A 56,007-nucleotide genomic window follows, 5' to 3' on the forward strand; every position below is an offset into this window, starting at 1 on the left:
GGATCGTCACGCTCATGTTCATTGGAATTGCCGGACCAATCGTGGTTTTGGCCATAGTCCTGCAACTCGGGCTTGGGATGTCCCCTGACCGTGCTGGCCTTACTCTCGCTGCGCACCCCCTCAGCATCATGGCTGCATCTATCCTGTCGAGTCGCTTGGGCAATCGGTTCCTTGAGCGCCGTGTCACACTCGGCCTTGTCTCATTGCTTGGCGGTATGATTGGGCTGCATCTGGCCGTTATCCCCGGTGTGCCCCTCCTCATGATCTGGCCGCCCTTGGTCCTGGTTGGTGCCGGGGTCGGTACAGCCACCGTGGCTCTCTACCAACTGGTCCTCAAGGAAGTGCCACAAACCGAGGCCGGGGCAGGTTCCGGTGCGCTACAGGCTTTCCAGCAGATCGGAATAGCCTTGGGCATTGCGCTTGTTGGGCAAGTATTTGTCGTTGCGTTGGGCAAAGCCCCAGACGCCTTATCTTACATCGAAGCCTTGAAAGTCGCGCTCTGGGTTCCGTTTGCACTTTTCGCGGGGCTGAGTCTCGTCTCATTGAAACTGTCATCGAAGGAAATCGGACATGCAGCAGCCTGATCTCGGATCGAAAACGCTTGTAGAATTTTGGGAGGAAATCTATGGCAAGACGTCACCTGAATCATCCGGTGTTCCTTCAAAGATTCTCGAACAATTCACCGAAGGACTCGCACCGGGCCAGGCGCTTGATCTGGGCTGCGCCAAAGGAGACGACGTTGTTTGGCTAGCGAAGCAAGGTTGGCATGTTTTGGGCGTCGACATCTCCAAAGCAGCCTTGGACATTGCATCAGAAAACGCTGCCCGGAACGGAATGACAGATCGTGTCACGTTCGAACAGCACGATTTGTCCAGAAGCTTCCCGATGGGTTCCTTCGACCTTGTTTCAGCCCTTTTTCTGCAAACCCCGTTCGATTTTCCGCGCGCGGAAGTCTTGCAGGCCGCCGCATCGTTGGTGCGGCCATCCGGGCTTTTTCTAATCGCTACGCACCAAACCTATGCGCCGTGGTCATGGAGCGATCCAAGCGAACCAGAGATCACGGCCGAAAATCGACTTGCGGAAATAGGCCTTGATCCAGCCGAGTGGCGTCAGGTTTTTGTCGGACCCTTTCACCGAGAAGCTACAGGACCTGATGGTCAAAGAGCAAATGTCACAGACGCAGTACTTGCTCTGGAGAGGAATAGGTCAGCGTGACGGAGAGGTGAGTGGTCGTCGACGTCAAGTATAGTTCCAAACGTAGAGGGTCGCGCCTGCATCCCTTTCGGGCCATCAGGAATTATGTAACAGACAATAATTGCTATACTGAAAATGGCAAGCTTAGCCCGCATCTTGGGAACTACAGTGCCTAACTAGGAAGGTCCGCTTTGGGCGCTTGGTCGCGTTTCTCGGGATTTGCCATGTCTAGTTTCGAATGTTCGGCTTGGGCTGACTGCGGTCATTTGGAGTAAAAATGCGGATGGCAGCAATGTCCCGCGAAGCCAAATTTGAAGCGCCTTTAGCTGGGGAACATGCGCGGCCGAAAACGTCGGATGGCCGCTAGGAGCCCATAGCTCCCGATGCTGCGAACCGAACGAAGCCAGCATTCACTTTGGTCAATTCACGAAAGACGGGCCCACACTTATGTGAGTCCAAACTGTTTCAGAGCCCGCTGAGCGACAGCTTTGCCATGCTCTTGCACAAAGTGATGCGCGTCCGGAACCTCCATTGGCTCAGGGCAATCTTTGATCACGGTGCGAAGAAAATTCATCACCGGTGGACCGAGCATTGCGTCCTTCATGCCAATCGCCATGAAGCTCTCACCAGTCCACTCAGTGGACCAGAAGCCTGCCGCTTGGCGCGAGACGTCTACTCCTTCCGCATCAGTGGTCATTGCAACCATCTTGGGGAAACGCCGAACCCCTGCTTTGAAACGCTGGTCCGGGAACGGCGCGGCGTAGGCGGCGGCCTCAGCATCTGAAATCACCGGCTCGTACTTCTGCATGATATGGGCAAGCGGTACATCGGGATTCGTGGTAATATCCGCCTTCCATTGGTCAAAGGCAGGACTGTTGGCCGGACCCGCCATCAGGGCGGTGTTCATGACCAACAGTCGCTTGAACCGTTCGGGCATTTCCATCGGCAGCGTCAGGCCAAGGATGCCGCCCCAATCCTGGCAAACGAGCGTAACGTTTTGCAGATCGAGGTGCTGGATGAGCGCGAGCATGTAGTTCCGGTGGAAGTGAAAGTTGTACGTGTCGTCATCGACCGGCTTGTCAGAGCGACCAAAGCCCAGCCAATCAGGTGCGATCACCCTGATACCGGCAGCCGTAAAGACCGGGATCATCTTGCGATAGAGATAGCTCCATGTGGGCTCGCCGTGCAGGCATAAGAAGATCTCACTTGCGTCACGAGGTCCTTCGTCGAGATAGTGACCGCGTAGGCCTGCATAGCCCGGCAAGTCGGTCACATAGTTCGGGCCAAATTCGAAATCCGGCAGGTTTTCGAAACGGTCATCGGGTGTGCGCAAAGCTTCCATTTTCGTCCCTTCCCGGCGTCAGGCCGTGACCTTCATAAACTGTGATATGGTGGAGAAGTCGGCTGCCAGCTTGTCCGCGGCCTTGGCTTTGCCAAACAGTGCGAGGTAGCCATCCACTACGGATCGGTCCAGGCCGTGGGCGTCCATGACACTAACCAGGTGATGCAACGCGAGATAATGCGTGGCGACGGTCGCCAGGGTTTCTTCGTCTTGGTCGAAACGCTCTTCTGCGTTGCGGCTCAGGAAATCGCCGACAAGGTGATTAATGACGGGGCGCATAGATCCCTGCAACTCGATGATCGTGGATAGATCGACATTCTCTGAGCGGCACACGGCAACCGAATGGACCGCTCCGAAGAGTGCGCCCCACATCATGCTAAGGCCGGCAATGTCCAATGCGTTTGCCTGTCCAGCATCGGGCCCAACGAGAAAGCTTGGTGCGATGGCATTCATCAGGTCGGATGAGGCTTCAAAAACAGTATCATCGCCCGCGACGGCAATGGCGGCCTCCTCGGTTCCGATCACGTCTGGCGTGGCCAGAAGGGCACCGTCGAGATAGTTGAAACCTTTGGCATCAGCCCACCGCGCCGCGTCTCGTGCATCGCTGGGCGTTCCGGACGTCAACTCGATCACGGTCTTTCCGTTCAGACGCTGTGCCATGTCTGCGGTGCGCAGCAAGTCCTTGCTGGCATCGTAATTGGTGACATTGACAAGGACGACTTCAGCGCCGTCAACCGCTTCGATTGCGCCGTCCACGACCCGCGCACCGTCATTTGCGAGAGGCTCAGCTTTGGTCCGCGTGCGGTTCCAGGCCAACACTTGGAAGTCTTGTTTGAGCAGGGCGCGTACCAATGCAGTTCCCATCAGCCCCGTCCCGAGGACAGCTATGGTCGGTTTCACTTGTTTTCTCCAAAATGGATTGGTTTGCATTCCCGAAGGAACACGAGTAGGTCATCAGACCTAGAGGATATCTAACCTCGTGAGTTTTTTAGGTCAAGTGACCAACCGCAGAAAGATAGACCGTTTGAACAAAAAAACGCGAAGGCCAAAAGAGAGAACCATTCTTGACGCCGCTCTGGTGCTCTTGCGCGAAGAGGGCGACAAATCACTTACGATGCGCGCGATTTCGAGCAGAACGGGTATGTCGCTGAGCAACGTTCAATATTATTTTAAGGACAAGGATGTTCTGATTGCGGCGCTGGTGGAAGACTACTTTGAAACATGTGAGATCCAGATCACGCAGATGGCGCAATCCGGCGATTGTACCATCTCAGAAGACCGCATCAGAGACTTTTTGAAGCACGTATTCTCCGAAGGGCAGGACCTATCGGACATGTGCGCAGTGTTTCGGGAGCTTTGGGCGATTGCGACACGCAATGAACGAGTTGCCGAAGAGTTGCAGCGTTACTATCGGCGGCTTGCCGAAATCCTGTGCCAAGAAGTGTTTCCCTATGTGCACGATGAACAAACGCTGCAGGACATTAAGCTGCTTATTATTCCCTATGTAGAGGGATACTCAATCGCCGGGCGCTCAATTGACAGCAGTTTGGAAAATGCGGTTTCGCTTATTGGTCGCCTGGTCAATCAAATGACAGAGGCAGCGCATTAGCGATGCTCAAAACAACAAAGGGGACACTAAAAAAAGGCTATCGTTGCCCGCTTTGTCTGCATCTTGAAATTTCTCCCATTGTGAGAAGAACGGCGGAAACCAGTCAAAATGAGGCGAAAAGGATCGTTTTTTTATTTGTTGTTTTCCGACAAGCCATTGATTTCAATGGCGCTGGACTGCCGCAACAACCTCGCGCAAAAGGAATCTATGCAAGTCGGCTGCTGCACTCCAAGCACGCAGAAGCGAAATTATGTGAAACTTGCGCCTGCGGTCTTTTCAAAGACGAAGCAGTGCGTTTTAGCCGAATTCAGATATACCTGATCCGCAACCTTTGATCACGGTTACACGCAAGTTCCTCGACCACCTCGTTTGCACTCAAGTCAAACTCTCTCGCGAGATCCGTAATCTGGACCGGCTGAAAGCTATCAGCGTTCCGAACCAGTCTGCCGTATTCAAAAGCGATAAACTCATGAGACCTGCCACCCCAACGGACAATCCCACCGCATAATCGCTGACTTTCCATATTGACCAGTTCGGCCACAGGGTCGGCAAAGAAATCGCTCCACTTAAGAAATCCAGTACTGACTGCCCGCGCCACTGCCTGTTCAATCGTCCGGCTTTTGAGCTTGGTGGTGATTGAAGCAGTCAGTGCCTCCACCATTCGCGAAGAATGCCCCGTCTGCCTGGCAATGACAGACGGGATCAAACCCGACGCGAGCATCTTCAACACATCCAGCTCATCGCCGGACAGGGAATCCGAGGGAAAGTTGAATACGGTTTCAATTACATCTAGGGCGAGCAGGTGCAGAACCTGTGCTTCATGGCGTAGGGCAGGGAGCATTCTCGTGATCAATGCGTCCCACTCGGGGCGAGGCGTATTGGACGTGACGGTAAATACACCCCGCTCCCCGAAGGGGTTGATAACCGGAATGGAAAGACCGTTGCGTCCAACGCCAAATTTTCGGGCTGCCTCAAAAAGCGCTGCGTAGTCAGCCTGGTTGTCGAATACTGACCAGTCGATCGGTGCGATCATAGTGGCGCTAAACCGAATGAGGGGATCGACTAAAACTAGGTCGTTATCGACGTAGTGCCGGACCCATTCGGCTGAAAACGTGGTGCAGCCGTGGACAACGTTGTGATGTTTGTCGATATGGGCATAGGACGCATTCTCCAACCCGAACCTAGAACATATCTCATGAAGGCGCGCCTCTCCGGTTTGCCGGAAATCCAGTTCAGAATTGCCAATATCTGCAATTTTCATAGGTCGTCTTTCTGTTCCGCGTCGCCCTCGCGACCCAGTAGCAACCTAAAGCTGAACAAACCACTCGGGAATTCCCGTAGCCAATCATGGATTTGTATACAGTTCTGTTCTGGAGGCGGAAACAGAGCAAAATCTTGCCGGTGAGGCGCATGAATTTGCAAAGCTGGCAACATACCAACGAGCAGTGTTGGAGCAACGATCTCGTATCCTAGCGAAGTCCATCCTCATCCTCCCGCGCCCTTCGGGCCAACAAACCCATGAAACTGGAAATCAGGTTCAGTTCACCTCGTTCATCGGCCTTAACCATGCCCCGCAGATATCCGCCCGGATTAACCACTGGCGGCAACCGTGGATCGCTCAGCCTCGCGTCTGTGATCAACCCGGCCAGGATCGCTCCCAGGATGGTCAGACGATCAATAGCCGCGTGCCAAGCGGAGGCATTGGTGCCGATCTCCGACAATCGCGACCAAACGCCGGTCTCAATCGCGTAGAGCGACGGGTTGGAATTCTGATCTCCGCCACCGGCGATATCGATATGCATGCGCAGTTCGGACGATGCCAGTTCATAAAGGGTACGGTTATTCACCCGCAGTAGTTTTTGGGTCTTGCGCGGTTCAGTATCCGTTGGATGATTGCTTTCTAAGCAATGCGGAGGGCCGTTAGGCCCGGAGCCCGAACAGTTTGGTACCTCGGCTTCAGCCGAGGACATTGTCTCATCGCCATCGGCGTTACAGGACAGAATTGCTTCTTCAATTTTGTCTTGTATATGGGACCCGAAACAAGCTTCGGGTTCACCCGAAATTTCACCGGGTTTTGCAACATGCTCTTCGATCCGGCTCCAAAGGTCGTAAGCCGCCTGAACATGTGATCTGAGAGCATCCAGCGACATGTTTTTCAGCTTGTCAGCGCGCGGCCAGGACCGAAACGCGCCCATCATTTCGTCGATGCCTTCAGGAGGGCAGGGGAGTGATGCAAGCACCGCAAGACTGCACTTCACATATCGATAAAGCCGAGATCGATCCCCGCGCAGCTCGTCATGCTCTTTCTTCTCAGCCTTGCTTTGCACGTCCGCTACGAGCATCTCTGGAATGAGGTTTAGGGCTGGGGTCAGGAAGAGGCCAAGCCCTTTGCGCTTACACCGCGCGCCATTTGCGCCAATCCTGCGCTCGATCAATCCAATGGCTTCCAGTTCACGTTCGTGATTGTGGATTGTCCGATCCGTCAATCCGCGCCCGGCAATCAGTGTTTCCTGGCGCGCGTAGCAAAAGGGTTCCTGGGACGGGTCGCGAAACGCGCATGGCGAGATCATTTCGATGATGATCTCAAAGGTGCGAATACACTGGGCCGATGCGCCCCTGATCTGGGCATAGCATACACAGAGCTGCCGAAACCTGTCGCGGTTCCAGCTCTCGGGAAGGCCGTTGTGGAAGCGTATATTTTCGTGGTGACGGGCGGATGAGATGTGCCGAAAGCTCATTGTTTTGCCTTCCCTTCGCAATTGTCAATATTGGCATCGCGGCTTCGCATGGCAGAGTATTTGGATTGGTTCAGGGGTCTCATGGTCTGCTTCTCATTGGGGAAGCAAGGCGGCTCGAACCTCAGCGAAAAGACAGAGAAAAACCGTTCGCACTGATGCGTTTATCCTTGTCAGTAATTTGGGAGTTTCCTATAAATCAGGTGATCAAACGTGACTTAGGAAGATCCCCGCTGAGGCCCCGCCCTGCGGGGGTTTTTTGTTTTTGGGATTAGGGTGTTCCTCTGGCCAAGACAGCTTGGTTGCCAATGTGGCTGGCACGTTCACTGACTTCTGAAGGGCCACACATTCATCCACCGTGCAAACGACGTCAGTATCGGATGAGCTCGTAGTCACTGAACCCGAATATGTCGGTCCACTCGACACCAACGCCACGGAAATAGCTGGGAGGTTCACAGCGATTGCCCAGTGGCAGCCAAGAAGGGATTGGGGCAGGAGCGCGCTCGGACCATTGAAAGCTTACGTTGTCATCATAGCTGCCAACGACCAGATCAAGCGAACGCTCGCAGTCGCCCTCTCGCGAACGACGACGATAGCTGTAGTGGCGCACTTCCCAAACCCTGATGGACCTCACAACGTCGAAATCGGAAGAGGAAAGGTCGACGCTGATCGGGGTGGCCTGAAGCCCATCGCCGAAGTCGTCGTGATATGCTTGGATCTCTTCAATGGAGATCGCAGCATTCACCACCAAGGTCTCAGCGGTTTCGTCAGATGGAAGCTCAGGAATAAGGCTGGCACTTTTGCGCTTGATGGCTTCCAGCCTTTCCATAGGACCCAAGTCCGAGGAGCTGTGTGATGCGTTCATCGGACAGCGCCATAGTTGCAGCGGCGGTTCGACCGGATAGGGTGTGACGCGCCGAATGAACTCTGCCTTGGCAGCAACGCAATCAGGCGAATTTGGCCAACCTCCGGCGAGGCAAAGGAATATGGCACAGTCAATTGGATAGGCACTGGCCGGCGTGGCCGGCAGTGCAGCGAGTGCAACTGCAAGGGCCTTCGCGCGAGCTCGATTTCCGGATTTTGAGTGGTTCATGATGGTTTCTCCTGCTTGCGAGTCGCCTAAGCAATATCCGGCCAATATACGCCTGACAATCCAATATCGTATATTGGCTGACTTTCTTATATTGACGTAGATTGTGTTTTAGTCCACAACTTTTGGATGTAGAAGACGGCCCATAGGGGGTCGTCATGGCGGACAACAAGAGACAATACACTGTGGTAACCATCGAGATGGTCCGGGGCCTGAAAGAAGATCAGGTTCCCTTTACATGCCGCTACGAATTTATCGGACTCGCTTCCCTTGGACGACCAAAGTACCACTGCATTTACAGCTCGCCGAACTATGTCGGAGCCTTGTGCAAGTCGAAGATCTCTCGAGCGGGCGCTGAGCCCAGGGAGTTCGATCTTTGGCCGGGCCTTTTTAAGCATCACCAGGAATTTGGCGACGGGCGCATTCTCTGCGTCAAATCAGATTACACGATCGAGTCGATTACCCCAGAGGGTCTCGAAGCAGCTCGGGCTTTTGACGCGGAATCCGAAACCTGACCTCCGGTCACCTGCAAACTCCGGGCTAATCTGTATTTTTGGGACGGACGCATGAAACGGCTTTTGTTTCTCAGCACTGCACCCGTGTTGTTGTTCTTCGCCGCAGCTTGGATTGAACCCTCAAAACAAACAAAGACCCTGAGCTTATCCGAGGTGATTGCCGTAGATGGTGACACCATCGACCACGGTGATGACCGCTACCGCCTCGTTGGTTTCGACGCACCTGAGACCTTCCGCGCACAATGTGAAGCCGAGAGAGCTTTGGGTCTGAAAGCCAAAGTTCGCCTGACGGAGATCATTCAGACCAGTGGGCAGATAGAATTGGTTATCCAACCAGATTTGGACGTGCACGACCGTTTCCTCGCGGTCGGACGTTCAGGTGGTCAGGAGATAGGGAAAACTCTGATATCCGAAGGTCTCGCGCGACCCTATTCGGGCGGCAAACGCGGGTCCTGGTGCGGCTAGACGAAAGGACTGAGCGACGACTTGCAGAAAATGGAACAAAACCACCGAGCAGTGAGCGGTCCTGTCGATTGCGCCAACAATCGACAGGACAAGAAACGCCCCAAATCCATCCGGGCATTCCTCAAACATCAAGAGAGAACTGTACTATGGTAAAAACAGTAACCCTAGATGCCGATCTTAGATCGGACAGCACCGCGCCAGAGTCAATGGGTGCGACCCTGAACAAAGTGTCTGCGCTTGCGACGGCACAGCACTGACCAGCGACAGCGCCGAACAGGACATCCCCGACACTTTGGTCAGACCTTCCGGCTGATTGATCCAAGCTGAACGCTGGCTGTCTACGAAGCCCGCGAAGGGCTCAGTGCTGTGTCCGGCATCCAATTTCCTGCTGCTCAGATGATCCGAAATCGAACTCCATAATAGTAATTATGTAAAAACTTTTGACCTAATTTGGAGATCAAATTGGTGACTAACTCCATCACAAGCCTCACCAAAAACAGATGTCGGATCAACGCCGTTTGGCCGTTTTTGGCGTCCTTGACGGCGACTTTCGGAACGGATGTCCATGCCCAGGTCATCGAATACGAGCCGGATGGCAGCGTGTTTCTGAACGGTGTGCGGGCAGAAATCGTCAATGGCGTCGTTCGCCCAATCCGGATGCGTGAATACACGCTTGACGAAAAACCGGAAGCGCCGAAGGCCAAGCCACAGGAAAAGATCGAGATTGCGGGCAAGGCACCGCGGCCTCGCAGATCCTCGGGCGGCTGGTCGCAAGAGCGGATCGTCAAAGAAATCCATGCAGCGGCAAAACGGCACGACATTCCGGCCGAGTTGTTCATGGCACTGGTCTGGCAGGAAAGCCGGTATCGGGCTGATGCCTTGTCGCCCAAGGGTGCCTATGGCTTCGCACAGCTCATGCCCGGAACGGCGAAAGACCTGGGCGTGAATCCAAAGAACCCTGCAGAAAATCTCGACGGTGGTGCCCGCTATTTGGCGGCGCAGTACCGCGAGTTCGGAACCTGGAAGCTAGCGCTTGCCGCTTACAACGCCGGGCCTCACCGCGTCGTCGAATACGGCGGCGTCCCCCCCTTCACCGAAACCCGCAACTACGTGCGGATCATCCTAAGCAAAGTGAGCACTTCCTCATGAAAAGAAATCACTTCTACCAGCAGATGGCGTTTTTCGCGATCACTGCGTTCATCATCACTGCAGCGCCCGCCTCCGCTGGCTGGCTGCAAGATGCCATTGGCGATTTCATCAACGAAACGCTGGCCGACTCGAAGGTCGTTGGCGTCAGCCTTGCCGCTGTCGGCTTCATCTGGGGCTGTCTCGCCTATGTGTTCGGCTGGGGTTCGTTGAAAGGCCCTGTAATCGCTATCGTCGTCGGTGCTGTTATCGGCCTCGCTGATACATTCATCGGAGCCTGATTGATGCCGCGCCGCAATACGGTCTTTCGCGGCCTGAGCCGCCCCGCAGAATGGGGCGGCCTACCCGTGATCTATCTGCTGGTGATCCTCGGGATGACCATGCTTTCGTTCTTCATGTTCGGGATAGCACCAGCAATCATTGCGGGTTTTGTTTTCTACACCGGGCTTCGCCTCTTTTACGAATGGGAACCGGCTTTCTTCCGCGTCCTGTCCGTAACCCTTTCCAAAACTCCGCGCACCAAAAACCGCCAGCATCATGGGGGAGATTACTATAGTGCCTAAGCCTGCTGCCCAAGGTATGTGGACTCTTGCCCGCTCGTTGATCGAGCCGAGCTGGCGCAAGGATGAAATGAGCCTCTTTCAGATGTTGCCGTATGGCTATGTCGTGGACGATGAGGTTATTTCCACGCGCAACGGTGGCCTTATCTCCGCTGCAGAAATCACCGGAATTAATGCAAACACGCTGACCGAAAACGAGTTCGAGTTCCTGGCCGAACGGTTTGAGCGTGTGTTGCGCACAACACCCAATGAGGTGGCATTTTATGTTCATCGACTGACCGTCCCGGCTGAGACGGGTCATGTCATCACAGATCCAACCGGCTTTGCCGGTGCAGTGGCGCAGGCCATGCGCTCGGCGTCCGTCGATGCAGAGCTGAAAGAACGCAAGATCATCATCAGCGCCATTCTCCAAAAGCGGCAGGATGAGCGTGCAAAACAGATCTTCGGCATGTCGTCTGGAACGATAGACGAGGAACGCCGCGAAATGATGGAACAGCTCGACGGTGTTTTCACAACACTGGCGGGCACGCTGGGTGAGGCCCGTGTGCGCCGGTTGAAACTCAGCGAGGGGCGTTGGCTCGGCTATTATGGAATGCTGTTGAACGGTCGGTATCAGCCGATCATTCACACGAACATTGCAGAACCCATCGCCTTCAACATGCCGCAAGAGGATGTGCTGTTTCAGGGCAAGACCGGCAAACTGGTCACGGGCGACGATCAGGAACGCTCCATCCGTGTCTATTCCCTGAAGAATTACCCGATGGCTTCGTTCCCCGGCATTTTCGACGGGCTGGACCTGCCGGTTGATGTTGTGATTTCGCAATCCTTCCTGCCGATCAGCCGCGCCCAGGCGCAGGAAATGGAACGCCGCAAGTCGGGACAAATGCGCTCGGCAGGCGACAAAGCGAAGTCGCTTGAAGAGGATTTGTCCATTCTGGCGGACGGCATTGCCTCCGGCACCATGTCACTCGGGAAGCACCACCTGTCGATCTGCGTGTTTGGGAACGAGGAAGATCTGAAAACCGCCGAAAAACACATTATCGGTGAAATCCAGATTTCAGGCGGCACAGTGAAGCGCGAAGCGATGTCGGCCCGTGCGGTGTACTTCGCGCAGCATCCCGGCAATTTCGCGTTCCGCGCCCGTGAAGAACTGATCACGGACCAGAACTTTGCAGACATGGTTGCTTTCCACATGCGCCCTAAAGGTTTGGACGCTGGAAAACTGCCCTGGCCGGGGCCATTGGCGACTTTCCCGACGACGCACGGGGACAGCTACGATGTTTCGTTGCACCTTCCCAAGACCAGCAAAGACGCTGAAAACCTGCCCCCCGGCCATACGATCGTTCTGGGGCCGAACGGATCTGGTAAAACTGTGATCGCGATGCTGCTGGCGGCAATGGCGGTGGCACAGGGCGCGCGGATCATTGCTTTTGACAAAGACCGGGCAATGGAAGCTCCGATGCGGGCGCTCGGCGCACAGTACACCCGCGTCCGGGTAGGCGAACCCACTGGCATGAACCCGTTTCAAACGGAGACGGATGAGGCCGGTCAAAGCTGGCTGGCGAATTGGGTCATTGCCTTATTGAGCTATGACGAAAAACTGACCGCAGATCAAAAGGACGAGATAACACGCGCCTGCCAAGCCAACGCGACCCTGCCACCTGCGTTACAGAGTTTCGCTTCATTGATGGACCGGTTCAGAGCCTTTGATGATGGCAAAGACCTCTTCAAACGCGCGAGTGAATGGGCGGGCGACGGGCGGTTGTCATGGATGTTTGGCGAGGGTGGCACAGATCCTTTTGCCTCTGACGATCGGCATCTTGTGTTCGATATTTCCGAGGTTCTGGATGACGAGTTGGTCCGGTTGGCATGGATCAGCTACGTCATGCGCCAGATCGAGCGCCGTTGTGCTGCGAAAGTGCCCACTGTCTTTGTGGTTGATGAAGCCTGGGTGATCGCAGGCAACCCCTACGGCGCAGAAATTCTCAAGAACGCTTACACCACGTATCGGAAGCTGAACGTCATGATGGTGATGATGACGCAGATCCCCGATCACATCCTGTCGTCAGCGGCAAGTAAGTCGATACTGGAAAACACCAGCACACAACTCTTATTCCCCTCTCGATCCGGCAATGAAGCGGATTACCGGGCAATCGGATTGAACAACTCAGAGCTGGGCGCGCTGAGGGCGCACTTTGGCGACCGCGTAATGCTCATGAAGAAAGGTGATGAGAGTGTTTGGCTCGATGTCGATGTCGGCGCTCTCGGCCCGCTTCTCCGTGTTCTGAGCGGATCAGACGGAAATTCGTTCCCTGATCCTGATTGGCGACAAAACCCCAACTTCTGGAAGGAAATCACATGAAAACTCGCCTTGTAATCGCCCTTGTTGTTCTGGCCGCCGTCTCGGCCTGCACCAGCACCTATTCGGGCTATCGTAGCAAATGCGCCTGCGACTTTGAGCACATGACCCCCCCTGAAAACTTGGAGCTTGTCTGATGAATATTTCAAAGAAATTGCGGACAACCTTTGCCGTTTCGGTTCTGGCGGCCCTGCCCGTCATGACGTCGGCCCAAGGTGTTCCGACCATCGACGCCACAGCCATTGCACAGGACGCCGCGAATTCGGCCCGCGAAGTCGCGGAAATGGTCCGCCAATACGAACAGCTGATGCAACAATATGAGAAGCTCGAGCAGCAGCGCGCGATGTTGGAGAGCTCGTTCAAGGCCATTTCTGGTCTGACAGATTTGGACGAGTTCAACAGCCGCAGCTTTTTGAAACTAGCGACTGCTGCTGACACGCTCGGCTACGCACTGGACGCGACCGAAGATACGATCGGCGATCTTCCAGGCGTCGCCGGGCTCGCGATGGAACGCCGATCAATCAGCCTGGGGCTGAACAATGGAATCCTTAAACAATTCAGTACGTCAGACGTGCCAGCCCGGCGCATTCTCTCGGAGCGAGGTGGCGCTGGCTTGATGGCGTCCGCTCTGGGCGAACAGGGCTATGACATGGCGGGCAAACTCTCCGAAGACGCCGAAAAGCTGCGTGGTGAAATCGGTCAGCAAGAAGATCTGAAGGATGCAATCGACTATAACACGGCGGTTCTCCTGAAACTCCTGCAAGTTGAAATTGAAATCTTGCGCGCAACCTCGGCTAATGCTCTGGCCTCGGGCACGGATCTGGCTGCAAACGCTGCCGATCTTTCGACACTCAGCAACTATGTAAGAGGAACCTCACAATGAAACTCCGCTCAACTCTCATCCTGACCATTGCAGCCGCCGCCATTATGTCGGGGGTTGCATCGGCACAGGTGAAGCTGCGCCCATCACCCAAGGTCGATATGCCGTTCGGTGAATATCGTAAGTGCCTTGGGTACTCGGGCGCGCGTGAGTACGGTCGTCAATTCGTCAAAGACGATCAGGCACGCATGGCCGAAGCGGGCCAATCCGCAGACAAGCAGCCTCTTGTGACCAACTGGTCGGTGGTGATCCTGAATGAACAGGTCATCGCTGCGCACGAGGCCACCATCGAGCAATGCAATCTACGCAAATCTGGCGAGACCTTCAGCACCGAATGTCCGTTGGGCGGTTTGAGCCGTGAGGACGCCGCCCGAAAGGTCGGAGCTGACCAAGACGAGTTTTGGACCCAACCGTCCGACAATCTTGGCGCGCTGAAAAAAGAGCAACGGACCCGTCTGGAAGCTCTGCGCCCTGCAATTGAGGAGGCTTGTGGGCCGTGATCCAAGATTTCGTCAGCTCGATTGAGGCTGCGCTTAATTACTTCTCGCAGCAAGCATACAACAGCCTGGCGGCGGATCTAGCATCCGCCCTCTGGGCGATAGCCGCGCTGATCTTCGTGGCAATGCTGATCAACGGTGTGCTTCAAATCCGAGAAATCGGGTTTGGTGGCTATGTCGGCTGGATCATTCGGGCGACGATCATCATTGGTATGGCTTCTAGCTGGAGCTTCTTTCAACCGATTTATCAGGGCATTTCGAGCCTCCCAGACACGATTGCCGGAGAATTGACCGGCACAACAAATGTCTGGGAAGCACTCGATGACATTGCGCTTCAGTGTTTCTTGATGGGCCAGCAGGCTATTGAAAACGCAACCTGGGGTCTGAGCATCACCGGGGCTATTCTCTGGGTTGTTGGTGCTGTCATCGTTGCTTTTGGCACCGGTATGGCGCTGATCGCAAAAGGCGGTCTGGCGGTCCTGCTGGGTCTAGCGCCTGTTTTCATCGCAACGCTGCTCAGCTCGGCAACAGCCAATATCTTCGCAGCCTGGGCGAAAACGACTGTTGGCCTGATCATGGTCATCGTCGTTCTGACGGGCATCGTTTCTCTTATTCAGGCCCTTTTCAGCTCCGAACTGACCGCTGTTGAGGATGTGAACAATATGGAGGCCAGTGGCCGCTTTTTGGCGATCTGCATTGTGTCAATCGTGATGCTTACGCAGATCCCGTCGCTCGCTGGGGGAATGTCGGGTGCAATCGTGGCGGCGTCCTCGGGTCTTGCCGTGGCAACCGGTGCCGTCGCTGCCGCAAGAAGTGCGTTGGGCACTGCCAGCGATGGCGCAAGAGGTACAGTGGCCGGTGGAAAAACCGCAGCAGCGATGGCTTCCGCAGCACGTGATGGGACTGGCGTTCGTGACAGCGCGTCTCGCGCAATGCAAGCGCGTCGGGACATAGCACACAGAGCCCGCAATCAGGATGGGGCAGCTCGCCAGAGCTACTCCGCTGACCGTTATCGGCAGAGCATCCAACAAGCTCGTGCCAACAGATCTTCATAAACCGAGGTTTAGAGCAAATGTCACACGTGACAGATCACGAAAAAGAACTCTTTCTGGGCGCACGCCGCGATGCCTTCAAGTGGCAGGTATTCGGTATGGTCGGAATGGCAATGGGCGTGGTCTCTATGATTGGCTGGGCGCTGCTCCTTCCTTTGAAGGAAATCCGCGCGGTGCCGTTCTCCATTGATCCGGACACGAAACTGCCAGTCCTGCTGACTGAAATGGTCGAAGAACTGGAACCGTCTGAGGCAATGGCGTTCCGTGAAGTCGCAAATTACGTGCGCGACCGGGAAACCTATGATGTCCAGGACAACAACGAGCGCCTGAAATCGGTGCTGCGTCGTTCTGATGAGCTGGCCGAAACATCTTACCGCGAACTGTGGGATGGGTCGAACGACAGCCACCCGGACGAAATCTATACGCCCAAGACAAAGGTGCAGACCGAAATTCTGGGCGTCTCGCCGGTCAACGATGAGACGGTGCAGGTCGAGATCCGCAAGTCCTTGATCGTGCCGAACCAAGCAACTGCCTCAGCCCGCTACGTGGTCACAGTGACCTACGGGTTTGAGGAAAAAATCGTGACGTCGATGGATGAACTTCTCGAAAATCCATTCGGCTTCGTCGTCACCAACTACCGCGTAGACGCAATGGGAGACATCTGATGAAGCGTAGGTTCAAAACACACACCGCCATCGCCGCAGCAGTCTTGGCATTCTCTACGCCGCTGCTCGCTGAAATCACACCGACGCCAGACGGAAAGAATGCGGATCATCGCATCACGCATTTCCATTACGTCGAGAACCAAGTGTACCGCATCCCTGTAGGTGAACGCCTGATTACCTATGTTCACTTTCCGCAAGGCGAAACCGTCCGCAGCATTGGTGCGGGCGATACTGAAAGTTTTCAGATCACCCGCCTGCAGGAAGGTCGCGTTATTGCGTTCAAGCCAGAAATCCTGAACTCGGATTCAAACCTGACCGTCCTGACCAATCGCGGGACATACAACTTCTATCTGGTTCCGGCCGAGAGCGCCGCCGAACGCAAACGTGTTCCATTTCGGGTCACGTTTTATTCGAACAACAAAGGCGGAACCACGACGCGCCGTGGCACGGTGGCGCGCAGCGAGCCGAAACCGACAGGCCGGTTTGTGAACCAAAACTACTCGCGCTCGGGCAAAGCTGACTTCGCGCCCACCGCCGTGTGGGATGATGGCGTTCACACCTATATGCAGATCCCGGAGGATGCGGAGTTGCCGGGAATCTTCCGTGTCCTGCCTGACGGCCGCGAGCTGATGGTGAACACCACAGTCAAAGAGCGCGGCATTATCCAGGTGCAGGGCCTTTCAGATCTTTGGACTCTTCGCATCGAGGACACTTCGATCTGTGTTCGAAACGATGGCGACGCGTTTCAGCAGGCCAGTGTGAGCGGTCGGCCCGTCACTTCACAGACAGTTAAACCGGGGGGCAGCAAATAATGAACCGCGATCAAACAATTGCGGCACGGGCGGCGGCTGAACAGCCGTCGCAACGTGTCCGGAAGAAGTTCGACCCTAAGAAGCTGATTACCGTTGCAGTAGCAGGAGCGGTGTTCCTGGGCTTTGTGTGGTTTGTACTGGGCGACGAAAGCAAAAGCGGGAACACGGGTGTCCGCGTTGACGCTTTGCAACAAGGTGGCGGCGAGCGATACGGGCTTTTGACTGTACGAGGGCCAGAGGTCGATGAACCCGAACCCGAAGCTCTGCCAGAGACAATTGCGGTAGCAACACCGGCAGCAGTGCCACAGGTCGATTCCGAAGGGCTGAAACAAGCCTTGAAAACTATCGAGCAACAGAACGGTCGGATTTCTGAGCTGCAAGACGAGCTGACGGACGCCAAAGTTTCGCTGTCAGAAAAAGACGGTGAAATCGCAACGCTGAACCTGACAAATGAACGCCTTCAAGTCAGATATGATGAGCGAGAGAAGAAGTTCCAGACGGAACTTACCCAGGCCATCGCAGACGCGGAGGCCCGGGCACTTGCCAGTGTAAGCCACCTTCAGGCGCAAGGTCTGACCGATGACGAGCGGCGCAGACTCGAAGAACTGAAGAAGATGCGTCAGCGCCAAAATCAGTCAGACGGCATCGTGTTCGACGAAAACCCATACGGCAGAAACTGATGGAACTGACGATGAACAGAACAGCAATCACCCTCGCCCTGGTCACGTTGGCGTCAAGCGCGATGGCACAGGAAGCACCCGGTCAAAACTACGAGCCGATTAACAGCGGATCGCAGCCGGTCATTTTCCAACCCTTCCCCGCTGCGCCACAGCCGGTTCAAGTCCAGCCAGATGACACCCGCCTGCCTGAAGAACAGCGCGGCTATCAGGAAAACCCGAACACGACATGGCAAAACAACTTGGTCGAAGAATATCCGCCCATCGTGGGGGCCTCGATCATTGACGATCCGTCGCGCACCTTAACGCAAGGCACGGTTTTGTCGGCTGTGTTCGGTGGCGCGGTCAGCTCGGAACTGCCCGGTAGCGTCGTGGCGACGATCACACGTGGCGTCTACTCGATGGACGGCACTCGTTTGCTTCTGCCGCGCGGGTCGAAGCTCTATGGCGAGTATCGAGCGGATACGACATTGGCACAAACGCGCATCATGATCGTTTGGAGCCGTGTCATCACGCCTGACGGCCTGTCCGCTCAGATCGGATCGGCTGGTACGGACGGTCAGGGCCGGACAGGTGCGACCGGCAGGGTGAACACACACTTTGGGAAGCGGTTCGGAACTGCTGCGCTGTTGTCCATCATCGGCATTGCGCCTGTCGCGCTGGTGTCTGACAACGATAGCAACAACTCGGTTCGCACTGATCTGGCAACGCAGGTGGGTTCAAACCTGCAGAACGCCACGGCAGCGGCGCTTGATGAATATCTGCGCATCACTCCGACAATCTTTGTCGATCAGGGCAGTCGCATCAACGCCATCCTGCAGCGCGACGTTGTGTTCGATAGCTTCTGAGCGCGAGACATCGAAATGACCGCTTCAGCGGTCTTTCCGGCCGCTGCCAGCATGATCGAGTGCGGTAGCGGCCTTTTTTGACGCCAATAACAAGGACAAGAACATGAGCGGGCGGAACGGGAATAGCCTTCTGGAATATTATACAGGCAAGATCGAGCATCTGTTGCACGATGAAAGCCTGAGCGAAATTTCTGTGAATCCTGACGGATCGGTCTGGGTCGAAGAAATGGGCACAACGCACATGACCAGGACAGACATCACTCTAAACAGAGATGATGTAGAAAACATCGGGCGCTGCGTGGCCGGTTTCAGCGATGTGACATTCGGAGAAAAGAAGCCGATTGCGACGGCCAACGTGCCGACACAGCAGGGTAAAGCGCGGGTGCAGGTTGTGATTCCGCCAGCAACAACCGGCGTGGGGTCCGTGGCGATCCGCCTGCTCCGCGTGAAAACCGTCGATCTGGGCGCGTTCAGCTTCGCCAGCAAAGAGGCGGCGTTGGCAGAGAACAACGATCACAGCGCGCTTGAAAAGGCTCGGGCTGCTCTCGCTGCCGGAACAATGAACTTTGACGAGCTGGCCGACCTTGCGATGCTAAGCAAATGGAACGTGATCATTGCCGGTGGCACCTCGTCTGGCAAAACCACTGTTCTCAATGCAATGCTGAAGCGCGTCGATCCTGGCGAACGGATCGTGACGATTGAAGAAGTGGCCGAGCTGGACATCGAGCAACCCAATTCTGTCGATCTGCTTGCTGACCGTTCAGAAGAAGATGGCCCTCGATCACCAACAAAGCTGCTGGAATCGGCGCTGAGGTTACGGCCTGACCGCCTCGTCTGCGGTGAAATTCGGGGCGACGACGCAAATATGTTCCTGGAACTGGTGAACACCGGCCACGATGGTTCTGTCTGTACCATGCACGCCAACTCGCCCGTTGATGCCATTGGACGTATGAGCAAGATGGTGCGTCGCGGATCTCCGACCGTTCAAAAGTCAGAAGTGGTCGATGACATCCGGGCCACCATTCACATGATCGTTCACATGAAGAAAATCGGGGACGAACGGAAGGTCAACGGAGTGATCTTCCCACCCCTGATGGCCGCTGATCAACTTATCTGAAGGAGAAATAGAATGAAAAAATTTGAGTATCGTAATGTCTTGATGCGGGTAGAGGAAAATGCAGGCGAGAAGTTTGCGAAGCTCGGGCAAGACAGTTGGGAAATGGTCGGCGTCGTACCTGCCGAGTTTGGCATCGTGTGCTTCTTCAAACGCGAGCTGACCGATGGCTGAGTTTCAGGATCTACCCAAAGGCAAGAAGGTAGCGATAGCCGGTTCTATGGGCTTTATCGCTACCTCGGCTTGCGCGGTGTTGGTGGTCGGGCTGGCTCTCGAATACATCAACACCAGAGGCTTTCGCGGGCTGGACATCTGGGCGATCCCAGAGAAGTTCATGGCACAGCCTGCAGAAACGCAGCAGATAATGGGTCTGGTGGCGGTGGTCGCGGTGGGGGTTTTGACCTTTGCATTCGTGGCGGCTGCGCTGCGTGGTCCCTCAACGAAATACGGTGATGCAACCTTTGCAAAGGCCCCTCAACTCGTCCAGGAGGGCTATGCTTCGGTGCTGAAGCTCAAAGACAAACTGGATAGTGAAATCGTGTTTGCCAAATTTGGTCAGCCCAAAGACAAAAACGCGATCTACTATAAACCCGGCCCCGGTGTCCAAAAGCCACACGCGATGTTCATTGCCCCTTCTGGTTCGGGTAAAACCAGCGGCTTCGTGATCCCGAACGTCCTGCGTTTCAATGGTTCTTGCGTCGTCCTGGACATCAAGGGCGAGATTTTCCAGACCACGGGTGCACGTCGGGCAGCAATGGGCGATGAGGTTTTTGTGTTCGATCCCGAGAACCCAGACAAAAGCCACAGCTACAACCCTCTGCGCCGCGCAGCACGTGCCGACAATCTGGACCGGCGATGGGAAGAAGTGATTCAGGTTGCAACGCAGATGTTCGACACGCCCAGCTCGTCCGCCCAAGGCTTTATGGGTGGCGTTGAAGGCATGTTTTGCGCGATGGCGATGTTGGCGATCAAAAGGAAGCGGCCATACATTTCCGAAGTCCTGCGCCTGGTCAAAACAACCAAGCAAAAGGACTACGAGAAAATGGCTGAAGAAGTTGGATATGCGCGAGCTGCAGATGAGTTTCTGAATCTTGCAGCCGAAGAATCCAAAATCTTGCGGTCAACGATTTCGGTTATGAACAACTCCGGCCTGCAGCTCTGGCGCAACCCATCTGTGGCAAGAGCCACGCAGGGCAATGACATCAGCTTTGAGGATCTGCGTCGGCGCCCCACCTCGATCTACTTTTCTGTGCCAGGGAAAAAGGTCAAAGAGTTCCGGACGCTCATTCGCCTGTTCTTCCTCGATCTGGTGAACACCATCGAAACTGTTGAGCCGGGCGAAGATGAGCCGTTCAAGGTTTTGATGCTGCTCGATGAGTTCCAACGCCTCGGCCATCTTGAGCGTGTCGTTGAAGCCTATGACACCATGCGATCGTTCGGGGGCAGGCTCGTGGTGATTTCGCAAACACTGTCGCGCCTACAGGACATTTATGGGCACGAGGGTGTGCGGGCGATGCTGGCAAACGCTGGAACCCAGATGTTTGCCGCCTCAGAGGATTCCGAAGTACGCGAACATGTGTCCAGGTCCATCGGGGACAAAACGGTCATGAGCAAGTCGAAGTCTCGAGCACTCGGCAAGATGGAAATGGGCAGCATATCAGAGCGTGAAGAAGGCATTCGGCTGCTCCGGCCAGAGCACGTTGGTCGTCTGCCGGAAAACGAGGTTGTGCTGATCCGCGAAGGCAAGATGCCCGTGATTGCGAACAAGATTCGATATTTCGAAGATCCTTATTTCATGCAGTTCCTTGGTGGCGACACGCCAAAGATCAAAGGGACACACCTGGATCTTGCTGAAGAGCAGGCAGAGGACACGGCAAAGGCACTGGCTGATGCGAAACCGGCGCCTGCCCCGGTGAAAGAGGTTTCGGAAAAAGATCAGGAACTTCGGGCAGCTTTTGATGCGCAGCGCGCCGTTGCAAAACGAAAAAGCCGGTCCGCAAAAGACATGGCGATGGAGAAAATGAGAGCCAAACGGCCTGAAAGTAGCGCCTCCGCTTGACGGGGGTGCTGTATTGCAAAATCCCAGAGGTTCGAGCGCCGGAATCTCGAACAATCGAGCATACAATCTTATTGCGAATGCGCGCGCAACGCCCAAGCTGTTTGAACAAGCGGTCGTTCGTGTCGCGCGCGGCGAAGCAAACCGATGAGCCCAACTCGGACCAAGGAAGTTCTCGCTGCGCGTGCTCGCAGCACGAAAATCGCCGCGACCGCATCATTTTTCAACGCCGCTGTGCGGCGTAAAGAGTGGCCATTCATTCGGGATGCAACGAGATTGTATGCGGCAATCTAAAGGCTGCGGCCAAACCTGTCCTATCAATTCATAAACCTAATACCCGAACTAAGGCTGAGAGCCGACCTACATCGCGAGGTATTTTGATGCTCCTTATCTTACTTGAAGTTGGCGCATAAGGACCTCAAGCATCTTTTGTGCCTCAGATGCATCAAGCCGACCGTGCCGCAACAAAAACTCTGCGACATCTCTATCTGTGTACCGCCCTGTAAGTACGTCATCGCGCAAGGTTAGCTTTTGGCGCGCAAATTCGGCGGCGTTATCGTGGCAAATAATGCATTTTTCTTTGAATAGACGGCCAGATTGTTGGATGAACTCGAACTGCTGTATGAGCACATTGACTTCTTCGTCTGACAACTTGCCGTGTCCTGCCTTCAGATAGTCAATGACGGGGCGACCAGAAGCTTTTCCGACAATGCCACTTTCAGACACAATCAATTTTTCGGAGACAAAATCTCCTGCATGCGGCAGGTGACAAGACGCACAGCTTTCTTCGTAGATCAGATGTGGATTCGACTGCTGGGCAGTCGAGGAAATTGCCCAAATTCCAAGACCGATTGCTATGCCAATTTGGACAAACCGGTTCATGTTCCAAGCGTCCGAGTAGTGCGAAAGACAATCCATTGTCAGAATAGGCGAATTTGAAGTGTCGATCCTTGACAAGTGTCAACTTGTAAGCAGGCTGGCGCTTTCTCGGTAGGTTTGGGCTCGGAGCGGCCTAATGCGTCTGCGGCGTTTCTCAACGAACAGGCAATCGGGTAACGGCCATTCAAACCGACGGTAAAATTCAGGCGTCGGCGCGGTGCTGATGTCTGGGCCTGGCGGGAGGATTGGAGGGCGCACTATGCCAAGAGTCCAACTTCCCGCTGTCACCTCGAAACGAAGAACCTGGAACAAGGGCCGGATCATTGGCCAGAAACGACCGCTGTTGCCGAAACAGGTCTGGGCGATCCGAGCGCGGCTCGAATTGGCGGGCAACCTGCGCAATCTTACATTGTTCAATGTGGCGATTGATAGCAAGCTTCGTGGATGCGCTTTGGTGAAACTAGCCGTCATCGACTTGGTGAGGGATGATCGCATTCGCGAAAGGGTGTTCGTAATCCAGGGCAAAACCAAGCGGCCCGTTCAGTTTAAATTCTCTGAAAACACGCGTGATACAATTGCCGCGTGGATCAAATCGCCGGAAATGGTAGGCTGCCGTTTCATATTTCCGAGCCGGTTTCATGACCGCCCGCATATCTCGACCCGCCAGTATGGCCGACTTGTGCGGGATTGGGTGGCCGCGATTGGGCTGGAACCGTGTGGATACGGCACCCATTCGTTGCGCCGGACCAAGGCGGCAGAAATTTACCGGAAAACGGGAAATCGCAGAGCGGTTCAATTGCTGCTTGGACACACAAAGGTCGACAGCACTGTCCGATACCTCGGCGTCGAACTTAAAGACGCCCTGAGTATCGCCGAACAAATCGACATCTGAACTATGTTGGCGGGCGGCACATGCCGTTCGCCAATCCAGATCGGACCTATGGGCGCGGCGCAGCAGTGTTACGGATAGAGCCCAAACTACCCAGATATCGCACTGCGGCGAATGTCCTGTTCTCAAACCGCAGCCAGATGTGCCCCGCTTCTAGTCCGTGACAACGACCGCTATGCTGTTCGATATCGGAGGGAAGCGGTGTGACGCATCTTCAGAAACCCGTAACGGCTGATCGTTCAGTTGTAGAGCGCGCGCAAGGACGGCTGACGCGTCGCAACGAGGACAGATTTGCCGAGGCAGAGCAACAGGGTCTTTTGCTGGCCGCGAAGGTTCGAACCACAGCACTTTGTATTGTTTTGATCTGGGTTGCGATAGACACACAAAACCGCGGTACCAGCTTTCTCTACGATATTTCTCAGGTTGCAGTATTCGCGGTGCTTGGAATCTTGCAGTACTTTTCAGCCAAGCATAGCGCGAATGCCAGTGTAATGAACTATGTCTTCGTTGCCATCGACTGTGCTTTGCTGGCTTTCATCTCCAGCACTCCAAACCCTTTCGCTGAGTACGATTTACCACCCGCGATCCTGATGAATGGAAGCCAGTTCACCTATTTCTATCTCTTCCTGATGCAGGCAGCATTCAGCTTTCGTCCAAGTCTGGTTCTTTGGTGCGGCTTTTGCATCGTTACAGCGCGCACAGGAATGCTGGTTTGGTTTGTGAACCAACCTGGCGCCTATACCAACCTCGATCTTAGTGAGCGCACTGTGGAGGACTTTTTGATGGCGCGCTCTGATCCAAATTTCATCTTTCTGGGATTTTGGGCTCAAGAGATCATCGTTTGCTTACTTGTTACTGCTGGCCTTGCGGCCTTGGTGCGTCGCTCTCGTTGGCTCGTAGAAAGCCGAATTCGTACGGAACGGTCACGCTCCAACCTTGCACGCTACTTTTCACCAAACGTTGTGGACCGTCTCAGTAGTGCTGAGGACAGCTTTGGCGAGGCGCGTGAACAAAACGTCGCCGTCATGTTTGTTGACATCATCGGGTTTACCACCATGTGCGAGAACGACGCCCCTGGCGATGTCGTTGATTTCTTGCGCGGGTATCATGACAGGTTGGGCAAGGCAGTTTTCGAGAACGGAGGTACACTGGACAAATACCTTGGCGACGGGTTGATGGCGAGTTTCGGGACACCAGAACCCAGTGAGAACGACGCCAGTAACGCACTTCAATGCGCCTTTGACATGCTTGAGGCATTGAGCAACTGGAATCGTGACAGGAATGGCGAAGGGCTTCCTCCGGTACGCATTGGGATTGGCATCCACTTCGGTCCCGTTATCTCAGGTGACATCGGAAACCGACGCCGTCTTGAATACAGTGTCATCGGCGATACCGTGAACGTCGCAAGCAGGCTTGAGCAGCTGTCCCGGAAACTAAAAGCCTCTTTGGTGGTTAGCGATTTGTTGATCGAGGCAATAAATCCGACGGACAAGATCGGGCACTCTTTAATCAAAAGATTGGTTCCTGCCGGAGTGCAAGATTTGAGAGGAAGACGCGGAAAGATCGGGGTTTGGACCTACACACCGAAATAGTAAGTGTTTGCGCATGGCTTTGCCATTCCCCTGAATTCAACTTTCGCAATCCATTCAGTCGGACCCGCTCATTGAGCCTATCAGCGCCTTCCATTTCCATACGGTCATGCAGCGTGTGATGATCGTAAAATAACTCGGGTCTGGAAAGTCGACTCATCCACGACGCTTAATCGACGTGCGGCACTTACCACAAACCGACTCAGCGGATAACGTGGACAGAACAATTGGCGTGGTGAACGACCCGGTTCGCAGTTGACCCAATAAAAATGTTCTCGATTCCTGGCTTGTGTGAGGCCAGCACTATGCAATCAATGTCATTTTCATCTGCAAAATCAACGATCGCTCGACCAGCGCTCCCCGAGATAAGCCGCGGTGTCGCGCCCGGTAACTCCGCAGCATTCCTATGTAAGCCTTCCTGAAGTTCTTTTCGAGTATTTGCCAGAACTTCCTCGGGTATCTGAGATGCCACATATGCAGGGATCGGTTCCTGTACATGAAGCACTGTGAATTCCGCATCGGCATTCGCCAACAAACGAGCAGCTTCAAATGAGGCCTGTGTATCGTGATCTTTGTCCAGTGCGACTGGTACCAGAATGTTTTTATACATATTAGCTACCTTCCATTGCTCCAGCTACGATCATTCCGGCCTCCGCAGTGATACGGCACTCTAAACCGGTTCGGATTTCGAAGACTTACCCGCTTTCTTTGCTGTGCTTGCAACATCATCTATTGTCTTTTCCGCAGCTTCGGCTTCGGTTTCCGCTGCATAGGCTGCACATCGGGCAACTGTTTCGAACCATTCCTGAGCGTCAGCCACTAGGCGTTCGGCTGAATGCTTCTGCCACTCTGCTATGGTTTGCAGTGCTTTCGCCGGATCAGTCGGGTCTGCGGCAGACGCCGAACGCGCAGCTTCCAGCGCGGTTCGAACAGCCTCGTGACGCCTCTCAAACCAATGTTGAGCAAAGGCCTCTACCTCTTTAAGTGATTTTTCCTGCGTGTCCCAGAATTGCTCAAGCTGAGCGCCTAAAAACGGATTGGCCGTGGTAGTCGGCTGCATCTGCTTGAAAACATCGACAAGTGGGTTGGAGTAACTTGATTTTGGCTTCTCTTCAGGCATTGGAGATTCCTCCTCATCTTCCAAATGCTGAATGTTACCAAATCTCGCAAAAAATAACCTTAATTTAGATCAACCGGTGTCACCAAACGTAGGCAGTGGTGCTCTACAATCTAATGGCGGCATTTGTACCAACCTACTCGATTTGAATAGACTCCAAATAATAAATTACATTTGCCAACGGCACACCTGCGAACATCGGCTGGCCGTCAGGCATGGTCAGCGCAACTTTTTGATCCGAATCCAAAGCTGGTCCAAAAATGGACATTTCTCCGCCATGCGCGAGCAATGGTGCGCGACCATCAATTTGACGCGCCACCGCCTCAATCGGAAAAACGCCGTCGTTTTGGGCCGCGAGCCTCGTCAGATCAGGTGTCCTTATTGCCAGCATCTCCGCCATTGGACCATCTCCTGTGGCCTCGAAACCATGGCATTGCCAACAATAAGTTCTGTAGAGATCGTGCCCATTTTGAAGGTCTATTTCCTGCGCCAGTGCAGCACTTGCAGCAAATATTGACAAAAGAAGTGCGCGACAAACTAGCATCTGTTCCTACTCAAAAGTCAGCATTTCGAGTTGAAAATACGGATATCGAATGAACGCTACATTGATCTCGCTCATATTCAGCCTTTGAGTACCATCTGGAAAAACCATCACGAAGGGACGGTCGCTTCAGTCGGTTCCGCCTCGCTGATCGGGTCTTAGCGCCTAATGATATAGATCAATGCCAAATGAAGCATTACATGGCAAAGTATGAATGTTTCAGCAGAAGTTCGGCATGAGTGGTGACGAGCCCCTGATATATGATCGGGGCGCTTGTTTGCGGCGCAGCTTCGGTACCCAGGCAATTGTCCATCAAGGAGTGAGGTCAATGCATACAGTTGATCCACCGACACCTAGACTCCGGCGCGCGCTTACCACCCCGTTGCTTGCATTATATGGGCTTGGTGTCACCGTCGGCGCGGGAATTTACGTGCTTGTCGGCGCCACCGCCGATATCGCGGGCCCATATGCTGCGTTTTCGTTTCTTGTTGCAGCGCTCGTCGTGTCGCTGACGGCTTTGTCGTACGCCGAACTCGCGACACGCTATCCCGTAAGCGCGGGAGAGGCGGCATATGTCGAAGCGGGATTTCAAAGGGGCTGGATGGCGGTTCTAATCGGTCTTGCCGTTGCTGCGTCTGGGATAATTTCAGCTTCCGCTGTTGCGATTGGGGCGGCCTCATACCTTCACACCCTGACGGGGCTTGGCACCGCATTGCTTACGATCGGTGTTGTGTCGGTCATGGGGCTGATTGCACTCTGGGGCATTACACAATCGGTATTTGTGGCAGCCGTGATCACGATCATCGAGATTGCGGGGCTTCTTTTTGTGATTGGCTGGGGCATGTCCGTGCAGGAACCGCAAGGCCATGAAATCCGTGAGATGATTCCGGGACTCGAGCTCAGTACCTGGCGCGGTATTTTTGCAGCATCTTTGCTGGCCTTTTTTGCCTTTGTCGGGTTTGAGGACATGGCAAACGTCGCCGAAGAGGTAAAAGATCCAACCCACACAATTCCAAAGGCTATCCTTTTGACGCTCGTTCTGGCGACGGGTCTGTATCTGGCGACCTCGGTTACGGTCCTGCTTGTTGTTCCTATCGATACCTTGTCGAACTCGGCCGCCCCACTCACGCTGGTTTTCTTCGACGCACCCGAAGTAATCAAACAAGGGTTCGCCGCAGTCGCGGTTGTTGCGACAGTCAATGGCGTCCTGATCCAGATGATTATGGCGTCGCGAGTGATCTATGGTCTTGCCGACCGGGATCATCTGCCGAAAATACTGGCGACTGTCCCGCAGGTAACCCAGACACCGGTCGTCGCAACCCTGTTGGTAGTTGCGATAATCCTTCTGCTGATGCAAACTTTGCCAATCGGCATACTGGCGGAACGCACATCCCAGATCGTTTTGGGAGTGTTTGTTTTGGTCAACATCTCGCTGATATTGCTGAAGTCCCGGCCAGGGTCAACTCGGGAACATTTCCGCGTACCGCTTGTTGTACCAATCCTTGGGGTGCTGACCAGCGCCCTGCTTTTTGGTGCCGGATTTCTCTGAGAGGAAAACCGACAGCACAGGGTCACCAGAACGGGGTCCGACTGACGCATGAACACTGACCGACAAACACTTGGAAGGCGGATCTCTGACTGGTGGCACCGAACCTTTGTTGATTTGGTCGCACAATTGCAATGGTCTTACCTGCCACCATTGATGGTTTACTTTGCGGCCGGAGTTTCGGGACTAACATCTGTCGTTGGTGCGTTTTTTCTTAAGGACTATCTGAATATATCCGCCGCTTTTGTTGCGGGATTGGCATTCTGGGCCGGGTTGCCGTGGATTCTAAAAATGCCGCTGGGTCATCTGGTTGATCTGTTCTGGCGCTGGAAATCCCTGCTGATTGTCGTTGGCGCATCCCTTATCACGGCGTCATTGCTCATCATGTACAGGCTTGTGGCTGCGCCTGACCGAATGGCCGGCATTATGCCACTAGAGGATTGGTACGTCGTTGCCTTGATATTGGCTCCTTCAGGTTATGCCATTCAGGATGTCGTTGCTGACGCCATGACAGTCGAAGCGGTGCCGCAATCGGACCGAGACGGACGCGCGTTTACGCCGGAAGAAGTTCGTGCCCGGCACACCACAATGCAGACCCTCGGCAGGATTGCGATCATATCCGGGCTTGCAGGGGTCGCAGCGGTTAACATCTGGATTTTTTCGGGGGCAGAAGATCTGGAGCAAGGCGATCGTTTGGTTCTCTACGGTCAGGTCTATCTCGTCGCTCTGATTATCCCCTTGCTTTCGATCAGCGGAGTGGCTCTTCACGCTCTGATACAGCGTCGCCTCGTTCGTCGAGGACACCTTCCGCACAGACCCGATCAAACCACCGAAGTCAGGTGGCCGATACTGATGGGCGGACTTGCGTTTGTTGTTCTCAGCATAGCGTTGGGAACCGCAAATTTTGCCTTTGCGCAGGAAACCGTTTTTGTGGTGTCGCTCACGGTCATTCTCTATCTCATGTCGCGGTTGTTGAAAGAACTGAAGCCGAAACAGGCCAAAGTTCTGGCAGGGACTGCGACGATCATTTTCGTTTTCCGTGCAGTACCCCTCCCGGGACCCGGGTTGACCTGGTTCGAAATCGACGAGCTTGGGTTCGACGAACAGTTTCTGGCCATTCTTGCGCTTCTGACCTCACTGCTTGCGCTTGTTGGCCTGATCATCCTCAGGCCATTTATGGCCAGCCGTTCCATCGCGCAGGTTGTTGTGCTGCTCACGATTGCTGCCGGAATGCTGGCCCTGCCAAATCTTGCTTTGTACTACGGGGTGCATGAATGGACGTCCCTGCATACTGGCGGGGTGGTGGATGCAAGATTCATTGCCATTCTCGACACGGCCGTCGAGTCACCGCTGGGCCAGATCGCAATGGTGCCAATGCTGGCATGGATTGCACGTAATGCGCCAACTTATCTGAAGGCCACCTTTTTTGCGGTCATGGCGTCGTTCACCAACATGGCATTGTCGGCAAGCAGCCTTGGAACAAAATATCTGAACCAGCTGTTCGTCGTTACCCGCGCGGTGACCGATCCCAGGACGGGTGCTGTCACCTCCGTCGCCGACTACAGCCAGTTGGGGAGCTTGCTGATTACCGTGGGCTTGATCTCTGTCATCGTTCCACTGGCTGTGATTTTTCTTGTGCAAAACTCGCCTTATCAGACGCGCGATTGAATATGCGGATCAGTCGCTTTCATCAAGCAGTGCCTTGAGGTGCGACACTGGAACCCCAATGTTGGAGCCGCCAAATTCGGGTAAGATCGCGGCATTGATAGCAACCACCTCGCCGTTTCGGTTCAAGGCGGGCCCGCCGCTTCCACCGGTTGTGGTTTCAGCATCATAAACGACCGCACCGGGACTGGTCTGGGCGACGATCCCCCGGCTGGCCAGAGGTCTGATCTTGTTCTGCTCTGAAAGGTGTTTTGCAATCATCCAGAAATCGACGGCGCCATCGCTCTCCAGCGTTGTCAGAAAATCCGGCCCGGCCTGCACAATCAAGGCCTTTAGGCCAGTTGGAAATCCAAGCAGGAAAACTTCTTCACCTGCACGCGGCGGGTCAGGTGCCAGTGTAAGCCCAAGCCCTTGAACACGGTTCGCATCAACGGACAGAAGCGCCAGATCGGCCGTTTTGCTTGCCCTAAGCAATACCGCTTCCATTGGCTCGGATTGTTCTGGCAGATAAGCCAGCAGACTAAGTATCTCGGCTTCAAGCCCTGCTGCCTTCAGGGCCTGTGCCCGATCCCCGGTCGTCCAGGGCAAGGCGACATGACGGTTGGTCACTAACAGAGAGGTGTCCTGCAAAAGAAACCCGGTCCCGGTGAACTGAAACTCTGCCGGCGCGCCTGCTGCATCCGGTTCAATCCACGGTTTCCCGAATGGAGTTTTTAGTTTCTCCCCGTCCGGGCCAAGCACATGCCGCAGCAATTTGCCGCTTTCGGTTTGACGCAATCCGTAGGCCCCTTGGATAAAGGCAATGGATCGCGTCGAGCCCGTTATTACCCGCCTGGATGCACCAGCACGCTCTTCCAATGTCCCAAGGCGCTGTTCGGTGGAAAGCACCTGGTTGTCAAACGCGTCTCTGAGCGCGACCAGATCATCCGCCGTCAATGCATCTTCTCGCGTCTGCGCAAGCATGACAGCAACCGCCTCGATCTTGAGAGATTCCTGTTTCAGACTGTCCGCCAGCTTCTGATCGTTCTGAAAAAGCAAATAGCCAAAGACTGTAATCAGTAGAAGTAGACCGATAACGGTAACCCGGAACAAAACCGTGGTTTGTGATGTCAGCCGACGCCCGCCTTCGCGCAGCGCACTGGACATTTTGCTGGCGAAGGGTCGTCGGCTAGAGCGCGCATACACATAAGCGTCACTTATTATGTCTTCGACCGTGTGATGTGCAGGGAATGAGTAGTCACACATCCTGTAGCGCGACATGGGACCCTCTTCACCAAACTCGATCATGTCGCCATGCCTAAGAGTTACCGAAGCAGTCTTTTGACCATTGACCCAGATTTCCCGGCCGGGCAGCGCGTTTAGCGTGTAACCGCCTTGCGACCATTGAAAGGTCGCCACATCTTCGTCATGTGGGGGTACATCCTCTTTCCGCCTTATCTTCAGGATCCGGTCTTGACCTAGTGAAGCGGACAAAGCGGTGCCGACAAGCCAGGTTACGGTTCCGCGAGACGGACCGGTCAAGCTCTCCAAGAATGCACGGACATCGCTCGTTTCACCGTCCATGTCGCTTCCGTCCGGCGTCCGCATGGTTCATCTCAGTTCCTTAGCGCTTTGGGCACATTATCATGCGCAGCGGTGAAACCGCCATGGTTGGCAATAATGTGCGCATTCAGAAAAACGTTGAGCTTCCATATGCTGCCCCGATCACGATGATTGCGCGTATACCGTCGATGCGCCTATTTCGATGAGACCTTGATCTTTCGGCTGGGATCCTGGGGTTCGGTTTTTGGCATGGTGATGTGCAGGACACCTTTGTCGAACGCAGCGGAAATCTCCTCGATATCGACTGCATCCGGCAGCGTCATTGTCCGGGTGAAACTGCCATAGCTTCTCTCGCTAACGCGCAGATCGCCCGTGTCATCATGTGTGACATTCTTCTGGCCTCGCAGGGTCAATCTGCGGTCTTTGATTTCGACTTCGACGTCGTCTTCTTCGAGACCCGGCAATTCAGCCGTGAGATTTATCGCTGTATCCGTCTCGTGGATGTCAATCGCCGGCGAAATCGCACCCGTCATGTCCAACGACGGGAAGCCCGTGCGTTGCGCGGCTGTTTCCAGCGGCAGGAATGGCGCTGTGCCCCCGAAAAAGCGCGACATCATGGATTCCATTTCGCGTCGAAAATTATCAGAGAGCGGATGTGTTCCAGCAAATAGTTGTGGAGTTTTTTTGTCTTCAAGCATTTTCTGATCCTCCTCCTTTGGTGCGATTGGGGGGAGGCGGCATTATGGCAAAAAATGCATCTAATTGCCTTGATCTTGCGCAACCAAGCGTCCTCGGTATCGCGTCAAGAGACATCCCGGCCGTATCGGCATTCTGAATGAAACAAGGCGTATTACCGGTCATACGTCTAGGCCAAGGGGCAAACTGATCTGACTCTATTGCGCCAACGAGCGTCTGAAAAGCACTAGGCTTGACACCAGAAGGATTGCGCCCAGTAACGCCATCCATAGGAACTCTGGCCATACCGTTTCAATCCCAGCACCCTTGAAGATGATGGATTGACTGGCGGACATATAGTGGCGGGACGGAAGGATCGATGTTCCGAACTGAAGCCAGTCGGGCTGACCCTCGATCGGTGTCTCTCCTCCTGACAGCATCAGCATTGGAAGGACTGTCAGCATTACCAAAAGCGCGAACTGCGCCATTGAGCGCGCAATCGTTGCAAGAAATACCCCAAGTGCGGTTGCCGTGAAGAGAAACAGGGCGGTGCCAACTAAAAACAACACCTTCGACCCCGCGATGCTGATCCCCAGGAAACCTTGCATAACAAAGGTCAGCGATAAAGCGGTCGCGACAAGAACCACCACTGCGTTTGCCCAAATCTTGGCCATCGCAATGTCAAGCGGGGTAAGCGGCATCGCAAGCAGGTGTTCAATTGTGCCATGTTCACGCTCGCGGATCATTGCAGCACCGGTGAGGATCGTAGTCAGCCACATGATCTGGCCGATGAGCGCCACGATGCCGGCAAAACGAACAGTATCACGGTTGGGATTGAACGCACTGCGCATGATGATATCGACAGGCAATGTCTCTATCAGGTCCGCACCGATGGCAAAGCGACGGATCTCGGCGCTGAGGATATTGATGATATAGTTTGCACCAATCCCGGCCTGTTCCATCGCCGTCGCATCAATCAGAACCTGGATTTCAGGTGAGCTCCCGGCGCGAACATCTTTCTCGAACCCTGGTGGCACCGCGACCACAAACAGGAAATGCCCGGCATCCATCTTTTCGGCTCCGGTACCCGGTGCGATCTGGACAACGGGTTGAAACTCCGGAGGGAAGAACGCCGTAGCAAGAGACCGTGAAAGGGGCGAGCCATCCTCATCGGCAAATGCAATGGAGGCATTGTTGACCGAGTTCGAAACCCCCGTCGCCTCCATCACGGGTGCCAGCGTGAATGACCAGACCAGCAGCGCCATCATCACCCAGTCACGCCGAAGGCTCATCATTTCTTTCAGGCCAAGCCAGAAGATACAGGACAAACGTTGCATTCACTTCTCCTGCGCTCGAAGCAAAAGGGCCGCGATCAGCGTCAGCACCGGCCCGAAACAGGCCAGGGCGAGAAGATCGGGGGCAAGCGCATCCCAGCCCAGCCCTTTGGTGAAGGCACCGACATTCAGATGCAGGAAATAAGATGACGGCCAGAGCGATCCGATTGTCTGCGCACCGCCTTCAAGCGTTGAAACCGGCTGCAGTAGGCCCGAGAACTGAATGGTCGGTACGACCGAGGCGATCGCGGTGGCGAAGGTGGCAGCCACCTGACTTGAGGTCATGGTCGCAATGAGCAGCCCATAAGATGTGGTCGCCCAGACATATAGCAGCGCGCCGATTGCCAGGGGAACCGGGTTGCCTTTGAGCGGTACATCAAAAACAAAGACCGTCATTCCAGCCAAGAGCAGGAAATTGGCGAACGCGATTACGATATAAGGGATTTGTTTGCCAATCAGAAACTCAAGGCGCGTCGTTGGCGTCGCATAGAAATTGGTGATTGTTCCCAGCTCTTTCTCACGCGCGACGCTGACCGCCATCAGAACTGCCGGCAACATTATCAACAGGATTGCAGGCATGGCTGGGGCCATTGCGGCAATACTCTCGAAAATCTGGTTGTATCTGAAGCGTGGTTCGATACGGGCGATCTCGACCGGATGGACACCGTTTTGGCGTGCCATTGCTTCCAAAAAGGTATTGTGGAGCCCCGCCACATAGCCTTCCACAGTCTCGCCTTTGAACGGGATTGCGCCGTCCACAATTGCAAGCACGTCCGTCGCTTCGCCAGAGCGGATCTTGCGCCCAAAATCAGGTGGGAGTTCGACAACCAGCGAGGCATCTCCTCGGGCCAGCCGTTCATGGCCCTCATCGATACCCGTCAGTGGCTTCGTTGGGTTGAAGTAGCGTGACCCTGAAATCTCAGAAATGTAGGCGCGACTTTCGGGTCCTTGCGACAAGTCCAGTACCGCGAAATCCAGTTCTTCGATGTCCAGCGTAATCCCATAGCAAAAGACCAGCATCAGGATCACCGAGCCCAGGAACGCAAACGCCAAACGCACGCGGTCGCGCAAAATCTCGATGGTTTCACGCCTCGTATATGCCAGCGCGCGCCTGATACTCCCGCCAGCGCTGCCATCAGGGGCATGAACCGATGCCTCAGGCGCTGTCACTGGTGCCGAAGGGTCGGAGGCTCTCAGTACCGTGACAAATGCTTCTTCTAGACTGTCTGCCTGTGCCGCCGCGATCAACTCATCCGGTGTTCCCTCAGCCAGAACCCGGCCAGCATGCATGAATGACACCCGATCACAGCGCTCTGCTTCGGCCATGAAATGGGTCGAGACGAAAATCGTCACATCTTCATCTCTCGAAAGCTCAATCAGCAGCGACCAAAACGAGTCGCGCGCCTCAGGGTCCACCCCCGAGGTTGGCTCATCCAGGATCAGCACGCGAGGTCGGTGGATCACAGCGACGGCCAGGGAAAGACGTTGCTTGATGCCAAGTGGCAGCGCCGTGGCCAGCATGTCCATATGTGCAATCAGGCCAAAGCGCACTGCCAGTTCATCGATACGCCTCTCGCGGTCCGTGATTGCGAAGATGCGGGCGTGAAGCTGAAGGTTCTGTCGAACGGTCAACTCGCCATAAAGCGAGAATGCCTGACTCATATAGCCAATCTCGCGACGCATCCTCAGGTCACGCGCGTCAACCGGCCTACCGAACAACAGCGCCTCACCCTTACTTGCAGGCAAAAGGCCTGTCAGCATTTTCATGGTTGTCGACTTGCCGCAGCCGTTCGACCCGAGGAAGCCGAAGATCTCACCACGGTTGATCGAGAATTCGACGTCATTGACCGCGGTGAAATCGCCAAAGCGCCGCGTCAATCCATTCGCCGTGATCACCGGGTCTGCTTCATGGTGATGTGCGGGCGCTTTCTTTGGTACGATCAGGGGCTCCCCGTGCGCCTGCAGCCGCCGGTAGGACGTTTCAAGGTCGCTGGCTTCCCCCTTCAACTCTGCCGGAGAACCATGGAAAAGCACGCGCCCGGCATCCATCGCGACGATAAAGTCGAATTGTTCGGCTTCCTCCATATAGGCCGTCGAAACCAATATGGAGAGGTCGGGTGTAGCCTCTCGGACCGCGTCGATCAGCGCCCAGAATTGACGCCGCGACAGTGGGTCGATGCCGGTGGTCGGCTCATCCAGAACCAAAAGCTTAGGATCATGGATCAGAGCACAACACAGCCCGAGCTTCTGTTTCATGCCGCCCGAGAGTTTTCCCATCAGCCGATCAGAGAAAGGCGCAAGCCCGGTTGCCGACAGCAATGCTGCGATCCGGATGTCACGCTCCTGCTGCCCCTGTCCGAAGAGACGCGAAAAGAACTCTAGGTTCTCGCGCACCGACAATTCTGCATAGAGGTTTCGGCCCAACCCCTGCGGCATAAATGCGATCGCAGGGCAGATATGGTGACGATGGGCGCAGTCGTCGATCGAACCTCCGAGAACATTGATCGTGCCGGATTGAAGCTTCTTCGCGCCGGTGATCAAACCCAAAAGCGTTGATTTGCCAACCCCGTCAGGCCCGATCAGTCCAATAAGCTGACCAATCGGCAGATCAAGCGACAGGTTATCCAGTGCAATGCGCTGGCGATACTTATGCGTGACACCGCTGATGCAGAAACCAGATGTGCCCGCCTGGGAATTCATTCGAACAATTCGGGTGGGATCCGCCTTTCCAGATATTCCGGCCATACACCGTCAGAAGAAAGCCTGATCACAGCGACACCGCGAAGGCCGGTTTTCACATGTTCGATCCGTTCTGTGATCAGATCTTGGGGGATGCGAACCCGAACGCGAAAGACCAACTGTTCACGCTCGCTCAATGTCTCGACCTGCTTCGGAGTGAACTGGGCTTCGGGGGATACAAAAGTGACGGTTGCAGGAATGGCAAAATCCGGCAAGGCATCAAGTACGATGCGCGCCTCAGCCCCGATGGGCAGCAACCCCGCTTCGCGTGCGGGCAGGTACACGTCCATATAGACGTTCTCTAAGCTGAGAAGCGTAAGGATCGGCTCCCCCGCGCCGACAACTTCACCGGGCTCAGCCAGCCTGTAAAGAACGCGCCCTGGCATGGGGGCAACAAGCGAAGCATCCTCGATCTGAGCAGCGATCCGGCGCATTTCGGCTTCGGCAGCCGCGATCTGGCTGTCCGAGGTTGCAACCCGGGCCTTGGCGGCACCCAGAACGGCGTCGGCAACCTGAAATGCGGTTTCGCGATCTTCAAAGACTGTCATCGAAATGTTTTGACCGGCCAAAAGTGCCTTTGCCCGTTCCAGTTCCTGCGCCGCGCGACGCTGTTGGCTTTCTCGTTGAACAACAACAGCCTCGGCTTCGGCCTTGGCTTGACGCGCCAATGCTACCTCGGCTTTGGCGCGATCAAGCGCTGCAGACAGTTCATCGGTGTCCATCTCGACCAGAAGCTCACCCACAGCAACCAAGTTGCCTTCTGCCGCCAAAACCTGTGCAACCCGCCCTGCGAAGGTGGGGGCAATTTCCACTTGTTCGGCCTCTATCCGTCCATTGCCCTGTACAAACCCAACTGGCAATTCACTGCTGTCTTCTGAAACGAATATGTACAACGCCGCACCTGCGAGAAGGAGCATTACGACGATCAGTACTGCGCGCACGTTCTTTTTCATGATCTGGCGTACCGCGGTTAGAGCTACTAGGTGACGTTATCTCAAACCCCGCAAAATGCTTTGTTTTGGATCAAACAGAGCCTTTTAGAGGGTTGTTCAGGCCAAATTCGGGTAGAAAACCGGCGCAGCAGTCTGATTGTTAACCCGCATCAATGGCTCAATGCGGATTTCACGGCGTGACTTTCAATTTCGGTTGCGCCGAACTGACGGTATTGTTGCGCATGGGCAGGCATCACGCGGTCGAAACAAATGCCCAATTGTCCATTCATCGTGTCAAAGCACTTACAAGTCACACTTCCAGCGTGCGGATGAAACCAACACTGCGTCAGTTTTGCGGGTTGCCGCTCCTACTTTGGCAACATGAAGAACTCTTCCAATACAATCTTTCCGTCTGCTACCGAATAAACTGCAATCTCGCTCAAGGCGATACGTTGCCCAGTTTCCTTCTGCGTTACGTCAGCCTTATATCGCACACTGAAGCGGTTTGGGGGATGAACATAGGGGCCATCGACGTCGAATTCGATGATTTCATGAGCTGCCAGCCAATCCTCTCTTTTCCCTTTGATAGCATCACGGCCTTTGGTGATGCGAAACTGTCGAACCGGAGGCACAACCGCTTCTATGGATTGAGCGTTCTCGGCATACATTTCATCAACATTTGCAAGGCCCCTGCGATCACGCATTGCCTGAACAAACGTTCGTCCAACCTCGACTAATTCTTCCATGATAGCCCCCATTTTGGCATCAACTGTATCACATCTTACCATTTCCAATCTTGACGAGGATCAATGAATTAAGATGTTGGCGAAGAATCCAGTTCGGGAACGAGAGGGCAACTAGTGCAGTGGCAAAGAACGGTCCAATTCCCGGTACCGTCATCAGCCAGTGCGCCATCTCCTTGCCTCCTGGTCGGCGAATTACCTCCGCATCCAACTCTCATATCTGACTGATCAACCGGCCCGCACCCCAATCAGCGGACTTAGGCAAGCCTGTGCCGCTTCCCCTCGTGTTGCACCATCATGCGACAACCGCTATCGACCACGAAGATAACCATGCTTCCGGCATCTAGACTATTAAGTGCAGGAAAAGATTGATCTGGGCTGCACAATTAGACAACGCCTTCAAAACCATCTGAAACCGATCGTTTTGCTCTGGCAGGCGCTGTGATTGAAGAAGTGGGTCTTATTGTTTAGTAGCGCCAAGATAAGCAAACCAGTAGGCTAAGGCGACTCCTCCCGCCCCGCCGACAATGTTGCCCAGAGTAACCCACAATAGATTGGTCGCCGCTGATAAAACCGGCACAGTTGCCCCCGCTGCCCAACCCTGCGGGAAGAAAAACATGTTTGCAATCGAATGCTCGAGCCCCAGCAACACAAAAGCAGTGACGGGCCACAAAACGGCCAGAACTTTGCCGGTGACGCTGCGGGCGGCAAAGGACAGCCATACAGCAAGGCATACCAACCCGTTGCACAATGCGCCACGGGCGAAGGCCTCCATCGGTTCCAACCCCGCTTTGGCATCGGCTATCACCACGGCGGTATTGCCCATCGGCCCCTCGAGCAGGCCAGTCAGAGAGAAGGCCAATGCAAGCCCGAGGGCGCCCGCGAAGTTTCCGGTGTAGACGATGCCCCAGCTTCGAAACAGCAGTCGCAGTGGTATCTTGCGGTCGACCGCTGCGATCACCATCAAAACATTGCCGGTGAATAATTCTGCACCCCCTGCGATCACCAGGATAAGGCCCAGGGAAAACACCGCGCCACCCAGAACGCGGATCGGCCCCGCAGCGCTGTCTGCCCCAGTAACCGCCATCGTATAGGCCGCTGCGCCAAACCCTATGAATGCCCCGGCCAGCATCGCAAGAACGAACATGGGTGCCATTGGCAACTTTGCCTTTGTGACCCCAGCAGTCTCAACTAACGTCGCAATTTCAGAGGGTTTATGAGCGTCGAACAGGGACGGGGTGTTCATGTCGGGCTCCAGAGTTGGCACGGATCTACTTAGCGGGAGGTTTACATTCTATCTTCTGACCTTGAACCAATGCACAAATAAAAAGGGGAAGTTCATCTGTTCCCTCATGGTTCGGGTAGTTTCGCCTAACACAGTTTGGTCTCCGGTCATCGCCACAGGCATCCATGACCTCTGTTTCAGCCTCCGTTTTCGTGCCACCGTCATGAAGCAGTGGATGTCTGTTACTATTTTCACGGTCGGGAGTTCAGCGTCACGGAGTAGCCATCGAACCTTAGTTCTGTCACGAGGCTTCAATGCAAAGCTTATTGATCGTCATCGTTTTGTGCCGATTGGGACCAAGTTTGAAATTTAGGCAACGGTCAAAACCGCACAAGTGGCATTCCGACTGATGCCTTGAGAGGTGCTCCCTTGAATCAGGCTACCAATGCTTCCCAATCCGCGGCGGCCCGTCACAATTAGGTCAGCTGTGCATTGCTTGGCGCATGCGATGATCTCGTCGACCGGATCACCGCGTTGGGTATGTGTTTGCGAAACCGTCTGATTGTATTCTTTGGCAATCTCTTTACCCGTGGAAATGATCTTGTCTGCTGCCTGCTGAACTTCTTCGTCTGAAGGCATTGTCGTGACGGCGTGATAGCCAGCAACCGCGCCCATTGCGAAAGCCACGGTTTGCGGCTGAGGTGTATGGACAAGGTGAATTTGGGAGCCGTATTTGCTTGAGATATCACAGGCAACGCGTAGTGCTGATTCTGACGCCTCCGATCCATCCAAGCCAACCACGATTTTATTGAACATGTCGCACTCCCTCCTTTGTGAGGGGTCAGTATGGGCGAACTTGCGGCAACTAGCATTGACTCAAATCAACACTTTTCGCTGCAAATTCGAGCGTAGTCGTCCGTCCATTTCCAGAAGATTCACGGTAACTGAACCAACTTTAATAATCATTGGAGTTGCAAACGGGTCAACCGAAAGGGGGAACAGAGCATATCTATTGCGAAAAACCTCCCGCAGACGCTGCTTTTTTCAAAGGGTATCAATTTATGCCCAATGATAAAGATCAAGGGAAATGACGAGAAGAATTGCTATTATGGACGCGCGTTTCAGTTCGATTGGCGAGATCGGTGGATTGCCTACGACACGAAATTCAGTCTTATTCCAGAGGAAAACAACGATGCCTTCCTCTTCGCCTTGGGTTCGCCCAGTTGCAATGGCCGCAGCACTCTTTGGTCTCCTTACCATTTTCTCCGGCGGAACGGCACTGTTTGGGGGTGCTGCTGCCAAAGCTGCAGTCGGAGATGCAGTTCCATTCGTGCTTTGGTTCAATTTTCTGGCTGGATTTGTCTATTTGGCTGGCGCATTCGCAATCTACAAATCCACATTCTGGGCACAACGCATTGCCTGGTTGATAGGCACATGTACACTACTGGTGTTTGTAGTTTTGATAATTATGGTTCTCGGTGGAACACCATTTGAATGGCGAACCATCGGTGCAATGACCATACGCTCTGGATTTTGGCTTGCTATAGCTTTTGTGCTTTCCAGAACAGTATGAGCCAGTCAATTCGACGTCGCGCCTTTACCCAAATTGCTTAGAGAGACCGGCACTTTTGATTGATATCAAAGGCCGTGGCGAAGAGTTTCGGCATAGTAAGTTCGCTGTTTAGACCGGTTTGCGGGAGCGTCATCATGACAGTACTTATTGCCTACGGGACTATTGAAGGTCAGACCGCCAAGATTTCGCGCTTCATCAACAAAGTTACATTAGGGGCAGGATACGAAACTAGGCTGATCGATATCGACCAACTGGCAGGTCCAGTGTCTTTGGAAGATGTAGACCACGTCATCCTTGCCGCTCCCGTCCATGAACGCCGGCACCCCAAGCCGTTCGAGGAGTTTTTAGAAAGGTACCATGACGCATTATCTACGCGAAAATCACTTTTGCTTTCCGTCAGTCTAAAAGCTGCTTTTCAGAAAGGTCAGGAGGACGCGCGGGACTATCTCACCGAAATGCTGATGCGGACGAATTTCGAACCAGACGCGACCGCCTTGGTCGCCGGTGCCGTACGGCCTGATAGTTACGGGTATTTTGAAAGAGAGATCGTCCAACACGTTGTCATGCTAGGCCAGAAGATTGATCCACGAGATGGCTTGAGAGAATTCACTGATTGGGACGCGTTGAAAACAACAGTAACAGCATTCCTGGACGATTAAGTCTGCCGTCACCTCGGAGAGCATCGAACCAATGACAGAGTTCGGCCGTCCTTTGCAGAGCGGGATTTTTCCATCACGTCAAAACGCGGAGCATTTGCTGACCCGTTTCAGTTTCTCACAACTCGCTCACATCGTTACAAAACAGCTCATACAATACTGCCACAACCGCTGATACTCTCTGATCGGCAATCCTGTAATAGATGCTCTTCCCTTCACGCCTGGCGTCAATCAAACCGGAAAGGCGGAGCCGGGATAGCTGTTGCGAGGCGGCGGCCTGCCGCATGGAGAACGTCTGTTGGATTTCGCCGACGGACTTTTCACCACTGAGCAGCAGGCACAATATCTGCAAACGGCCGTCATGCGCCATGGCCTTCAGAAACTCGGTTGCTTCAAGAGCATTCTGGCTGAGATCCGATTTCAAGCGGTGCCCCAAATAGAAGGATATATCTTGATATAATTATCACTGGCACCTGTCTCTCTGCCACAAATAAGCGGCGAAGAGGAAATTGCGGGTAATGCGGTCAAATGATGCTATGCACGCAATGGGATTGGAGTGGCTGCGGCAGACAGTATTCACAGCACGAAGCTACACTGCGTTCCCGCCACCAACGATACACGCGCCGTTCTACAGGTCATACCCATCATCCTCGCGGGTATGCGACACCTGCTCTCGCAAATGAACAGTCTCCTGCACAACTTCAGCAATCCGGCTCGACGCTGCCTGTTGCAACTCCCCGACAACAGCCTCAGCACGTCGATAGCTAACCGGCATCGGGCTGCGACGAAAGTATGGTTTCGGTTCCGGCAAAATCCACGCCCGTAAATGACCGTATTGGCGACATCCGCTGCGCCGCGACAACAAAATGCTGCGCCTGCGAATGAATGCCGCGTCAGCGAAACATGGAATTCGAATGACGGCAAAGTCCGCTTCTTGCCTATTCAAACGTGGTGCAGCGAATGCCCGGAATGTCCAACGATAGGAGTCCGTCCCAATCGGAATAGACCCCACATTACTCCAACCCGGTGGTCTCGCTGTTCCCGGCAACACATTCACCAGCGCGAACAATAATCTATAATGTCTTCCGTCGTTAAAGGCAGTGGCCATCCTCTTTACGGACGTGGGTTGCCTGTTCGCGGGTATGGGCAATCTCTTGGACCACGGCTGCAATCTTGTTGGATGAAACTTGGTGCAGCTCACCGACAACGGCCTCGGCGCGCTCGTAGCTGTCCGGAACACCTTGGCTGTTAAAATGGGCGGCAGCGGTGGAAATGTCCGCGTCTCGCCAAGTCGCCGTGGTGCCAACTGAAACGCTGTCATGATCGTTGTAGCGAGCCAGGAACTTGTTTCCATCGATTCCGAAGCTGTTGGCGGTTGCAACAATGTCGTCTCGCACTGCCAGCCATTTTTCGGCCTCGGAGGGGTCCAGGTTATCCAACTCGGCCGCATTCATGGATGTGGTGTAACTGTCGTCGACAACAGTGTATGCCTGCAGGTCGGTGTCGTATGGGCGTAGCTTGGCAACATCGCCCTTCAGCTCTCCAATCTGCACGTCCATTGCGGCCCGCAAATGCGGGTCTTCAACTTCTCGGGCAAGAGCCTCCATATTCTCGATGGAGTTCATAACGTCCTTGGTCTGCTGTTCGTAGTTCTCGAAACCGGCCTGACCCAGAGCGGATTGCATATATTGAACATAGCGATCACCGGGCGACTGGTAGTCGTCGGAATCCTGAAACCCTTTGTCGCCGGACAGATCCGCAAGGGACGAATAGTAGAGATGATACAGGTCGTATTCCTGAGCATCGTTCATGTGCTGAGAAACCAAGACCAGCATATCGTTCAGATCAACCGGCTCCCCCGACCGCTCCGCAGCCTCCAATTCGATTTTCAGTTCTTCGACCAGATTTTGTTGCGCCGTGTGTTCGTCAACACGGCGGTTGGCCCGGTCCTCGATGACGAAGCTCTTTGAAGCGATGGCTGCACGATCAAAGCCCATCGCCTGCTGTTCTTTCTTGATGATGTCGATCTGCTCTAAAACGCGATCCTCGCGCGGGGCAGATTGATCGAATTGGGAATAGGGTGCGAAGTGTTCGACTTCGTTCAAAAGATATTCTGTACGCGAAACCATAGTTTTTCCTTTGCGAGTTGATGGAAAACTCTGTGATGGATCTGCCTACGGCGTTGGCGCGCTCATCAGGCAGACCGGATGAACTCCTTACAGGCTGTGACCGTCATCGTCGCCCTGCCCTTGCAAGAGCGGGTGCGTTGCGCGGGCGTGAACGTCTGAAAGTTCTTCTGAGATTGCGATGATCTTGCAAGAAGCAAGCTGGTGCAGCTCGTCAACAACGGCCTCTGTTCGGTCGTGGCCGTCCGACAATCCTTGAGCCTGGAAGTGGGCTGCCGCGGTCGAAATATCGTCGCTGCGCCATCCCATTGTTGTGCCCAAAGTGACGTTCTGATGATCGCCAAAGCGGGCAACGAACGCCTCGCCATCAAGGCCGTAGCTGCTGGCCCTGTCGGTGACTTCCTTGCGGATCGCCGCCCACTTGTCGGCCTCTGGATAGTCCAAGACATCCATTTCGGCGGTGCCCATTCCCATCATCGTTGAATAGCGCCGGTCCTCGATGATGAAGGCTTGAAGGTCCGGATCGTTGGTGCGCAGATCCGCAACGTCGCCCTTCAGCTCGCCAATCTGAATGTCCATAGCGACACGCAGATGAGGGTCGTCAACCTCACGGGCCAGCCCTTCCATCTTGTCGATGGATTGCAGCAATTCTTTGGTCTGAGTCTGGAAGTCCTCATAGGCCCCCTCGCCCAAGGTGTCCTGCATATAGACCTCGTACCGGCGTGCTGCCGGGGCATAATCTGGGGTCGCCTGGAACTCCTTGTCATCGACAATATCAGCAAGGGCAGACAGATACGGATGGCTCTGTTCATTGTTCCGAACGTCGCTGATATGGGCAACAACTTGAGCCTTCAGCTCGGGTGCGATTGTTTCCTCAGAACCGCCTAATTCGATGTGTCGCCGCAAGTTGCTCATGACTTTGGGCGACACATAAGACGGGTCTCCTGGCTCGCCGTAATCATCAAAATGGTGGGCTTGATCCAGCAGATGTTCCATTCTCGATACCATAGGTTCCTCACTTTCAACGAGTTGGATGGCAAACTCTTCGATCCGGTCTTTGACAGCGTTGGCGCGCTCATCAAACAGATCCGACATTCTTGCGATGGATAGAGTCATCACATCGGCGGCCATGTCGCGGGCCGTAACTTCGACTTCCGGGGTACTTTCAACAACCGACATTCCCGCCTGAACTTTCCACGTATCGGTCTCGACTTCCTGCCGCAAACCGCGCTCAAGGCGGGTCGTTGCGGTCAGCTCAATTCCGTATTCCTCAGCAACCTCGACCTGAATAGAGCGCTGGACGTCGATGTTCATTTCGCTGCTCATACCCATAGCCAACCACTGCCCATGTTCGACGCCTCGGTTGTTCACAACGATGTGGACATGGGGGTTGTCAGTGTCGTTATGGAACACTGTCAGGTAGTCCCAGGTATCGCCAAAATCACCGCTGCCAAATAGCCGATCTGCAAACTCTAAACCGGCCTCATGAGCGGCATCCGGATAGGTGCCTTCGGGAAAGGAAACGATCATGTGACGGGTGTAACCGTAGTTGGTTTTCCCGTTGAAATCCTCCGCCCAGGTCTCGATCAAATCGCTGACCTGATCCGCATCGAGCGGGGTCACGCCATTGTCTCGGATGTCCAACACGCCCTCGGCGCGGACGGTCAGATAGTTGATCTGGCGGCGCAGCTCGTGCGCGTTTTTCACCCCACCTTTGCGGACGTGTTTCACAACTGCCTCGGGCTTTCCGACCACGGCACCAAGCCGCGCCTTGATGGACGACGCCCGCGAAATCATGAACTTCATACGCTTGGCTGTCTGCAGCTGCTGATTGATGCGCTTGGAATGATCGACACCCTTCTGAGCCTGGCGGAAGGCAAGCTCCAGGAAGTCACCTGCTGTCAGATCACGGGCAGCGGCGTTCATTCTTCAGCTGCCCAATCGTCGTCGCGCAAGATCCGGCGAATGGCGGATTCAGGCTCACGGTTTCGGCGGGCCGCTGTGATCATCGTCTTCAAGTCTTGTCGGTGCTGGATGATCGCGCGATGGAGGTTTTCAACATCGCGCCGGTCATCATCCGTCCAGATCACCGTGCCGCGCTTGGCCGATTTCGCAAGTTGATTGAGGTTGGTGTATCCACCCTGAACCTGCCGCAAGTGCTTCTGCCAGAGATCCACAACAGCGGGGTCAGGATCGAGATAACCGATCAGACGATAGACGAGGCGCTGGATGATCTGATTGCGGCTCTTGGCTCCGAGTACATCAACGGCCGCCTCCAGACGCTCCAGCGCATCCACTGGCAAACGTACGGAAAAGACGGTGGTGTCAGAAGTTCTGCTCTCGCTCAAATCGAAATCAATCTTTAGTTGTATTTATGATTTGTAACACAACTACCATATCCTGTCATAATCTCCAAGTCATAATCTCCAAGAGTAAACCGATGTGATTTGAGAAATCCGTGTTTTCTCCAATCATGATCGGAGCAACTTTGCTCTTGGAGGCTATTTCCACGCCGGGGAAAGGGTCCCGCCCCTTTTCCAACCAACAGGCGTGGGTGCCGGTGGACTGGCGCAGGGCAATCACGCAAAGCGTGGGCTGCCCGAACAGCGCCCGTCACTTTCCGGCACGTTAAATGCAATCTGCATTTTCCGCGCGCCTCAGCGCGCTCTGTTTCCCGCCGCTTGCGCGGCGGGTGTGGCAGGGTTGAGAGCTACCGCACCGCGGAAGGTCACCGCCCCTGCCCGGCCGTTAGGCCTCGCGCCACGCGTGGCGCATATGTGGTCCGGGTTTTGGGCGGAGCAAAGGAAAGGGCGGCCTACGCCGCCCTGCCCTCTCGTCATTCGGTGACCGGCTCGTCATCGCTCCGCTTCGGGAAGGCCACCATCTCAACGCCGGGAAACATGCTGTGTTTGATCTGGATCGAGGTGATGTTGCCGGTCTCATCGGTATTGACGAAGAGAACCCCGCAGCGATCCCAGAAAGTCTTGCCTTCTTTTTCACCGGTCTTGACGTTCAGTTTCAGAGTTTGAGTTGCCATTGTTTGATCCTCGCTATGACGTGTTTCGATGAACATGGGAAAAGCGGGCAACAAGGGGACGTCAGCAGGGAATTTGGTCCGCGCGGAATGCGCCGCAGGCGCAGGGGAAATTCCCTGTTGAAGCGCGGTGCCCGAGCCGGGCACCGCGCGTCTTCCCCGACTGCCCGCTTATGTTCATCCCTTCAGAAACACCGCAGCCGAGGATCATCTCCGGCAATGGGTTTGAAACTGTCAGGCCAAGTGAAAAGGCAAGACTTTCTGGGATCGCTGCGCACGGGTCATCTGAATAAAGCGATACTGTATGTGGCGGCAACACCGCCTCGGTCAATCACAGGCGCTATGCTCAGTTCCGAGTGCAAGCGGCCTTTCTGGGTCAGAATGATCCTCGTGGCAAAGGAAGGAGGATCATCGGTGGTAAAAGTCGCCCTTTTCAATTGGCGAAGGCCAAAGACCGGACGGTCCGGCCCTGGTCCGCGCTTGCGCGGATCAGGTAATCAGCCGGACTCAATTTAAAATGGCGGAGTCTGACTAATCACCGCCGCTAAATCTCTAAGTTGAACTTTGCTGCCCGAGCCATACCAAAAGTCGGTTAATTGGACGCAATGGTTGTTCACGCATCCAAACACAAGATCATTCCGTATTTCGAACCCCCGCTCCAATCAGAACAGGCATGACCTGCTCATCAGATTTGAACTCGAATATCCGTTCGATGCGAAGTGAACCAAGTCTTGCCGCCTCAAGCGCGGCCTTCATTTGATGCAGCGTCAATCCGAAACCGTCATCATCTGACGTTTGCCAATCCCACTGCACGAAATGCCCGCCTTTATTGAGCAAACCCGCCAGCACTGCCACAGCGCCACTGTAATCCGAAAGAAAGGCGCAAACAGAAGAGGCGCAGATCAAATCGAAACCCGAAAACCCGTTCCCGACTTCCGGAACATCTTCAGCCAGAACGTCTCCGTGAACTGCTCTAACATTGGGCAGGTTCTTGGCCTTTAGGATCGCAATCATATTCTCCGAGGTATCAACCGCGACAACTTCCTCCACATGCGGTGCAATTTTCTCCGCCAGCAGTCCGGTGCCACATCCAAAGTCGAGCACGCGCTTTGATCGCCAATTCTTCCCGCGAATATCCAGGTGCTCGTCCAGCGTGGCGAACGCGCGACTTGCGTAGCGTCTGACGTCGCTATTGTCGTCCCAACCATCGGCGTAGTCGTTCCAATCATCGGTCATGGTGCTTGCGCTTCCTCATGGATTTAATTCGGCATCGGCACATGTGCGCTGAGATAGATGCGCAAATGTGAACGCCCGACATTGTCCAGATTGAAGTCAACAGTCAACATGGGTTTGGAACGGCATGTGGAGGGAATAGAGGCGACCTCGGCAAACCTCTGCCGACGATCTTGTACACAAGAAAGAGGCCCACCGAAGCGGGCCACAAGTTTAACCGAAGGAAAGTCTCGAGGTATTGACTACAGGCTAACGCTTGCGCGCGCGATCGACAACACCGTCGGCTGTGATCGTGGCAATCCGATCCTCGGTGCGGCGGGTCATTTCCACCCCGTCACCCGTCATATGCGCCTCGGCAAACTCGGTGAACTTAAAGATGCTGCCATCCGCTTCCACATGGGTTTCATCTTCCGCCGAGCGGCGTTTCACCGATCCGTCATGGCGGATTTCAATGATCGTGTTATCGGCCATTCGGACCGTCACGGAATGCTCATCCACAGCCACGCCTTGCCACCACATATCTGCATCGCGACGCACAACAATGCGACTGGGATGCAGCTTGATCTGCACGTCCTGCGCAGCCTCCGGGTCAGCAGCTTTGACAACAACAATCGCCTCTTGCGCGCTAGGGTCGCTATGGATCGACGCGCTCCCGTTCTTTGGCGGCCAGAGCTTTGGCTGTTCGCGCGGCTTGCCCTTCTGATCCCTATGAAACCCGACAAACATCTGCGCGGATTTCCAGACGCGGCGAGCGGCTTTCTCGAGCTTGTTCGATGAGGTGTCCATGGGTCTTTCCAAGTCCGTTTCTACGAAGTGATCGCTTTTGAAAATGAGCCGGGTGACCGACCTCTGATAGCTACGCGCGACGGGGTGTTTGCGCAATGCCACTTTGAGCTTTCATCTTTGAGACTGACACAGCCAGAGATTGATAAGCAGGGCGCAACGCGCCCTGCCCCGTTAGGTTCAGAAGCACTCAGGAACCCAAGCATCGATCCGGGGTTTCTGTTCTTCGGTCACACCCAACGCGCTCTGATGCTCTGTGTCGTTGAAGAGTTTGTGCATCGCCTCGTTCTTCGCACCTTTCTTGGATTTCGCGAAAGCTTTGAACATGTCGGTGTCGACATGCAGGTCCAGCAGGTCCTTGTAGAGATCATCCAGCTGCCAGCCTTTCAAGCGCATGAAGCAGTTCTCTGCCGACGGGGTCCAGATTGCGCGCATGTCAGCACCAATCTCAGCCTCGATCTCCGCCATGAACTCCGGGCGCTGGGTCAGGAACCGCCGAGCCAGAAAAGCCGTGATTTCTCCATTCCGGACCTTCTTGCCCAGTTCGCGAAACGCTTTGAACGCCTCCACGCTGCCTAGTGCGGCCATTTCGTGGAACTGGTCATAGGCTTCCTCTGCCGCCGCATCCCGCTCCCCGCCAAGACGCGGGTCGAGGATGAACTGGTCGTCAATCTCAGGCGTGTTCCGTTCAGCGCCACCATAGCCAAACCCGAACAGGTTGCTGGTCAGACCTGAGGCCGGGGTGGCGGAGAAAGCAAACAGGCTCAGCACATAATCAGGCTTGTCCAGCAGGGCCGTTTGAACTGCTGCCAGCCGGATTGCCACCATGTCATCAATGAACTTCTGCGAATAGGCTGGTTTTGGTGTCTCATTGGCCTCGAGCTCTTTGACCGGCGCCAGTACACCGGCCTCAATGGCGGCCTGCACATGTTCTCCCGCGACATAGGCCGATGATGATTTGATGTCGCCGTTGTTGCCGACATAGACAAACACACCGGACAGCTTGCGCTGATCGTCGGAATAGAAGGGTGCTGCATAGTCCTCGAGCGCGGCCAGCTCCTTTTCACCATCCGCGTCCAGAGCCTCAGCCTCATAAAGCTCGGCCAGTTCGTCATACCGTTCGGCCTGTTCTTCGGTGAACTCCCGGCTCACCATCTCCAGACGGTGCATGCCCTCGGTACCTGCGAACCCATAGGGAATGTAGCTTTCGTCATGGGTGTCCACCCAGTCCCAGCCTTCCGCTTCGCACAGCTTTGCCGCTTCCGCCGCCAGTTTCTCGGCAAACAGATGATCCAGTAGTTCGCCTTGATTGAACAGGGTCTCAACGGCAAAGAGATCAGCAGTGATTGTGCCGCCTGCTGCAACATAAGCCTCTTGGCCGACAAACACGGCCTTGCGGTTGGTGCTGCTGACAGCCTCCGACGTCAGGGCCTGTTTCACATCATGTTCGCTGAACCACCGGCACTCTTTGGCCTGTTCCAGCACGCCCAGAATTTTCTCCTCCTCGGTGCTGACGGTCATGGCCTTGGCCAGCCCCATGCTGATCTCACCAGCTTTGAGCGCGTCCAATACGGCGGCAGGCAGACCGGCCAGCGCAAGACGGCGGCGCACATGGGCTTCGGTCACGCCAAACGCATTGCTGATCTTGGCAACAGACAGAGATTTCTCCGCCATCTTGCCATAGGCGCGGACCTCGTCGACCGGGTCCAGTTCCTCGCGAGCAGTGTTTTCCGCATTGGCCCATTGTTCGGCCACAAACGGGTTGTCCGTGACCTTCACGAGGACCTGTGCCAGATCGGCGCGTTCGGTCACGGCGATGTTCAGAGCCCGCAGGCGGCGACCACCGGCGACGATGGCGACTTTGCCATCTGCATCGCGCAGACCGCTGAGGTTCTGGATCAGGCCGCACATGACCAGACTGTCGGCTAAGAGGGCGATGCCTTCCTCACCAACCTCCTGACGTGGGTTCAGATCAGACAGGTAGAGATCGGAGAGCGAGATGGTTTCGATGGTTTCCGGTGCGGTGAATGTCTCGACTTTGCTCATGGGGCAAATCCTTGTTTGAGTGTTTCGCTTCGTGTTAAGGGTGCCCTACCCCTTCCGGGGTAGAGCGGGGCCGCTTAGGCGGCTGCGTGTTGTTTCAAGAAGGCGCGGGCGATCTTGCCGGAAAGGCCGCCCTTCTTGAGATTGTTCCAAGCCAACTGACGTTGTCGTGCGAGGGTGTATGGGTTCATGAACTCACCTCCTTTCTGGTTTGGGATTGGGATCAATATTCGCTGGGGCACATGATTGTCAGAACGCGGCGCGTCACTGACGTGTCAAACGGGCGGTCGGACCCGTATTTGTAATCCGCGTCATAGAGGTCGATTTTCCAGAACAGCTTATGGCCGCTGACCGTCACCGTTCCGAACGTGTGATCGCCATAGGGGTCGTTGCCCTCGTCAAACTGGTCATCCGACGCCACCGCCGCCAATGCCGCAGCCTGGAACTCCATCCCTTCGCCGGACACACCGGGCGTGACAAACACCTGCCCCTGAATGCCTTTGGACTGCATTTCAATCGTTGCATTTGGGTCGATCAGGGCTTTCCGAACCAGGTCATTCTGGGCTGCTATTTCTGCCGCCTGAAGGCTGGTGTCATTTTCGATGTCATTTGTCGTCTCAAGGTTCAAAACCGTCTCTCCTCTCATGGTGTGACCTCCGGGGCTGATCCCCTTTGGTGCTGGTTTTGAGCCGAGCCCTGAAAGGGCGTCGTCTCTAAAACCTGCCCCGTGGCGAACGCGGAGAGGGGCGAGACAGGACAAATCGACAAGAGTGGTGCGGCCCGCAGCGCAACGCGCGAGGACACGGTCTTGTCTATTTGTCTTGTCCGAGGGGGGAGGCCGCGCCTTCCCCCTGACGTCGGGTGGCGTTTGGCTTGTCCAAATCCCGCCTGACCCACAAAAAAAGGCCGAAGGATCTTCGATCCTGCGGGAGCGCAAAAGGGATCGTCACCCGAACGGGCAGATCACCACGGCATGGAGTGACCATGACCCAAAGCCCCTGCCCCGGCTCGCGAGAGACGGGTCAGGGACTATTGCGTCAGGGAGATCATGCTGGGGTGTTCTGGGTGGAAGCCGGTCTGCCGGCTGGAACCTAGAGCCCGGTCACGAGCCGGCTGGCTCGGGATTTGCTATGGAAACAAATTGCCACCCGAAATCACTCACCGACCGGAACATACCCTCGTCGGAGCTTTTGCTTTTCGAGGTTTTGGAGCGCTTCGGCAGCCTCGGCTTCATCTTCGTAAGTCACCAACATGGCTTGTCCGTTTGTGCCGATACGTCCCCAGGTACGTAGGACGGAAACTTCGCCAAACAGCGTCGGCTGCAACTCTATTCCATAGAACCGCGCCATGTTGACGTCTGGATCCACATGGATCAGGTGGACAGGTGTGATTGCCGTCAGTTCCATGACGCGATTGTCGGCAAACTCAGCCCGTCTGTCCAATGACATTGCGAAATCAATTCCCGGGAAAGGATTCTGATCCTGAATGGAATATGACATCGAGTGCATCCGCTACTACTATAGCTGACCAATATGTAGGTAATAGGATCGGTCATGTTTCGTTTTCTACTATTTGCCTTCGTGATGGGTCTTGCCGCCAGCGCAGGTACGGCGCAGACACCGCCTTCGGCTGATGAGGTCGCGGAATACGACGGTCTCTTCGCAGCCGCTCACACCGGCAACGAAGAAATGATCCGGCAGCTGGTGGTGGCGGGGGCAAACGTCAACGCGCGGGACTCTCGAGGCCGCACGCCAGCCCATGTCGCAGCCTTTGCTTCAGAGGGCGAGGCATTGCGTGCACTGGCTGAGGCCGGCGCCAACATGAACGCGCGTGACGGTCAGGCCTACGACGTGGTCACGATTGCGGCCGTTGCAAACGATCCAGAACTGATGACGCTCGCAATCGAGTTAGGCAATGATCCGGGCCTAACGACCAGCCCTTATGACGGAACGGCTCTGATCGCAGCCGCCCATCTCGGTCATGTCGAGATTGTCAGACGGCTGATTGCCGCTGGCGCGCCTCTGGACCATGTGAACAATCTGCACTGGACAGCAGTTATCGAAGCGGTTGTGCTTGGTGACGGTGGCCCGGATCATCTTGCGGTTCTGGATGCGTTGTTGGCAGCGGGTGCTGACGGATCGCTTGCCGATCGAAACGGAACTACACCACTCGAACACGCCGAACTGCGCGGATTTTCTGAGATGGCAGAACGGCTAAGAAAAGAGGATTGAGACCAGTCCGGCAGGCTGAAGCGGAGCGTTCCACCTCACACGTGCCGATGGCAGCTTGTATGAGACCAACCTCAAATCAAGTTCCTCTCGTAGCGGAGCGGGGACAGAGTTGAACACATCTCACAGGTAACGGCACAATGGACAAGATCAGAAAAAGTGAACAGGACTGCTCCAGCACGCTCGCTTTCCCGAGGCGCGGCTTTCTCGCTGCATCAGGCATTGGCGCACTGACAATTGGATTGAGTGGCTCCGCTGTAGGCCAAACTTCTACAAGGGCGGACGACGCAATACCTCAACCAAGTGATCCCAAGGATGCCACATTCATGGAGCGCGCTTTCGAAATGCGTCAGTATGCGATTGATCATGGAGATCAGGGGTATGGCGCAGTTGTGGTGCGCCACAACGTTATTGTTGGCCAATCATGGAGCAGAGTCATCTTAGATCAAGACCCCACGGCCCACGCTGAAATGGCCGCGATCAGGGACGCGGCGCGTCGACTCAGTGACCGGGATTTGAGCGGAGCGGTCATGTACTCATCTTCCCGACCATGTCCCATGTGTGAAGCCGCGGCATACTGGGCTGGAGTCCGCCTCATGTTCTACGGCCGGAAAATCACGAGCGCAGGTTCCCCGAAGCTTTGCAGTTAGAATGGTTTTCAACCATCATCGAAGTTTCCTGTAGCGTTCGCTTTCCACGGTTGGAAGTCTCGACCCATTCTCGCCTTTGGTCGTTCAACGGCTTGCTGCCGTTCGCGGCGTGCGTGAGATTGAGGTTTCGCTGAACCCACAGTCTGCGCAACATTGCAACTATCTACCGTAAAGAGACATGTATCGGCTTTGAGGTCAGCTCGCCTGCTCGCGGTCAAATTGCATGCGGAATTTTCTGACTTCATCCATCTGTTCATGCGACCAGAAGACAAGTGGCTTCAGCATCTCGAGTAAGCTTCGGCCTAAAGGCGTCAATTCATAGGAAACAGCCACTGGTGGCCCGGGATCGACAGTGCGGGTCAAGTAACCGTCACGCTGCAATCCACGCAGGTTCTCGGTTAGCACACTTTGCGTGACGTCTCCGATGCAGCGTTTTAAGTCGCCAAAGCGTTTCGGCTCATCTTCCAGAGCTAGGATAATAATCATCCGCCATTTGCCGGTCACATTGGATAGCACGGAGCGGATGGAGCAGTTGGAAGCTTCTGCTTTGTTGGCAACACCAATAGGTAGCATATCAATCTCTGGTATTGTTTCGAAACTATGAGACACCATAACTATGGATCGGCTTTTGCACAACGCCCTGATCTATATGGTGGTAGCGTTGAGCATACCAAGTCAGTTTAAAGTACGTAATTGCAATGTGGTATGTTTTTGCTACCACGTATCAAGAGGATACGAATCAAAGGATAAAGCCATGTCTCCTAAAGAACTTGTAATCGCACTTTTTACCGCTGCCTTTGCCGATCACGATCCGGAAGCTGCGCGGCAACTCGTTACCCCGGACTACATTCAGCACAACCCACAGATCCCGACTGGCGCCGAAGGTTTGGTTCGCTTGATACCTTTGGTGGAGCAATCCGGAATGACTGGCACCACGCACAGAGTCATCACCGAAGGCGACATGGTTGTGCTGCACAGCACTTTTGAAAATGCAGACGCCTTTGGTGCGCCGACCCTTGCCGCATTCGACATATTCCGGGTTGAGGGCGGCAAAGTTGCCGAGCATTGGGACAATCTCCAGCCAGTTCCAGAAACGACGGTGTCTGGTCGGGGGATGACAGATGGAGCGACCGAGATCACCGATCTCGACAAAACCGAAGAGAACAAGGCGTTGGTTCTTGGATTTGTGCGCGACGTCCTGGGCGGTGCCGCACCAGAGAAAGCCCCCGAGTATTCCGAGGTCTACATGCAGCACAATCCAATGCTTGCCGATGGAATTGATGGTTTGATGGAAGGCACCAAAGCCTGGGCTGAACAAGGCAACGTCATAACCAAATTCGAGCCTCAGATCGTTGTGGCAGAAGGCAACTTTGTCTTTGTCGCCTCAGATGCCACCGTCAGCGAGAAACCATGGGCTTTCTTCGACCTATGGCGCGTTGAGGACGGCAAGATCGTCGAGCATTGGGATGTGGTTTCGCCCACTCCTGCGGAGATGGCGCACGAGAACGGAAAGTTCTAAATACCGTAGAAGGATGGCGGGTCCGAGTTGGCTGACCCGCCCACCAAAAAAACGGGCCTTCGATTGGGCAGTCACAGCAAGTACTCTCGCGACTCAATCCTGCCGTTCATCTTGCAAAGCCGCACCTGCAGTGCGGCCGGCGAAGCTGCCGTTAACAATGATGTTGGATTGCGCTACTCTTAGAACCATGCTCGATTTGGATGAAGCCAAGTCAGTGGAAGTGTACGGCACCGTTCTTGCGACCTTCGAAAAGGGTGAAGGCGAGGCACTGGTTTTTGTGCATGGCAGCGCCTCGGACGTGCGCACTTGGTCCCAACAGCTTGGCGATTTCTCGGAAAACTATCGCACGATTGCCTACAGTCGACGCTATCATGTTCCGAACGCTCCGATACCAACCGATGCCAGAGACCCTATCCAGGTGCATGTAGAAGATCTGGCGGGTTTGGTCAAAGTGATGGATGCAGGGCCGGCACACGTCGTAGGGCATTCGTGGGGCGGCCTTGTTGCGCTCTTAGCGGCCAAGCAGATGCCGGAGATGTTCCGCAGCCTTGTCCTCATAGAACCGCCTGCTGTCTCAATGTACGTGAGTATTCCACCCAAGCCGATCCAGTTGATCAGCCTATTGTTCTCAGCGCCCCGCCTTGCGCTCGCCATCATTAAGTTTGGCGTAGGTACCGTTGGCCCTTCTGAAAAGGCGTTTCGATCCGGCGACGATGAATTGGCAATTGAAACGTTTGGCCGAGGGGTTTTGGGTGACAGATATTTCGAGGCACTGTCGGAGGAACGCTACGCTCAAGTTTGGGACAACCGAGGTCCTGACAGAGCCCTCTCACTGTATCATGGCTTCCCCGATCTGATCGGAACATCGTTTTCGGACATCCATATTCCGGTTCTTCTCGTAGGCGGGGGTGATAGTCCGCACTTGTTCAGGCTGCTAATCGATGGACTTAGCGAGCGGCTGCCCGATGCGCGCGTCGAAATAATCGAAAACGGGTCACACATGATCCACGAGGACGCACCAGATACCCTAAATACGCGGATCAAAGAGTTCCTTGCAAGCGGCGGCTGAGGGCTCCTTGCTATCCGGTTATGACAAAAGATGCTGCGAAGAGCCCAATCAAATAAGTAAA

60 protein-coding genes are annotated in these 56,007 nt (G+C 54.9%); 31 read left to right on the forward strand and 29 right to left on the reverse strand.

Annotated elements, in window-relative coordinates:
* On the forward strand, positions 1-584 hold a 584-nt coding region (locus ACR0D8_RS20475; protein WP_480649356.1), incomplete at its 5' end, for an MFS transporter.
* Positions 571-1,215, forward strand: a complete 645-nt coding sequence (locus ACR0D8_RS20480) for a class I SAM-dependent methyltransferase (protein WP_480649358.1) — start codon at positions 571-573, stop codon at positions 1,213-1,215. The genes ACR0D8_RS20475 and ACR0D8_RS20480, both read left to right, overlap by 14 nt.
* Positions 1,216-1,639: 424 nt before the next feature.
* Here ACR0D8_RS20480 and ACR0D8_RS20485 read toward each other — a convergent pair whose 3' ends face one another.
* Together ACR0D8_RS20485 and ACR0D8_RS20490 are read right to left on the reverse strand one after the other, a co-directional pair.
* Positions 1,640-2,536, reverse strand: coding sequence for a haloalkane dehalogenase (locus ACR0D8_RS20485; protein ID WP_480649360.1), 897 nt, complete (start codon positions 2,534-2,536; stop codon positions 1,640-1,642).
* Positions 2,537-2,554: 18 nt separating this feature from the next.
* Entirely contained in the window at positions 2,555-3,436 is an 882-nt protein-coding gene (locus ACR0D8_RS20490) for an NAD(P)-dependent oxidoreductase (RefSeq protein ID WP_480649362.1), read from the reverse strand.
* Positions 3,437-3,515: 79 nt separating this feature from the next.
* Here ACR0D8_RS20490 and ACR0D8_RS20495 point away from each other — a divergent pair, with 79 nt between their 5' ends.
* Both ACR0D8_RS20495 and ACR0D8_RS20500 read left to right on the forward strand, forming a co-directional pair.
* A complete protein-coding gene (locus tag ACR0D8_RS20495) occupies positions 3,516-4,145 on the forward strand; it encodes a TetR/AcrR family transcriptional regulator (RefSeq protein ID WP_480649364.1) in 630 nt (209 codons plus the stop codon).
* A gap of 2 nt (positions 4,146-4,147) precedes the next feature.
* Positions 4,148-4,480, forward strand: a complete 333-nt coding sequence (locus ACR0D8_RS20500) for a hypothetical protein (RefSeq protein ID WP_480649365.1) — start codon at positions 4,148-4,150, stop codon at positions 4,478-4,480.
* Here the strand turns inward: ACR0D8_RS20500 and ACR0D8_RS20505 are convergent.
* The 3 genes from ACR0D8_RS20505 to ACR0D8_RS20515 form a co-directional block, all read right to left on the reverse strand.
* The gene (locus tag ACR0D8_RS20505) at positions 4,453-5,406 is read right to left on the reverse strand and encodes a helix-turn-helix transcriptional regulator (RefSeq protein WP_480649367.1); all 954 of its coding nucleotides are present in this window, start codon (positions 5,404-5,406) and stop codon (positions 4,453-4,455) included. The two genes, ACR0D8_RS20500 and ACR0D8_RS20505, sit on opposite strands and share 28 nt — an antisense overlap.
* Positions 5,407-5,614: 208 nt before the next feature.
* Positions 5,615-6,883, reverse strand: a complete 1,269-nt coding sequence (locus ACR0D8_RS20510) for a helix-turn-helix domain-containing protein (protein WP_480649573.1) — start codon at positions 6,881-6,883, stop codon at positions 5,615-5,617.
* Positions 6,884-7,250: 367 nt separating this feature from the next.
* On the reverse strand, positions 7,251-7,973 hold the full coding sequence (locus tag ACR0D8_RS20515; RefSeq protein WP_480649369.1) for a hypothetical protein: 723 nt from the start codon (positions 7,971-7,973) through the stop codon (positions 7,251-7,253).
* 155 nt (positions 7,974-8,128) lie between these two features.
* On the opposite strand from ACR0D8_RS20515, the gene ACR0D8_RS20520 reads away from it, so the two are divergent.
* The 17 genes from ACR0D8_RS20520 (at position 8,129) to ACR0D8_RS20600 (ending at position 21,619) form a co-directional block, all read left to right on the forward strand.
* Positions 8,129-8,485: a hypothetical protein gene (locus tag ACR0D8_RS20520; RefSeq protein WP_480649371.1), complete on the forward strand. Its 357-nt coding sequence runs from the start codon at positions 8,129-8,131 to the stop codon at positions 8,483-8,485.
* 51 nt (positions 8,486-8,536) lie between these two features.
* On the forward strand, positions 8,537-8,950 hold the full coding sequence (locus tag ACR0D8_RS20525) for a thermonuclease family protein (RefSeq protein WP_480649373.1): 414 nt from the start codon (positions 8,537-8,539) through the stop codon (positions 8,948-8,950).
* A gap of 465 nt (positions 8,951-9,415) precedes the next feature.
* Positions 9,416-10,099 carry a lytic transglycosylase domain-containing protein gene (locus ACR0D8_RS20530; protein ID WP_480649374.1) on the forward strand — a complete coding sequence of 228 codons (684 nt, stop codon included), beginning with the start codon at positions 9,416-9,418 and terminating at the stop codon, positions 10,097-10,099.
* Positions 10,096-10,377 (forward strand): hypothetical protein, encoded by a 282-nt coding sequence (locus tag ACR0D8_RS20535; protein ID WP_480649376.1) that lies wholly within the window; start codon positions 10,096-10,098, stop codon positions 10,375-10,377. The genes ACR0D8_RS20530 and ACR0D8_RS20535 overlap by 4 nt, the downstream gene beginning before the upstream one ends.
* A gap of 3 nt (positions 10,378-10,380) precedes the next feature.
* Positions 10,381-10,659: a VirB3 family type IV secretion system protein gene (locus ACR0D8_RS20540; protein ID WP_152460684.1), complete on the forward strand. Its 279-nt coding sequence runs from the start codon at positions 10,381-10,383 to the stop codon at positions 10,657-10,659.
* 67 nt (positions 10,660-10,726) lie between these two features.
* Positions 10,727-13,018 carry a VirB4 family type IV secretion/conjugal transfer ATPase gene (locus ACR0D8_RS20545; RefSeq protein WP_480649378.1) on the forward strand — a complete coding sequence of 764 codons (2,292 nt, stop codon included), beginning with the start codon at positions 10,727-10,729 and terminating at the stop codon, positions 13,016-13,018.
* Positions 13,015-13,152, forward strand: a complete 138-nt coding sequence (locus tag ACR0D8_RS20550) for a hypothetical protein (RefSeq protein WP_480649380.1) — start codon at positions 13,015-13,017, stop codon at positions 13,150-13,152. The genes ACR0D8_RS20545 and ACR0D8_RS20550 overlap by 4 nt, the downstream gene beginning before the upstream one ends.
* A complete protein-coding gene (locus ACR0D8_RS20555) occupies positions 13,152-13,898 on the forward strand; it encodes a type IV secretion system protein (protein ID WP_480649381.1) in 747 nt (248 codons plus the stop codon). Before ACR0D8_RS20550 ends, ACR0D8_RS20555 begins: the two co-directional genes overlap by 1 nt.
* Entirely contained in the window at positions 13,895-14,395 is a 501-nt protein-coding gene (locus ACR0D8_RS20560) for a hypothetical protein (RefSeq protein ID WP_480649383.1), read from the forward strand. The genes ACR0D8_RS20555 and ACR0D8_RS20560 overlap by 4 nt, the downstream gene beginning before the upstream one ends.
* On the forward strand, positions 14,392-15,447 hold the full coding sequence (locus ACR0D8_RS20565; RefSeq protein WP_480649384.1) for a TrbL/VirB6 family protein: 1,056 nt from the start codon (positions 14,392-14,394) through the stop codon (positions 15,445-15,447). Before ACR0D8_RS20560 ends, ACR0D8_RS20565 begins: the two co-directional genes overlap by 4 nt.
* A gap of 17 nt (positions 15,448-15,464) precedes the next feature.
* Entirely contained in the window at positions 15,465-16,109 is a 645-nt protein-coding gene (locus tag ACR0D8_RS20570) for a VirB8 family type IV secretion system protein (RefSeq protein WP_480649386.1), read from the forward strand.
* Positions 16,109-16,921, forward strand: coding sequence for a TrbG/VirB9 family P-type conjugative transfer protein (locus ACR0D8_RS20575; RefSeq protein ID WP_480649388.1), 813 nt, complete (start codon positions 16,109-16,111; stop codon positions 16,919-16,921). The genes ACR0D8_RS20570 and ACR0D8_RS20575 overlap by 1 nt, the downstream gene beginning before the upstream one ends.
* Positions 16,921-17,601 carry a hypothetical protein gene (locus ACR0D8_RS20580; protein WP_480649390.1) on the forward strand — a complete coding sequence of 227 codons (681 nt, stop codon included), beginning with the start codon at positions 16,921-16,923 and terminating at the stop codon, positions 17,599-17,601. Before ACR0D8_RS20575 ends, ACR0D8_RS20580 begins: the two co-directional genes overlap by 1 nt.
* Before the next feature lie 11 nt (positions 17,602-17,612).
* Entirely contained in the window at positions 17,613-18,446 is an 834-nt protein-coding gene (locus tag ACR0D8_RS20585; RefSeq protein ID WP_480649392.1) for a TraB/TrbI/VirB10 family type IV secretion system protein, read from the forward strand.
* Between the two features lie 103 nt (positions 18,447-18,549).
* The gene (locus tag ACR0D8_RS20590; protein ID WP_480649394.1) at positions 18,550-19,563 is read left to right on the forward strand and encodes an ATPase, T2SS/T4P/T4SS family; all 1,014 of its coding nucleotides are present in this window, start codon (positions 18,550-18,552) and stop codon (positions 19,561-19,563) included.
* 12 nt (positions 19,564-19,575) lie between these two features.
* Complete coding sequence (locus ACR0D8_RS20595; RefSeq protein WP_480649395.1) at positions 19,576-19,734, forward strand: hypothetical protein; 159 nt, start codon at positions 19,576-19,578, stop codon at positions 19,732-19,734.
* Positions 19,727-21,619, forward strand: coding sequence for a type IV secretory system conjugative DNA transfer family protein (locus ACR0D8_RS20600; RefSeq protein WP_480649397.1), 1,893 nt, complete (start codon positions 19,727-19,729; stop codon positions 21,617-21,619). The genes ACR0D8_RS20595 and ACR0D8_RS20600 overlap by 8 nt, the downstream gene beginning before the upstream one ends.
* A gap of 384 nt (positions 21,620-22,003) precedes the next feature.
* Here the strand turns inward: ACR0D8_RS20600 and ACR0D8_RS20605 are convergent, their stop codons facing one another.
* Entirely contained in the window at positions 22,004-22,498 is a 495-nt protein-coding gene (locus ACR0D8_RS20605; RefSeq protein WP_480649399.1) for a hypothetical protein, read from the reverse strand.
* Positions 22,499-22,754: 256 nt separating this feature from the next.
* On the opposite strand from ACR0D8_RS20605, the gene ACR0D8_RS20610 reads away from it, so the two are divergent.
* A complete protein-coding gene (locus ACR0D8_RS20610) occupies positions 22,755-23,387 on the forward strand; it encodes a tyrosine-type recombinase/integrase (RefSeq protein ID WP_480649574.1) in 633 nt (210 codons plus the stop codon).
* A gap of 200 nt (positions 23,388-23,587) precedes the next feature.
* The gene (locus ACR0D8_RS20615; protein WP_480649401.1) at positions 23,588-24,976 is read left to right on the forward strand and encodes an adenylate/guanylate cyclase domain-containing protein; all 1,389 of its coding nucleotides are present in this window, start codon (positions 23,588-23,590) and stop codon (positions 24,974-24,976) included.
* Positions 24,977-25,175: 199 nt separating this feature from the next.
* Here ACR0D8_RS20615 and ACR0D8_RS20620 read toward each other — a convergent pair whose 3' ends face one another.
* The 3 genes from ACR0D8_RS20620 to ACR0D8_RS20630 all read right to left on the reverse strand — a co-directional run bounded on the left by ACR0D8_RS20620 (position 25,176) and on the right by ACR0D8_RS20630 (position 26,490).
* On the reverse strand, positions 25,176-25,583 hold the full coding sequence (locus tag ACR0D8_RS20620) for a universal stress protein (protein WP_480649403.1): 408 nt from the start codon (positions 25,581-25,583) through the stop codon (positions 25,176-25,178).
* A gap of 60 nt (positions 25,584-25,643) precedes the next feature.
* Complete coding sequence (locus ACR0D8_RS20625) at positions 25,644-26,093, reverse strand: phasin family protein (protein WP_480649405.1); 450 nt, start codon at positions 26,091-26,093, stop codon at positions 25,644-25,646.
* 133 nt (positions 26,094-26,226) lie between these two features.
* Entirely contained in the window at positions 26,227-26,490 is a 264-nt protein-coding gene (locus ACR0D8_RS20630; protein ID WP_480649407.1) for a hypothetical protein, read from the reverse strand.
* A gap of 469 nt (positions 26,491-26,959) precedes the next feature.
* Here ACR0D8_RS20630 and ACR0D8_RS20635 point away from each other — a divergent pair, with 469 nt between their 5' ends.
* Positions 26,960-28,180 (forward strand): APC family permease, encoded by a 1,221-nt coding sequence (locus ACR0D8_RS20635; protein WP_480649409.1) that lies wholly within the window; start codon positions 26,960-26,962, stop codon positions 28,178-28,180.
* A 48-nt stretch (positions 28,181-28,228) separates the two neighbouring features.
* Positions 28,229-29,845, forward strand: a complete 1,617-nt coding sequence (locus tag ACR0D8_RS20640; RefSeq protein WP_480649411.1) for an MFS transporter — start codon at positions 28,229-28,231, stop codon at positions 29,843-29,845.
* Between the two features lie 9 nt (positions 29,846-29,854).
* Here ACR0D8_RS20640 and ACR0D8_RS20645 read toward each other — a convergent pair whose 3' ends face one another.
* The 9 genes from ACR0D8_RS20645 to ACR0D8_RS20685 form a co-directional block, all read right to left on the reverse strand.
* The gene (locus ACR0D8_RS20645; protein WP_480649413.1) at positions 29,855-31,405 is read right to left on the reverse strand and encodes a trypsin-like peptidase domain-containing protein; all 1,551 of its coding nucleotides are present in this window, start codon (positions 31,403-31,405) and stop codon (positions 29,855-29,857) included.
* Between the two features lie 173 nt (positions 31,406-31,578).
* Positions 31,579-32,082, reverse strand: a complete 504-nt coding sequence (locus ACR0D8_RS20650) for an Hsp20/alpha crystallin family protein (RefSeq protein WP_480649415.1) — start codon at positions 32,080-32,082, stop codon at positions 31,579-31,581.
* A gap of 195 nt (positions 32,083-32,277) precedes the next feature.
* Positions 32,278-33,327 (reverse strand): ABC transporter permease, encoded by a 1,050-nt coding sequence (locus ACR0D8_RS20655; RefSeq protein WP_480649417.1) that lies wholly within the window; start codon positions 33,325-33,327, stop codon positions 32,278-32,280.
* A 69-nt stretch (positions 33,328-33,396) separates the two neighbouring features.
* Entirely contained in the window at positions 33,397-36,093 is a 2,697-nt protein-coding gene (gene rbbA, locus ACR0D8_RS20660) for a ribosome-associated ATPase/putative transporter RbbA (protein ID WP_480649419.1), read from the reverse strand.
* A complete protein-coding gene (locus ACR0D8_RS20665; RefSeq protein WP_480649421.1) occupies positions 36,090-37,049 on the reverse strand; it encodes an HlyD family secretion protein in 960 nt (319 codons plus the stop codon). Before ACR0D8_RS20665 ends, rbbA begins: the two co-directional genes overlap by 4 nt.
* Before the next feature lie 383 nt (positions 37,050-37,432).
* Positions 37,433-37,810 (reverse strand): SnoaL-like domain-containing protein, encoded by a 378-nt coding sequence (locus ACR0D8_RS20670; protein ID WP_480649423.1) that lies wholly within the window; start codon positions 37,808-37,810, stop codon positions 37,433-37,435.
* A gap of 28 nt (positions 37,811-37,838) precedes the next feature.
* Complete coding sequence (locus tag ACR0D8_RS20675; protein ID WP_480649425.1) at positions 37,839-37,979, reverse strand: hypothetical protein; 141 nt, start codon at positions 37,977-37,979, stop codon at positions 37,839-37,841.
* A gap of 288 nt (positions 37,980-38,267) precedes the next feature.
* Entirely contained in the window at positions 38,268-39,053 is a 786-nt protein-coding gene (locus ACR0D8_RS20680) for a formate/nitrite transporter family protein (protein ID WP_480649427.1), read from the reverse strand.
* Between the two features lie 348 nt (positions 39,054-39,401).
* Entirely contained in the window at positions 39,402-39,848 is a 447-nt protein-coding gene (locus ACR0D8_RS20685) for a universal stress protein (protein ID WP_480649429.1), read from the reverse strand.
* Between the two features lie 271 nt (positions 39,849-40,119).
* Here ACR0D8_RS20685 and ACR0D8_RS20690 point away from each other — a divergent pair, with 271 nt between their 5' ends.
* Positions 40,120-40,605: a hypothetical protein gene (locus ACR0D8_RS20690; protein ID WP_480649430.1), complete on the forward strand. Its 486-nt coding sequence runs from the start codon at positions 40,120-40,122 to the stop codon at positions 40,603-40,605.
* Between the two features lie 134 nt (positions 40,606-40,739).
* Complete coding sequence (locus tag ACR0D8_RS20695; RefSeq protein ID WP_480649431.1) at positions 40,740-41,264, forward strand: flavodoxin domain-containing protein; 525 nt, start codon at positions 40,740-40,742, stop codon at positions 41,262-41,264.
* A 115-nt stretch (positions 41,265-41,379) separates the two neighbouring features.
* Here the strand turns inward: ACR0D8_RS20695 and ACR0D8_RS20700 are convergent, their stop codons facing one another.
* The 10 genes from ACR0D8_RS20700 to ACR0D8_RS20745 all read right to left on the reverse strand — a co-directional run bounded on the left by ACR0D8_RS20700 (position 41,380) and on the right by ACR0D8_RS20745 (position 51,928).
* On the reverse strand, positions 41,380-41,685 hold the full coding sequence (locus ACR0D8_RS20700) for an ArsR/SmtB family transcription factor (protein WP_480649432.1): 306 nt from the start codon (positions 41,683-41,685) through the stop codon (positions 41,380-41,382).
* Between the two features lie 667 nt (positions 41,686-42,352).
* Positions 42,353-43,390 (reverse strand): hypothetical protein, encoded by a 1,038-nt coding sequence (locus ACR0D8_RS20705; RefSeq protein ID WP_480649433.1) that lies wholly within the window; start codon positions 43,388-43,390, stop codon positions 42,353-42,355.
* Between the two features lie 87 nt (positions 43,391-43,477).
* Positions 43,478-45,313: a relaxase/mobilization nuclease domain-containing protein gene (locus tag ACR0D8_RS20710; protein WP_480649434.1), complete on the reverse strand. Its 1,836-nt coding sequence runs from the start codon at positions 45,311-45,313 to the stop codon at positions 43,478-43,480.
* Complete coding sequence (locus ACR0D8_RS20715; protein WP_480649435.1) at positions 45,310-45,735, reverse strand: hypothetical protein; 426 nt, start codon at positions 45,733-45,735, stop codon at positions 45,310-45,312. Before ACR0D8_RS20715 ends, ACR0D8_RS20710 begins: the two co-directional genes overlap by 4 nt.
* A 488-nt stretch (positions 45,736-46,223) precedes the next feature.
* Positions 46,224-46,424: a hypothetical protein gene (locus tag ACR0D8_RS20720; RefSeq protein WP_480649436.1), complete on the reverse strand. Its 201-nt coding sequence runs from the start codon at positions 46,422-46,424 to the stop codon at positions 46,224-46,226.
* Between the two features lie 630 nt (positions 46,425-47,054).
* Positions 47,055-47,657 carry a class I SAM-dependent DNA methyltransferase gene (locus ACR0D8_RS20725; RefSeq protein ID WP_480649437.1) on the reverse strand — a complete coding sequence of 201 codons (603 nt, stop codon included), beginning with the start codon at positions 47,655-47,657 and terminating at the stop codon, positions 47,055-47,057.
* Between the two features lie 246 nt (positions 47,658-47,903).
* Positions 47,904-48,440, reverse strand: coding sequence for a hypothetical protein (locus ACR0D8_RS20730; protein ID WP_480649438.1), 537 nt, complete (start codon positions 48,438-48,440; stop codon positions 47,904-47,906).
* A 177-nt stretch (positions 48,441-48,617) separates the two neighbouring features.
* Positions 48,618-50,483, reverse strand: a complete 1,866-nt coding sequence (locus ACR0D8_RS20735) for a ParB/RepB/Spo0J family partition protein (RefSeq protein ID WP_480649439.1) — start codon at positions 50,481-50,483, stop codon at positions 48,618-48,620.
* 220 nt (positions 50,484-50,703) lie between these two features.
* Positions 50,704-51,126 (reverse strand): DUF3768 domain-containing protein, encoded by a 423-nt coding sequence (locus ACR0D8_RS20740; RefSeq protein WP_480649440.1) that lies wholly within the window; start codon positions 51,124-51,126, stop codon positions 50,704-50,706.
* A gap of 508 nt (positions 51,127-51,634) precedes the next feature.
* Positions 51,635-51,928, reverse strand: a complete 294-nt coding sequence (locus ACR0D8_RS20745) for a WGR domain-containing protein (RefSeq protein WP_480649441.1) — start codon at positions 51,926-51,928, stop codon at positions 51,635-51,637.
* Between the two features lie 105 nt (positions 51,929-52,033).
* Between ACR0D8_RS20745 and ACR0D8_RS20750 the strand changes: the two genes are divergently transcribed.
* The gene (locus ACR0D8_RS20750) at positions 52,034-52,711 is read left to right on the forward strand and encodes an ankyrin repeat domain-containing protein (protein WP_480649442.1); all 678 of its coding nucleotides are present in this window, start codon (positions 52,034-52,036) and stop codon (positions 52,709-52,711) included.
* Between the two features lie 137 nt (positions 52,712-52,848).
* The gene (locus ACR0D8_RS20755; RefSeq protein ID WP_480649443.1) at positions 52,849-53,358 is read left to right on the forward strand and encodes a nucleoside deaminase; all 510 of its coding nucleotides are present in this window, start codon (positions 52,849-52,851) and stop codon (positions 53,356-53,358) included.
* 195 nt (positions 53,359-53,553) lie between these two features.
* On the opposite strand, the gene ACR0D8_RS20760 is transcribed toward ACR0D8_RS20755, so the two are convergent.
* Positions 53,554-53,931 (reverse strand): winged helix-turn-helix transcriptional regulator, encoded by a 378-nt coding sequence (locus ACR0D8_RS20760; RefSeq protein ID WP_480616986.1) that lies wholly within the window; start codon positions 53,929-53,931, stop codon positions 53,554-53,556.
* A 181-nt stretch (positions 53,932-54,112) separates the two neighbouring features.
* On the opposite strand from ACR0D8_RS20760, the gene ACR0D8_RS20765 reads away from it, so the two are divergent.
* Positions 54,113-54,877, forward strand: coding sequence for a nuclear transport factor 2 family protein (locus ACR0D8_RS20765; protein WP_480649444.1), 765 nt, complete (start codon positions 54,113-54,115; stop codon positions 54,875-54,877).
* Positions 54,878-55,064: 187 nt separating this feature from the next.
* Positions 55,065-55,946: an alpha/beta fold hydrolase gene (locus ACR0D8_RS20770; protein WP_480649445.1), complete on the forward strand. Its 882-nt coding sequence runs from the start codon at positions 55,065-55,067 to the stop codon at positions 55,944-55,946.
* Positions 55,947-56,007: the final 61 nt, after the last annotated feature.

It is taken from the genome of Ruegeria sp. BG10, assembly GCF_056538575.1.

Excerpts from the sequence above, each read along its gene's own strand:
- ACR0D8_RS20480 (WP_480649358.1), top strand. The coding sequence starts at position 571 with ATGCAGCAGCCTGATCTCGGATCGAAAACGCTTGTAGAATTTTGGGAG.
- ACR0D8_RS20485 (WP_480649360.1), bottom strand. The coding sequence starts at position 2,536 with ATGGAAGCTTTGCGCACACCCGATGACCGTTTCGAAAACCTGCCGGAT.
- ACR0D8_RS20500 (WP_480649365.1), top strand. The coding sequence starts at position 4,148 with ATGCTCAAAACAACAAAGGGGACACTAAAAAAAGGCTATCGTTGCCCG.
- ACR0D8_RS20505 (WP_480649367.1), bottom strand. The coding sequence starts at position 5,406 with ATGAAAATTGCAGATATTGGCAATTCTGAACTGGATTTCCGGCAAACC.
- ACR0D8_RS20510 (WP_480649573.1), bottom strand. The coding sequence starts at position 6,883 with ATGAGCTTTCGGCACATCTCATCCGCCCGTCACCACGAAAATATACGC.
- ACR0D8_RS20515 (WP_480649369.1), bottom strand. The coding sequence starts at position 7,973 with ATGAACCACTCAAAATCCGGAAATCGAGCTCGCGCGAAGGCCCTTGCA.
- ACR0D8_RS20520 (WP_480649371.1), top strand. The coding sequence starts at position 8,129 with ATGGCGGACAACAAGAGACAATACACTGTGGTAACCATCGAGATGGTC.
- ACR0D8_RS20525 (WP_480649373.1), top strand. The coding sequence starts at position 8,537 with ATGAAACGGCTTTTGTTTCTCAGCACTGCACCCGTGTTGTTGTTCTTC.
- ACR0D8_RS20535 (WP_480649376.1), top strand. The coding sequence starts at position 10,096 with ATGAAAAGAAATCACTTCTACCAGCAGATGGCGTTTTTCGCGATCACT.
- ACR0D8_RS20540 (WP_152460684.1), top strand. The coding sequence starts at position 10,381 with ATGCCGCGCCGCAATACGGTCTTTCGCGGCCTGAGCCGCCCCGCAGAA.
- ACR0D8_RS20545 (WP_480649378.1), top strand. The coding sequence starts at position 10,727 with ATGAGCCTCTTTCAGATGTTGCCGTATGGCTATGTCGTGGACGATGAG.
- ACR0D8_RS20550 (WP_480649380.1), top strand. The coding sequence starts at position 13,015 with ATGAAAACTCGCCTTGTAATCGCCCTTGTTGTTCTGGCCGCCGTCTCG.
- ACR0D8_RS20555 (WP_480649381.1), top strand. The coding sequence starts at position 13,152 with ATGAATATTTCAAAGAAATTGCGGACAACCTTTGCCGTTTCGGTTCTG.
- ACR0D8_RS20560 (WP_480649383.1), top strand. The coding sequence starts at position 13,895 with ATGAAACTCCGCTCAACTCTCATCCTGACCATTGCAGCCGCCGCCATT.
- ACR0D8_RS20570 (WP_480649386.1), top strand. The coding sequence starts at position 15,465 with ATGTCACACGTGACAGATCACGAAAAAGAACTCTTTCTGGGCGCACGC.
- ACR0D8_RS20575 (WP_480649388.1), top strand. The coding sequence starts at position 16,109 with ATGAAGCGTAGGTTCAAAACACACACCGCCATCGCCGCAGCAGTCTTG.
- ACR0D8_RS20580 (WP_480649390.1), top strand. The coding sequence starts at position 16,921 with ATGAACCGCGATCAAACAATTGCGGCACGGGCGGCGGCTGAACAGCCG.
- ACR0D8_RS20585 (WP_480649392.1), top strand. The coding sequence starts at position 17,613 with ATGAACAGAACAGCAATCACCCTCGCCCTGGTCACGTTGGCGTCAAGC.
- ACR0D8_RS20590 (WP_480649394.1), top strand. The coding sequence starts at position 18,550 with ATGAGCGGGCGGAACGGGAATAGCCTTCTGGAATATTATACAGGCAAG.
- ACR0D8_RS20595 (WP_480649395.1), top strand. The coding sequence starts at position 19,576 with ATGAAAAAATTTGAGTATCGTAATGTCTTGATGCGGGTAGAGGAAAAT.
- ACR0D8_RS20600 (WP_480649397.1), top strand. The coding sequence starts at position 19,727 with ATGGCTGAGTTTCAGGATCTACCCAAAGGCAAGAAGGTAGCGATAGCC.
- ACR0D8_RS20605 (WP_480649399.1), bottom strand. The coding sequence starts at position 22,498 with ATGAACCGGTTTGTCCAAATTGGCATAGCAATCGGTCTTGGAATTTGG.
- ACR0D8_RS20610 (WP_480649574.1), top strand. The coding sequence starts at position 22,755 with ATGCCAAGAGTCCAACTTCCCGCTGTCACCTCGAAACGAAGAACCTGG.
- ACR0D8_RS20620 (WP_480649403.1), bottom strand. The coding sequence starts at position 25,583 with ATGTATAAAAACATTCTGGTACCAGTCGCACTGGACAAAGATCACGAT.
- ACR0D8_RS20625 (WP_480649405.1), bottom strand. The coding sequence starts at position 26,093 with ATGCCTGAAGAGAAGCCAAAATCAAGTTACTCCAACCCACTTGTCGAT.
- ACR0D8_RS20630 (WP_480649407.1), bottom strand. The coding sequence starts at position 26,490 with ATGGCGGAGATGCTGGCAATAAGGACACCTGATCTGACGAGGCTCGCG.
- ACR0D8_RS20635 (WP_480649409.1), top strand. The coding sequence starts at position 26,960 with ATGCATACAGTTGATCCACCGACACCTAGACTCCGGCGCGCGCTTACC.
- ACR0D8_RS20640 (WP_480649411.1), top strand. The coding sequence starts at position 28,229 with ATGAACACTGACCGACAAACACTTGGAAGGCGGATCTCTGACTGGTGG.
- ACR0D8_RS20645 (WP_480649413.1), bottom strand. The coding sequence starts at position 31,405 with ATGGACGGTGAAACGAGCGATGTCCGTGCATTCTTGGAGAGCTTGACC.
- ACR0D8_RS20650 (WP_480649415.1), bottom strand. The coding sequence starts at position 32,082 with ATGCTTGAAGACAAAAAAACTCCACAACTATTTGCTGGAACACATCCG.
- ACR0D8_RS20655 (WP_480649417.1), bottom strand. The coding sequence starts at position 33,327 with ATGATGGCGCTGCTGGTCTGGTCATTCACGCTGGCACCCGTGATGGAG.
- rbbA (WP_480649419.1), bottom strand. The coding sequence starts at position 36,093 with ATGAATTCCCAGGCGGGCACATCTGGTTTCTGCATCAGCGGTGTCACG.
- ACR0D8_RS20665 (WP_480649421.1), bottom strand. The coding sequence starts at position 37,049 with ATGCTCCTTCTCGCAGGTGCGGCGTTGTACATATTCGTTTCAGAAGAC.
- ACR0D8_RS20670 (WP_480649423.1), bottom strand. The coding sequence starts at position 37,810 with ATGGAAGAATTAGTCGAGGTTGGACGAACGTTTGTTCAGGCAATGCGT.
- ACR0D8_RS20675 (WP_480649425.1), bottom strand. The coding sequence starts at position 37,979 with ATGGCGCACTGGCTGATGACGGTACCGGGAATTGGACCGTTCTTTGCC.
- ACR0D8_RS20680 (WP_480649427.1), bottom strand. The coding sequence starts at position 39,053 with ATGAACACCCCGTCCCTGTTCGACGCTCATAAACCCTCTGAAATTGCG.
- ACR0D8_RS20685 (WP_480649429.1), bottom strand. The coding sequence starts at position 39,848 with ATGTTCAATAAAATCGTGGTTGGCTTGGATGGATCGGAGGCGTCAGAA.
- ACR0D8_RS20690 (WP_480649430.1), top strand. The coding sequence starts at position 40,120 with ATGACGAGAAGAATTGCTATTATGGACGCGCGTTTCAGTTCGATTGGC.
- ACR0D8_RS20695 (WP_480649431.1), top strand. The coding sequence starts at position 40,740 with ATGACAGTACTTATTGCCTACGGGACTATTGAAGGTCAGACCGCCAAG.
- ACR0D8_RS20705 (WP_480649433.1), bottom strand. The coding sequence starts at position 43,390 with ATGGTTTCGCGTACAGAATATCTTTTGAACGAAGTCGAACACTTCGCA.
- ACR0D8_RS20710 (WP_480649434.1), bottom strand. The coding sequence starts at position 45,313 with ATGAACGCCGCTGCCCGTGATCTGACAGCAGGTGACTTCCTGGAGCTT.
- ACR0D8_RS20720 (WP_480649436.1), bottom strand. The coding sequence starts at position 46,424 with ATGGCAACTCAAACTCTGAAACTGAACGTCAAGACCGGTGAAAAAGAA.
- ACR0D8_RS20725 (WP_480649437.1), bottom strand. The coding sequence starts at position 47,657 with ATGACCGATGATTGGAACGACTACGCCGATGGTTGGGACGACAATAGC.
- ACR0D8_RS20730 (WP_480649438.1), bottom strand. The coding sequence starts at position 48,440 with ATGGACACCTCATCGAACAAGCTCGAGAAAGCCGCTCGCCGCGTCTGG.
- ACR0D8_RS20735 (WP_480649439.1), bottom strand. The coding sequence starts at position 50,483 with ATGAGCAAAGTCGAGACATTCACCGCACCGGAAACCATCGAAACCATC.
- ACR0D8_RS20740 (WP_480649440.1), bottom strand. The coding sequence starts at position 51,126 with ATGAGAGGAGAGACGGTTTTGAACCTTGAGACGACAAATGACATCGAA.
- ACR0D8_RS20745 (WP_480649441.1), bottom strand. The coding sequence starts at position 51,928 with ATGTCATTGGACAGACGGGCTGAGTTTGCCGACAATCGCGTCATGGAA.
- ACR0D8_RS20750 (WP_480649442.1), top strand. The coding sequence starts at position 52,034 with ATGTTTCGTTTTCTACTATTTGCCTTCGTGATGGGTCTTGCCGCCAGC.
- ACR0D8_RS20755 (WP_480649443.1), top strand. The coding sequence starts at position 52,849 with ATGGACAAGATCAGAAAAAGTGAACAGGACTGCTCCAGCACGCTCGCT.
- ACR0D8_RS20760 (WP_480616986.1), bottom strand. The coding sequence starts at position 53,931 with ATGCTACCTATTGGTGTTGCCAACAAAGCAGAAGCTTCCAACTGCTCC.
- ACR0D8_RS20765 (WP_480649444.1), top strand. The coding sequence starts at position 54,113 with ATGTCTCCTAAAGAACTTGTAATCGCACTTTTTACCGCTGCCTTTGCC.
- ACR0D8_RS20770 (WP_480649445.1), top strand. The coding sequence starts at position 55,065 with ATGCTCGATTTGGATGAAGCCAAGTCAGTGGAAGTGTACGGCACCGTT.